At 31.0% G+C, this 57671-nt stretch carries 55 protein-coding genes and 2 pseudogenes (1 of these 57 running past the window's edge); 22 read left to right on the plus strand and 35 right to left on the minus strand.

The window, feature by feature from the left end; genetic code table 11:
- Positions 1-127 precede the first annotated feature (127 nt).
- Positions 128-238 (plus strand): annotated as a pseudogene (locus tag ES044_RS02855) (ATP-binding protein); the annotation flags it as partial.
- Positions 239-609: 371 nt separating this feature from the next.
- Here ES044_RS02855 and ES044_RS02860 read toward each other — a convergent pair.
- Together ES044_RS02860 and ES044_RS02865 are read right to left on the minus strand one after the other, a co-directional pair.
- The gene (locus ES044_RS02860) at positions 610-1449 is read right to left on the minus strand and encodes a DMT family transporter (RefSeq protein ID WP_223269193.1); all 840 of its coding nucleotides are present in this window, start codon (positions 1447-1449) and stop codon (positions 610-612) included.
- Complete coding sequence (locus ES044_RS02865; RefSeq protein ID WP_147119468.1) at positions 1449-2879, minus strand: SLC13 family permease; 1431 nt, start codon at positions 2877-2879, stop codon at positions 1449-1451. The genes ES044_RS02860 and ES044_RS02865 overlap by 1 nt, the downstream gene beginning before the upstream one ends.
- 288 nt (positions 2880-3167) lie before the next feature.
- Here ES044_RS02865 and ES044_RS02870 point away from each other — a divergent pair, with 288 nt between their 5' ends.
- Positions 3168-3419, plus strand: coding sequence for a hypothetical protein (locus ES044_RS02870; protein ID WP_147119469.1), 252 nt, complete (start codon positions 3168-3170; stop codon positions 3417-3419).
- Between the two features lie 517 nt (positions 3420-3936).
- Here the strand turns inward: ES044_RS02870 and ahcY are convergent.
- Entirely contained in the window at positions 3937-5244 is a 1308-nt protein-coding gene (gene ahcY / locus ES044_RS02880) for an adenosylhomocysteinase (RefSeq protein ID WP_147119470.1), read from the minus strand.
- 126 nt (positions 5245-5370) lie between these two features.
- Here ahcY and ES044_RS02885 point away from each other — a divergent pair, with 126 nt between their 5' ends.
- A complete protein-coding gene (locus ES044_RS02885) occupies positions 5371-5997 on the plus strand; it encodes a 4'-phosphopantetheinyl transferase family protein (RefSeq protein ID WP_147119471.1) in 627 nt (208 codons plus the stop codon).
- 86 nt (positions 5998-6083) lie between these two features.
- Here the strand turns inward: ES044_RS02885 and ES044_RS02890 are convergent.
- Together ES044_RS02890 and ES044_RS02895 are read right to left on the minus strand one after the other, a co-directional pair.
- Positions 6084-6335 (minus strand): annotated as a pseudogene (locus ES044_RS02890) (Txe/YoeB family addiction module toxin).
- A 9-nt stretch (positions 6336-6344) separates the two neighbouring features.
- Positions 6345-6596, minus strand: coding sequence for a type II toxin-antitoxin system Phd/YefM family antitoxin (locus ES044_RS02895; protein ID WP_147119472.1), 252 nt, complete (start codon positions 6594-6596; stop codon positions 6345-6347).
- A gap of 176 nt (positions 6597-6772) precedes the next feature.
- Between ES044_RS02895 and pnuC the strand changes: the two genes are divergently transcribed.
- The 9 genes from pnuC to ES044_RS02940 all read left to right on the plus strand — a co-directional run bounded on the left by pnuC (position 6773) and on the right by ES044_RS02940 (position 17417).
- Positions 6773-7405, plus strand: a complete 633-nt coding sequence (gene pnuC, locus ES044_RS02900) for a nicotinamide riboside transporter PnuC (RefSeq protein WP_147119473.1) — start codon at positions 6773-6775, stop codon at positions 7403-7405.
- Positions 7366-7968 carry an AAA family ATPase gene (locus ES044_RS02905; protein WP_147119474.1) on the plus strand — a complete coding sequence of 201 codons (603 nt, stop codon included), beginning with the start codon at positions 7366-7368 and terminating at the stop codon, positions 7966-7968. The genes pnuC and ES044_RS02905 overlap by 40 nt, the downstream gene beginning before the upstream one ends.
- A 27-nt stretch (positions 7969-7995) precedes the next feature.
- Positions 7996-8919 (plus strand): phosphatase PAP2 family protein, encoded by a 924-nt coding sequence (locus ES044_RS02910; RefSeq protein ID WP_147119475.1) that lies wholly within the window; start codon positions 7996-7998, stop codon positions 8917-8919.
- Between the two features lie 3 nt (positions 8920-8922).
- Entirely contained in the window at positions 8923-9333 is a 411-nt protein-coding gene (gene arfB, locus ES044_RS02915; protein WP_410524688.1) for an alternative ribosome rescue aminoacyl-tRNA hydrolase ArfB, read from the plus strand.
- 55 nt (positions 9334-9388) lie between these two features.
- Complete coding sequence (locus ES044_RS02920) at positions 9389-12154, plus strand: alpha/beta hydrolase family protein (protein ID WP_147119476.1); 2766 nt, start codon at positions 9389-9391, stop codon at positions 12152-12154.
- Between the two features lie 364 nt (positions 12155-12518).
- Positions 12519-14867: a TonB-dependent receptor gene (locus tag ES044_RS02925; protein ID WP_147119477.1), complete on the plus strand. Its 2349-nt coding sequence runs from the start codon at positions 12519-12521 to the stop codon at positions 14865-14867.
- A gap of 60 nt (positions 14868-14927) precedes the next feature.
- Positions 14928-15839, plus strand: a complete 912-nt coding sequence (locus tag ES044_RS02930) for an ABC transporter substrate-binding protein (protein ID WP_147119478.1) — start codon at positions 14928-14930, stop codon at positions 15837-15839.
- Positions 15840-16331: 492 nt separating this feature from the next.
- A complete protein-coding gene (locus tag ES044_RS02935; RefSeq protein WP_147119479.1) occupies positions 16332-16523 on the plus strand; it encodes a hypothetical protein in 192 nt (63 codons plus the stop codon).
- A gap of 30 nt (positions 16524-16553) precedes the next feature.
- Positions 16554-17417 (plus strand): RNA polymerase sigma factor RpoD/SigA, encoded by an 864-nt coding sequence (locus ES044_RS02940; protein WP_147119480.1) that lies wholly within the window; start codon positions 16554-16556, stop codon positions 17415-17417.
- A 169-nt stretch (positions 17418-17586) separates the two neighbouring features.
- Here ES044_RS02940 and truB read toward each other — a convergent pair whose 3' ends face one another.
- The 7 genes from truB to ES044_RS02975 form a co-directional block, all read right to left on the minus strand.
- On the minus strand, positions 17587-18279 hold the full coding sequence (gene truB / locus ES044_RS02945) for a tRNA pseudouridine(55) synthase TruB (protein WP_147119481.1): 693 nt from the start codon (positions 18277-18279) through the stop codon (positions 17587-17589).
- Between the two features lie 11 nt (positions 18280-18290).
- Positions 18291-19085 (minus strand): undecaprenyl-diphosphate phosphatase, encoded by a 795-nt coding sequence (locus ES044_RS02950; protein ID WP_147119482.1) that lies wholly within the window; start codon positions 19083-19085, stop codon positions 18291-18293.
- Positions 19086-19088: 3 nt separating this feature from the next.
- Positions 19089-19331 carry a DUF3098 domain-containing protein gene (locus ES044_RS02955; RefSeq protein ID WP_147119483.1) on the minus strand — a complete coding sequence of 81 codons (243 nt, stop codon included), beginning with the start codon at positions 19329-19331 and terminating at the stop codon, positions 19089-19091.
- Between the two features lie 75 nt (positions 19332-19406).
- Entirely contained in the window at positions 19407-20285 is an 879-nt protein-coding gene (locus ES044_RS02960) for a cell division protein FtsX (RefSeq protein ID WP_147119484.1), read from the minus strand.
- Between the two features lie 75 nt (positions 20286-20360).
- Complete coding sequence (gene mce, locus ES044_RS02965; protein ID WP_147119514.1) at positions 20361-20762, minus strand: methylmalonyl-CoA epimerase; 402 nt, start codon at positions 20760-20762, stop codon at positions 20361-20363.
- A 9-nt stretch (positions 20763-20771) separates the two neighbouring features.
- On the minus strand, positions 20772-22193 hold the full coding sequence (locus ES044_RS02970) for a DUF5689 domain-containing protein (protein ID WP_147119485.1): 1422 nt from the start codon (positions 22191-22193) through the stop codon (positions 20772-20774).
- 20 nt (positions 22194-22213) lie between these two features.
- Positions 22214-24970: a TonB-dependent receptor gene (locus tag ES044_RS02975; RefSeq protein WP_147119486.1), complete on the minus strand. Its 2757-nt coding sequence runs from the start codon at positions 24968-24970 to the stop codon at positions 22214-22216.
- Positions 24971-25103: 133 nt separating this feature from the next.
- Between ES044_RS02975 and ES044_RS02980 the strand changes: the two genes are divergently transcribed.
- Positions 25104-26159 (plus strand): endonuclease/exonuclease/phosphatase family protein, encoded by a 1056-nt coding sequence (locus ES044_RS02980; protein ID WP_147119487.1) that lies wholly within the window; start codon positions 25104-25106, stop codon positions 26157-26159.
- A gap of 84 nt (positions 26160-26243) precedes the next feature.
- On the opposite strand, the gene ES044_RS02985 is transcribed toward ES044_RS02980, so the two are convergent.
- Positions 26244-27788 (minus strand): Rne/Rng family ribonuclease, encoded by a 1545-nt coding sequence (locus ES044_RS02985; protein ID WP_147119488.1) that lies wholly within the window; start codon positions 27786-27788, stop codon positions 26244-26246.
- A 323-nt stretch (positions 27789-28111) separates the two neighbouring features.
- Positions 28112-28402 carry an HU family DNA-binding protein gene (locus ES044_RS02990; protein WP_015481675.1) on the minus strand — a complete coding sequence of 97 codons (291 nt, stop codon included), beginning with the start codon at positions 28400-28402 and terminating at the stop codon, positions 28112-28114.
- A gap of 141 nt (positions 28403-28543) precedes the next feature.
- Here ES044_RS02990 and mutY point away from each other — a divergent pair, with 141 nt between their 5' ends.
- The 4 genes from mutY to gldD are packed head-to-tail and all read left to right on the plus strand — an operon-like array spanning position 28544 to position 31974.
- The gene (gene mutY / locus ES044_RS02995) at positions 28544-29590 is read left to right on the plus strand and encodes an A/G-specific adenine glycosylase (protein ID WP_147119489.1); all 1047 of its coding nucleotides are present in this window, start codon (positions 28544-28546) and stop codon (positions 29588-29590) included.
- 35 nt (positions 29591-29625) lie between these two features.
- Entirely contained in the window at positions 29626-30060 is a 435-nt protein-coding gene (locus ES044_RS03000; protein ID WP_147119490.1) for a single-stranded DNA-binding protein, read from the plus strand.
- 20 nt (positions 30061-30080) lie between these two features.
- Positions 30081-31409: a gliding motility-associated protein GldE gene (locus ES044_RS03005; RefSeq protein WP_189663276.1), complete on the plus strand. Its 1329-nt coding sequence runs from the start codon at positions 30081-30083 to the stop codon at positions 31407-31409.
- Positions 31402-31974, plus strand: coding sequence for a gliding motility lipoprotein GldD (gene gldD / locus ES044_RS03010; protein ID WP_147119492.1), 573 nt, complete (start codon positions 31402-31404; stop codon positions 31972-31974). The genes ES044_RS03005 and gldD overlap by 8 nt, the downstream gene beginning before the upstream one ends.
- A gap of 254 nt (positions 31975-32228) precedes the next feature.
- Here the strand turns inward: gldD and ES044_RS03015 are convergent, their stop codons facing one another.
- From ES044_RS03015 to ES044_RS03090, 16 genes are all read right to left on the minus strand, one after another.
- Positions 32229-34010, minus strand: coding sequence for a MutS-related protein (locus ES044_RS03015; RefSeq protein ID WP_147119493.1), 1782 nt, complete (start codon positions 34008-34010; stop codon positions 32229-32231).
- A 5-nt stretch (positions 34011-34015) separates the two neighbouring features.
- Positions 34016-35104, minus strand: a complete 1089-nt coding sequence (locus tag ES044_RS03020; RefSeq protein WP_147119494.1) for a HesA/MoeB/ThiF family protein — start codon at positions 35102-35104, stop codon at positions 34016-34018.
- A gap of 525 nt (positions 35105-35629) precedes the next feature.
- Positions 35630-36748, minus strand: a complete 1119-nt coding sequence (locus ES044_RS03025) for an NTP transferase domain-containing protein (protein WP_147119495.1) — start codon at positions 36746-36748, stop codon at positions 35630-35632.
- On the minus strand, positions 36732-37217 hold the full coding sequence (gene moaC / locus ES044_RS03030; protein ID WP_147119496.1) for a cyclic pyranopterin monophosphate synthase MoaC: 486 nt from the start codon (positions 37215-37217) through the stop codon (positions 36732-36734). The genes ES044_RS03025 and moaC overlap by 17 nt, the downstream gene beginning before the upstream one ends.
- Positions 37218-37353: 136 nt before the next feature.
- Entirely contained in the window at positions 37354-38598 is a 1245-nt protein-coding gene (locus ES044_RS03035; RefSeq protein WP_147119497.1) for a molybdopterin molybdotransferase MoeA, read from the minus strand.
- Positions 38599-38892, minus strand: coding sequence for a type II toxin-antitoxin system RelE/ParE family toxin (locus tag ES044_RS03040; protein ID WP_147119498.1), 294 nt, complete (start codon positions 38890-38892; stop codon positions 38599-38601).
- Positions 38879-39121 carry a type II toxin-antitoxin system ParD family antitoxin gene (locus ES044_RS03045; protein ID WP_147119499.1) on the minus strand — a complete coding sequence of 81 codons (243 nt, stop codon included), beginning with the start codon at positions 39119-39121 and terminating at the stop codon, positions 38879-38881. The genes ES044_RS03040 and ES044_RS03045 overlap by 14 nt, the downstream gene beginning before the upstream one ends.
- Before the next feature lie 202 nt (positions 39122-39323).
- Positions 39324-40316 carry a GTP 3',8-cyclase MoaA gene (gene moaA / locus ES044_RS03050; RefSeq protein ID WP_147119500.1) on the minus strand — a complete coding sequence of 331 codons (993 nt, stop codon included), beginning with the start codon at positions 40314-40316 and terminating at the stop codon, positions 39324-39326.
- A complete protein-coding gene (locus ES044_RS03055; protein ID WP_147186876.1) occupies positions 40317-40730 on the minus strand; it encodes a YeeE/YedE thiosulfate transporter family protein in 414 nt (137 codons plus the stop codon).
- Positions 40731-40790: 60 nt separating this feature from the next.
- Complete coding sequence (locus ES044_RS03060) at positions 40791-41348, minus strand: YeeE/YedE family protein (protein WP_147119502.1); 558 nt, start codon at positions 41346-41348, stop codon at positions 40791-40793.
- A 176-nt stretch (positions 41349-41524) separates the two neighbouring features.
- On the minus strand, positions 41525-42769 hold the full coding sequence (locus tag ES044_RS03065; RefSeq protein WP_147119503.1) for a 3-deoxy-D-manno-octulosonic acid transferase: 1245 nt from the start codon (positions 42767-42769) through the stop codon (positions 41525-41527).
- Between the two features lie 207 nt (positions 42770-42976).
- A complete protein-coding gene (locus ES044_RS03070) occupies positions 42977-43699 on the minus strand; it encodes a LytR/AlgR family response regulator transcription factor (protein WP_147119504.1) in 723 nt (240 codons plus the stop codon).
- An 86-nt stretch (positions 43700-43785) separates the two neighbouring features.
- Complete coding sequence (locus tag ES044_RS03075) at positions 43786-45705, minus strand: sensor histidine kinase (protein WP_189663277.1); 1920 nt, start codon at positions 45703-45705, stop codon at positions 43786-43788.
- Between the two features lie 130 nt (positions 45706-45835).
- On the minus strand, positions 45836-46096 hold the full coding sequence (rpmA, locus tag ES044_RS03080; RefSeq protein ID WP_147119506.1) for a 50S ribosomal protein L27: 261 nt from the start codon (positions 46094-46096) through the stop codon (positions 45836-45838).
- Between the two features lie 27 nt (positions 46097-46123).
- Positions 46124-46621, minus strand: coding sequence for a 50S ribosomal protein L21 (gene rplU / locus ES044_RS03085; protein WP_147119507.1), 498 nt, complete (start codon positions 46619-46621; stop codon positions 46124-46126).
- Positions 46622-47080: 459 nt separating this feature from the next.
- On the minus strand, positions 47081-47956 hold the full coding sequence (locus tag ES044_RS03090) for a DMT family transporter (RefSeq protein ID WP_147186877.1): 876 nt from the start codon (positions 47954-47956) through the stop codon (positions 47081-47083).
- Positions 47957-48093: 137 nt separating this feature from the next.
- On the opposite strand from ES044_RS03090, the gene ES044_RS03095 reads away from it, so the two are divergent.
- Positions 48094-48510, plus strand: a complete 417-nt coding sequence (locus tag ES044_RS03095) for a cation transporter (RefSeq protein WP_147119509.1) — start codon at positions 48094-48096, stop codon at positions 48508-48510.
- Between the two features lie 57 nt (positions 48511-48567).
- Positions 48568-49533, plus strand: coding sequence for an L-threonylcarbamoyladenylate synthase (locus tag ES044_RS03100; RefSeq protein ID WP_147119510.1), 966 nt, complete (start codon positions 48568-48570; stop codon positions 49531-49533).
- Positions 49534-49640: 107 nt separating this feature from the next.
- On the opposite strand, the gene ES044_RS03105 is transcribed toward ES044_RS03100, so the two are convergent.
- A complete protein-coding gene (locus tag ES044_RS03105; RefSeq protein WP_147119511.1) occupies positions 49641-49988 on the minus strand; it encodes a phage holin family protein in 348 nt (115 codons plus the stop codon).
- An 837-nt stretch (positions 49989-50825) separates the two neighbouring features.
- On the opposite strand from ES044_RS03105, the gene ES044_RS03110 reads away from it, so the two are divergent.
- Positions 50826-51383, plus strand: coding sequence for a hypothetical protein (locus tag ES044_RS03110; protein WP_147186879.1), 558 nt, complete (start codon positions 50826-50828; stop codon positions 51381-51383).
- A 119-nt stretch (positions 51384-51502) separates the two neighbouring features.
- Here the strand turns inward: ES044_RS03110 and ES044_RS03115 are convergent, their stop codons facing one another.
- From ES044_RS03115 to ES044_RS03125, 3 genes are all read right to left on the minus strand, one after another.
- The gene (locus tag ES044_RS03115; protein ID WP_147119655.1) at positions 51503-53308 is read right to left on the minus strand and encodes a GNAT family N-acyltransferase; all 1806 of its coding nucleotides are present in this window, start codon (positions 53306-53308) and stop codon (positions 51503-51505) included.
- Positions 53309-53363: 55 nt separating this feature from the next.
- On the minus strand, positions 53364-54617 hold the full coding sequence (locus ES044_RS03120) for an aspartate kinase (RefSeq protein WP_147119656.1): 1254 nt from the start codon (positions 54615-54617) through the stop codon (positions 53364-53366).
- Between the two features lie 168 nt (positions 54618-54785).
- Positions 54786-55271, minus strand: coding sequence for a GNAT family N-acetyltransferase (locus ES044_RS03125; RefSeq protein ID WP_147119657.1), 486 nt, complete (start codon positions 55269-55271; stop codon positions 54786-54788).
- A 180-nt stretch (positions 55272-55451) separates the two neighbouring features.
- Here ES044_RS03125 and fbp point away from each other — a divergent pair, with 180 nt between their 5' ends.
- Positions 55452-56462, plus strand: coding sequence for a class 1 fructose-bisphosphatase (gene fbp, locus ES044_RS03130; RefSeq protein WP_147119658.1), 1011 nt, complete (start codon positions 55452-55454; stop codon positions 56460-56462).
- A 113-nt stretch (positions 56463-56575) separates the two neighbouring features.
- Positions 56576-57184, plus strand: coding sequence for a superoxide dismutase (locus tag ES044_RS03135; RefSeq protein ID WP_147186881.1), 609 nt, complete (start codon positions 56576-56578; stop codon positions 57182-57184).
- A 248-nt stretch (positions 57185-57432) separates the two neighbouring features.
- Here the strand turns inward: ES044_RS03135 and ES044_RS03140 are convergent, their stop codons facing one another.
- Positions 57433-57671: the final stretch of an amidophosphoribosyltransferase gene (locus ES044_RS03140; protein WP_147119660.1), read on the minus strand. It continues 1660 nt past the right edge of the window; the window shows 239 of its 1899 coding nt (coding positions 1661-1899); its start codon lies beyond the right edge, outside the window; it ends in the stop codon at positions 57433-57435.

Below are 57671 nucleotides of genomic sequence, written 5' to 3' on the forward strand. Positions count from 1 at the left end.
ATCACACACTTATCAACCGATGTGCATAAACAACTGCTTTTTTTGAAATAGAATGACTAAAAATAAAAAATTGTGGATAAAATAAATCAAATTGTTAACAACCACTAAACATCCGCTGAATAGTTACAAAGTTTCAAGGACCATTGCAGATTTGGCTGATATTGAAGATATTTCTCCAGATCATATTGCAGCAGCGATACAATATAGAAGTTTAGATAGAGATGACTGGTTGTGGTAAAAATTTAAAACTTTATTCTTTAATTACCTTTAAAATAGCATTCCTTATTTTTAAAAAATACGTGCCTTTTGATAATGTTGAGACTACTAAAGTTTGTTTTGTAATAAGGTCGGTAAAATAAATGACGCTACTTTTTTTTCCGTAACGGATTATAAATCGGCACTTTGAGATTTTATTTTGAGTTGTCAAAAAATAACACATTTTTTGTAGGATTTGGGTATGCGAAAATTGTTTCAGTCTCGTTAAAATTCTCGGTAGATAAAAGAAATATTTACGGAAAAGTGACCTTTAAATTTTAACTGCCAAGTAAAGAATTCAGTAAAAGAAAATAGCAATTACAGAACGCTGAAAGTTCAAAAAAGTTAATTGTTTTATTTTTTTCTCTTTAAGTAAATATTATATACCAAACCTATTAAAATTAAGAAGATACCGAATAAGGTCCATAAATTATAAATCTCATTAAACCAAAGAGCACCAATTATAATCATAAAAATGACTTCTAAATACTTTAAAGGTGCCACTAAAGTGGTTTCACTAGATTGAAAAGCTTTTGTCATATACAACTGACCAACATACCCAAAAAAACCTAAACTTAACAATAACAGCCACTCTACTAAATTTGGTGTTTTCCAGTTATTGATAGATAATACCCCGCCAAACAAAAAAGCCATCATCATAAAATAATTAATAATTATTAACGGATTTTCTGAATTCCCGATTTTACGAATCACCACAAAAATTAACCCTAAAGAAATGGCAGATACAAGGACTAAAATTAATCCAGTAGAATTAACATCTACACCCAATCCTTTAATCATTAAAACTCCTACAAATGCTAACAAAAAAAGCAACCATTGCACGAGTTTTATTTTCTCTTTTAAAAAAATAAAAGCAAAAATAGCGGCAAAAATTGGCGATGTATATCTTAAAGAAGTTGCTGTACCAATTGCTAAATAATTTAAAGATTGAAAGAAACAAGTTAAAGAAACTACACCCGCAACCCCTCTAATAATTAACCACTTTTGATTGTTTCCAAAAAAAGGTATTTTATGTCTTATGATTAACGGAACTGTAAATAATAATGTGCCAATAGATCTAAAAAAGACAATCTGATATGCACTAAATCCACTTAAATATTTCACAACAACATTCATAAATGAAAATGCAATGACACTTAAAATCATATAAAAAATAGCAGTCGAGTTGTTCATTAAAAGAATATAGGAATTACAAATTGATAATACAAAATTAATAAGCCAACAGCGATAAGATTTAATATAATTCCTGCTTTTGCCATTTCATTTACTTTTACATAACCACTTGCAAAAACGATTGCATTTGGCGGCGTTGCCATTGGCAACATAAACGCACAACTACTTGCCATGGTAACCGGAATTAATAAGTTTAAAATAGGAATGTTTAAACCGATTGCAATGCCTGCAACAACTGGCGCTAAAACGGCAACCAAAGCAACATTACTCATTAATTCTGTCATAAATAACATCAGAATAATTAGGAGAGAAACGGTAAACAATATATTAAAATTTCCAGCAGAAATTATGTCGGTAATTAGTGCAACTAATCCGCTTGAAGCCATTCCTTTTGCCAATGCTAAACCTCCTCCAAAAAGGATTAAAATGCCCCAAGCTAACTTTTCAGTATCATTCCACTCCAAAATAAAATTTCCTTTTTTAAAATTCATAGGAATTACAAATAAAGAAACCGCGCCAATTAAACTAATAATGGTATCTGATAATTTTAAACCAGGAAAAACACTATTGATAATAGTTCTCGTAATCCACAGGAACACAGTAATTGCAAAAATTATCAAGACTCTTTTTTCTTCTTTTGATATTTTACCAAGTTTTTCTATTTCTTCGGATATTAAACTTGCTGAAGATTTAAATAAAATGTCTTTACAAGGAAACATTAATTTTACCAAAACCAGATACACCGCAGCAATCATAACAATTGAAAATGGTAAGCCAAAACTCATCCAAGTTAAAAATGATATTTGAATGTTGTATTGATTTTCTAACAATCCTATTAAAACCGAATTTGGTGGCGTACCAATAACCGTAGCTATTCCGCCAGCATTTGCTGCAAAAGCGATTCCTAACATAATACTTAAAGCAAAGTTTTTATCGCCTTTTGTAAATCCGTTTGCATCATCAATTAAAAGTTTTATAACAGAAATTGCGATGGGTAACATGACAACAGTTGATGCCGTATTGCTAATCCACATACTCATAAATGCAGTAGCAATCATAAAACCTAGTACCACTTTGTTGGGAGTTGTGCCAGTGAGTTTTATAATATTTAAAGCAATTCTTTTATGTAAATTAACTTTCTCTAACGCCAACGCCAATACAAAACCACCAAAGAATAAAAAGATAATAGGGCTTCCATAATTTGCACCAACCTCTGCAATTGGCATCACTTTTAAAAGCGGAAATAAAATTAATGGCAACAAAGCGGTAACAGCAATATTTACGGTTTCTGTAATCCACCAAAGAACCATCCAAACTGCAACTGCAATAACGGCATCTGCTTTCTCTGAAACTAATGTTATTGGTGAAAACTGAATTAAAAAGAATAGTATTGGACCGAGAAGTAGTCCTATTTTTTTGGTTGCTTGCATTTTGGGTTGATTGACTTGCTTGCGAAATTAACGAAAGTCTTACGAACTTAATAACTAGTTTTATTATTTTTGGTTTGCGTGAATATATAATTAGAAAAAAGCATTTTATTTTGCAAATTATACCAAGTAGATTGATACCTACAAGGTTCTAAAAACCTTGCAGGAATAATAACGGATATCCTGCAAGGTTTGTTTTTTTAACCTCATTGGTATTTTATTTTTAAACTTCCTTACTATTTCAGATAAAAGCGAATATATTTTCAAATACTTTTATTATATTTGTTAGGTATGAATATTCAAATAGAAAAAAATCAATTAATTCAGCAAATTATGGAATTGCAAGACAGTTCTGTAATTAAAAAAATGCGTGATTTTTTATCCAAAGAAACTAAAAATAATGATTGGTATAATTCACTTTCTTCTTCCGAAAAGGAATCTATTGCTAAAGGATTAAAAGATTTAGATAATGGAAATACTATTTCTCACGAAGATGTGATTGCTTCTGTTAAAAATAAAATAGCTTCACTTAAACAACAGTAGCGGAGATTATTTGGTCGGTTGCTTCCGAAAAATCTTATTTAACTATTATTGAACAACTTTTTGAAAATGGGGAATTGAATTTGCAGAAAAATTTGAATTTCAGGTAAATCAACTATTAGATACTATTGCAAGACACAATCATATTTGTCCTAAATCTGCATTTTTAGATTTGCATAAATGTGTTATCAACAAACACAATTCTTTAATTTATAGCGTTACAGAAAGAAATAAAATTGAAATTGTATTACTTATTTTCAATAAAAGCGAATATATTTTTTAAATTCTAAAAGCCTGCGTTAAGGATTGAAACGGCATCCTTTTTTTGTTTTTCTCAAAAAAAGATATAGTGAAAAGCCTGTTAAAACGCCCAAAAAGAAAACCCTTTCAAATTAATGAAAGGGTTTCAGAGTTTTTATCAGATTCCTCAATCGACTAAAAAGTCTCATTTCGGAATGACAGTTATAGTTTAAACGTTTTTATTGTGACAAATAACCAACAACTAAAAACCAACAACTATTTAATACCTATAATGTTCTGGCTTAAAAGGTCCGGCTTGGGTAACACCAATATAATCTGCTTGGTCTTTACTCAATTCGGTTAATTCTACACCTATTTTTGCTAAATGTAAAAAGGCTACTTTTTCATCTAAATGCTTTGGTAACATATACACTTCGTTTCCGTACGCTTTTGCATTGTTCCAAAGTTCCATTTGCGCTAAAGTCTGGTTTGTAAATGAGTTAGACATTACAAAACTTGGGTGACCTGTTGCACAGCCTAAATTTACCAAACGACCTTCTGCTAATAAAATAATATCTTTTCCGTTGATATTATATTTATCTACTTGAGGCTTAATCTCAACTTTTTCGCTCGTTGCATTTAAATAAGGAACATCAATCTCGTTATCGAAATGCCCAATATTCGCAACAATAACTTTGTCTTTCATTGCTAAAAAATGTTCTGCTCTTACAATACCTTTGTTTCCTGTGGTGGTAATAATAATATCAGAATTTGCAACAACAGTTTCTAATTTCTTTACTTCAAAACCGTCCATTGCAGCTTGTAACGCACAAATTGGATCGATTTCTGTAACTGTAACGATAGAACCTGCACCTTTAAAAGAAGCAGCTGTACCTTTACCAACATCACCATAACCACAAACAGTTACACGTTTACCTGCTAACATAATATCGGTTGCTCTACGAATTGCATCTACTGCAGATTCTTTACAACCATATTTATTATCAAATTTCGATTTTGTAACCGAATCGTTGATATTAATTGCTGGCATTGGCAAGGTTCCGTTTTTTACACGCTCGTACAATCTGTGAACACCAGTTGTAGTTTCTTCTGATAATCCATTGATTCCTGCAGCTAATTCTGGATATTGATCTAACACCATGTTGGTTAAATCTCCACCATCATCTAAAATCATATTTAATGGCTTTTTGTCTTCACCAAAAAACAAGGTTTGTTCAATACACCATTCAAATTCTTCTTCATTCATTCCTTTCCAAGCATACACCGAAGTACCTGTTGCAGCAATTGCAGCAGCGGCTTGGTCTTGCGTAGAAAAAATATTACAAGAACTCCAAGTAACTTCTGCTCCTAAAGCTTGTAATGTTTCAATTAAAATTGCGGTTTGAATGGTCATGTGTAAACATCCTGCAATTCTTGCACCTTTTAAGGGCTGTGCATCTCCATACTCTTCTCTTAATGACATTAAGCCTGGCATTTCTGCTTCTGCCAAATCCATTTCTTTTCTTCCCCAATCGGCTAAAGAAATATCTTTAACTTTAAACGGTACGAAAGCTTTTTTTGTGCTCATATTGTGTATATTTATCTTTTAATACGTTTTACTACTTGAAAATCACCATTTTCTTTGCCGGTAATTTCAAACAACAAACAGTGTGTTTTTTGCGACTGCAAAGTTACAACATAGATTTTAAACAATATGGCTCTTTACAAAACATTAACTATCAGTTCTTCAACCAAAGTTTTCATCTGGAAAATTGAAGAACCTATAAACCAATTACATGCAGGAATCAGCTTAACGCAAAGCAGTTCAACCCGTTTAAACTCGATGAAATCTGAATTGCATCAAAAAGGATTTTTGAGTATTCGGCATTTACTTAAAGAGGTTGGTTACACAGATGCCGATTTACTATATGACGAATTTGGAAAACCACATTTAAAAGACGGTAAATTTATTTCTATTACACACTCTTTCACCTTTACGGCAATTATTGTTTCTGATGATGCACCTGTTGGGATTGACATTGAAAAACAGCGTGAAAAAATTTTAAAAATTGCACATAAATTTACGCCTTTTGAAGAATATAAAACCATTGCAAATGTTGATGCTTTAATAAGTAAACTGACCATTGTTTGGGGTGCAAAAGAGAGTTTGTATAAAATTTACGGCAAGAAAAAACTTCGATTCTTGCATCATATTTATATTGAAGATTTTAAATTTGCTGATGAAAAAACAATTGGCAGCATTCGTTTTGATGGAAAAGAAGCTTCTTACGCTATTGAATTTTTAGAGTTTGAAGGATTTACTTGTGTGTATGCTTTTTAGCAGATTCAAAGTTGGAATTTTTATACAGTTTGTCATTTAGACGATAGGAGAAATCTCATATAAATTTAACGAAAACACTTTGTTTCTTAATCATAATGACACCTGCCCTTCGCTATTAAAATTTCATTTTCTTTATATTGATAAATCAATCGATATTCACTATTAATTCTCCTTGACCAAAATCCAGCGTATTTATACTTTAAAGGTTCAGGTTTACCAATTCCGTCAAAGGGATTTCTAGCAATGTCTTTTAGGAGCTCATTTATTTTCTTGACTTTCTTTTTATCGGTTTTTTACCAAAAAAAATAATCTTCCCAAGACTCATTAAAAAAATATATTTCATTTTCTTATTGAATTATGTCTCTGTCAAAAGATGCTTTGTTTTTTAGCTTGTCAATAGCAGAATCCAATCTTAATTCATTTTTTCGAGAGGATAATTCATGATTTGTTGCCATTAAAGAATTGTATTCTTGTAACGACATTAACACAATTCCAGCATCTTTACCATGATTTATAATCAAGGTTTCAAAGTTTTTGACAACTTTATTTAAATACGTTTTCATGTGCTTTCTAAAATATGACACGGTTGTAATTTGCATACTATTGTATTTAATTAGGTATAAATATATGTACATAATTTTATTTTTACAACTTTTATCGAATTGCAGGTAACATTTCTTTTCAAATAATGTGTAAAATTTATGTTTATTGTATTTCTAAAATGATAAAAACAAATTAACTCCTTACTTTTGATGCTCGAACTCTATTTAACAAAATGACAGAAATTTTTGATTTCTTTTTTAGCCAATACAAAGACTACTCAACAGCAGATACAACACTAGAAATTATAGCGGTGATTTTTGGTTTCTTGTCTGTTTACTTTTCTAAAAATAATAAAATTTGGGTATTTCCTACCGGAATGGTTAGTACCGCTATCTTTGTGTATTTACTCTTAAAGTGGGAACTTTTGGGAGATATGATGATTAACGGCTATTATTTTATAATGAGTATCTATGGCTGGTATATCTGGACGCGGAAAGTAGATGAAACGCATGTAACACAAATTTCTACCACCACAAAAAAAGAGAAAAAGCTTTCTATATTCATATTTTTAGCAACGTTAGTTTTTGTGTATTTAGTATACACTTATTTTGAGAAATGGACTTCTTGGGTTGCTTATGTGGATACTTTTACCACTGCAATTTTCTTTGTAGGCATGTGGCTCATGGCAAAACGAAAAGTAGAAAACTGGCTCTTTTGGATTGTCGGAGATATCATTTCAATACCTTTATATTTTTACAAAGGATTTACATTTACGAGTTTTCAATATTTAGGATTTACAATTATAGCAATATTTGGATATTTAGCATGGAAAAAAAGCTTACACAAGACCCCATTAACCTCGTAAAAGTTGTTTTATTTGGCCCAGAATCTACAGGAAAAACAACTCTTTCTCGTCATTTAGCACGCCATTACAATACGGTTTGGGCGCCAGAATTCGCAAGAAATTATCTGCAAAAAAAATGGAATAATGAACGAAAAACCTGTGAAGCGGCAGATTTAATTCCGATTGCAATAGGCCAAATAAAGTTAGAAAATAAATTGGCAAAAAAAGCCGATAAAATTCTAATTTGTGATACAGATTTATTAGAAACTAAAGTGTATTCAGAAGAATATTATGGAGGCTTTGTTGATGAAAAACTAGACAAAGCTGCCAAGGAAAACACCTACGACCTGTATCTTTTAACATACATTGACACGCCTTGGGAAGAAGATGATTTACGTGATAGACCAGAACAGCGTTTAGCAATGTTTAATGCTTTTGAAAACGCTCTGAAAACTCATAAAAAACAATATATACTATTAAAAGGCGATAAAGAAACACGCCTAAAGAAAGCAGTTAAAGAAATTGATAAAATAGTTTCTAAAAAGAAAAACCTTTATTTTTTCTCAAATAACTTTGATGATTAATTGTATTTTTACCCTAAAATTTAAATTATGAAAATAGGATTTTTCACAAATTGCTTTCTACTTTTTTTTTCTTTGACTGTTTTCTCTCAAAATCAGCCTAAAAAGAAAAATCATTTTCAAACGGCTGGTTATGTTTTTAAAACAAGCTTTAATACCATACCAAGTGATTTTGTTTTTTTAGGAAAAGAGGTCTCAAATGATTGGCAAAAGACAGGGTATTATGCTGCTGGTATTTTAGGATTAATTGCAACGGACAAAATTACGACAAAGGCTTGGCAAAATTATGTTGAACCTAATATTGACTATCAACTGCCAAATATTACTCCAAATTATTTAAGACAATCTAAAAACGCATGGACCAAAGGGTCAAATTCATATCTTACCTATCCGATTATTGGTTTGTATTTTGGTTCTTTACTTGCCAACAACGAAAAAGGTCAATTTGCGGCCGCCAATTCTTTTAAAGCCATAGCCTATTCGACTCTAGTAACACAATTTGCTTTAAAAACTATTTTTGGTAGAAATAGACCCAACAGACCTTTAAATTCTGACATGATTGAGGAACCATGGACTGATAATAACTGGGATTTTTTTAACGGAAGAAAAAATGGATTTTTATTTGCTGATGCTTCAGGAACGGCTTTGCCTTCTATGCACGTAACTACCTATTTTGCTTTAGCCAAAGTTATTCAAATGGAATATGATAATTATTGGATTCCTTATGGTGTTATGACTGCTGTTTTTTTCTCTAACGTAAAATCGCATAACCATTGGATTAGTGACATGGTTGTTGGTGGCCTGGTAGGCACTTTAATTGGGCGATCTATTGTGAGAAGTAGTTGGAAAGCACGAGGTATTTTAGATAAAAAGAAACAAAAAACGATTTCCTTAAATTACACCCCAAGTTTCTCTCCAGAATTTACAGGTCTTAGAATCGTTGGTACCTTTTAGCATATGGCAATAAATCATCAAACTATACTCTCTGAATTACAATTTAAAGCAACAAGAAGTTCTGGTGCTGGTGGCCAACATGTAAATAAAACTTCTTCAAAAATTGAATTATCGTTCGATTTAGAAAATTCTAATTCTATAAATGAGAATGATAAAGAGTTCTTAAAAACAAAGCTTTCATCAAAATTAACAAAAGAAAATATATTAATTTTATTCTGTGAAGAAACAAGATCACAACACAGAAATAAAGATTTGGCGATTAAACGTTTTTTTAATGTACTAAAAACCAATTTAATTAGACCTAAAAAAAGAAGAACAACAAAACCAAGCAAAGGAACTATTAAAAAAAGAGTGGAAACCAAGAAAAGAACTTCTGTAAAAAAAGCACTTCGTAAAAAGCCTAAACTTGATTAAATAAAAAAAGAAACGTAATTAATATGTATATTTATCTTCATAAGATAATTACACTATGAAAACCGCGCTACTCTCTTTATTAATTTGTTTTACACTAACCTCTTTTGCTCAAAAAAAAATACTAGATCATCAAGATTTTGAAATTTGGAACACCATTAATAATGCTTCCATATCTCCTAAAGGAAATTATATACTGTACTCTTTAGAAAAAGGAGAAAAAGATAGTTTTTTTCACTTAAAAGACACGAAAGGCAATCGTATTTTTAAATACGCAAGTGCTCAAGAGGGTCAATTTAGCTACGATTCTAAATATGCAACATTTACCATTAAACCATGGAAAGACAGCATTATAGAATTAAAACGTAAAAAAATTAAAAACGAAAAATTGCCGAAAGATTCATTAGGTATTTACACTATAAGTACAAAATCATTATTAAAAATTGGCAATATTAAATCGTATAAAACTCCTTTAAAGTGGTCTGGTTATATAGCATATCAATTTGAAACCAATGAGAAGAAAAAAAACAAAAAAGACACTTTAAAAGTAAAAAAAGTTGGTAAGGAAAACGGGTATCATCTTGTCTTAAGAAATTTAAGCACAAAAAAACAAGACACCTTTAAATTCGTTACTAATTATTCTTTTGCCGAAGAAGGAAAATATTTTACGTTTACATCAACCGGAGAAACAGATAAAGATGCATCAAGCGTAAACGTATTAAACCTTAACAACAATACGCGTAACAAAATACATGAAAGTTATAAAGCCAACTATTATCAAGTAAATTTTAGTACATCTGGTAAAAATTTAGGGTTTGTAGTGGATACTGATACTACTAAAATTCAACAAAGACCTAATGAACTATATCATTGGACTGCAAATACTCCCGTTGCAAATAAATTGGTGGATACCAATTCTTCACCCAAAGGATATAAAGTATCTGCGAACGGAACAATTAGTTTCTCTAAAGACGAAACAAAACTGTTTTTTGGTTTGGCAACTCCAGAAATTGTAAAAGACACCACATTAATTGATGAAGAAATAGTAAATGTAGAAGTTTGGACTTATGATGAACCTCGTTTATACACAGTGCAAGAAATACAAGTTAAAAATGACAGAAATAAGTCTTATCAAACTGCAATCAACCTTAAAAACAACAATTTAATTCAAATTTCAACAACAAAATATCCCGTTGCACAATTAGGCAATGAAGGAAATTCTAAATTTGCTTTAGTCGAAAACGCTACTCCTTACCAACTAGAAAGTCAGTGGGATGGTTTGCGCTCAAAAGATATTGCTATTGTGAATGTAGAAAACGGGAATCAGAAAAAAATACTAACTAAAATTTCTGGAGACATTAATTTAAGTCCGCAAGGAAATTTTGCTTTTGGGTATGATAGAAATGAGGAAACTTGGTTTACTTACAATATTAACACCTCTGTATACACCGCGCTAACAAAAGGCAAAAAGTTTAATGATGAATTGAACGATTCTCCTACACCAGCATATTCTTACGGCTTTGCTGGTTGGACTAAAGATGATAAAAGCCTGCTAATTTATGATCGTTATGATCTTTGGGAGTTTGATGTTTTAACTGGTAAGGGAACAAAAATAACCAACGGAAGAGATTCAAAAACAGTGTATCGTTATAAAAAATTAGATACTGAAGAACGTTTTTTAAGCTCTAAAAACAATTGGCTATTATCAACATTTAATGAAGACACAAAAAACACTGGATTTTATCAATACAATCCAAAAAACAAAAAAGGAAAACAATTAATTGAAGGTTCTTTTGCTTTTGGAAATCTAAAAAAAGCAGCATTTAGTGATGCCATAATCTTTACGAGAGAATCTTTTCAAGAATTTCCTAACATTCGATATTCAGACTTAAACTTTAAAAACACAAACCTCATTAGCGATGCAAATCCGCAGCAAGAATCTTATAATTGGGGAACAAATGAACTCGTGAAGTGGACATCTTTAGACGGCATCGCATTAACAGGTATGTTGGTAAAACCAGAAAATTTTGATCCTTCAAAAAAATACCCAATGATCGTGAATTTCTATGAAAAAAGTTCAGATGGTCTTCATGATCATCGAGCTCCATCACCAGGAAGATCTACTATAAATTATAGTTTTTATGCCAGTAGAGGATATGTTATTTTTAATCCTGATATTCAGTATAAAATTGGTTACCCTGGAGAGAGTGCTTACAATTGTGTAATTCCTGGTGTAAACTCTTTAATAGAAAAAGGATTTATAGACAAAGATAATATTGGTTTGCAAGGCCATAGTTGGGGCGGATATCAAATAGCGCATTTAGTAACAAAAACGGATCTTTTTAAAGCTGCAGAATCTGGTGCTCCGGTAGTAAATATGATTAGTGCTTATGGCGGAATCCGATGGTGGACTGGCTTAAGTCGTCAATTTCAGTACGAACATACACAAAGTAGAATTGGCGGAACACCGTGGCAATATCCAGAGAGATATATAGAAAATTCGCCTATTTTTAATCTTGATAAAATAAATACGCCTTTACTTATTATGCACAATGATGCTGATGGGCATGTACCTTGGTATCAAGGAATAGAGTTCTTTGTAAGTTTAAGACGCCTTGCAAAACCATCGTGGCTTTTAAACTATAATGATGAACCCCATTGGCCTTTAAAACTTCAAAATAGAAAAGATTTTAATATTAGGCTTGCTCAATTTTTTGACCACTATTTAAAAGGCGCCTCAAAACCTATGTGGATGCAAAGAGGAGTACCTGCCATAGAAAAAGGAATCAATCAAGGTTATGAATTAATAGACGATAAAAAATAAATCACTTTTCTGTTTCACAATCAATATTTCCAACTTAATTTTGCACCGTTCTCATAAAGGGGTGCTAATTTTAGTTGGCAGTTTTTAGTTGATCGTTATGCTTAACGCGTCATTCAAAATTAGAAACTCAAAACTTTAAAAGGCTGAGATCATACCCAATGAACCTAGAACAGGTAATGCTGTTTAGGGAGGCGAAAATCGCCATTTTACAAAACGCGTCATCGCGAATGAAAAACGAGTAAATAATTTTCTTCTTGATCAAAAGGAATTATTTTATCTGTACTTCACTCAAAATGACAAACAATTAATTATTCAACAATCACAAGAATAATTACCTCTTTTTATTCGTTTTAAATTTTTTAAAATGAAAAAAATATCCATTTTTTTATTCTTGTTTGCAAGTATACTTGTAAACGCCCAATCGTTTGAACTCTCCGGAAAAGTCATCGATAAAAACAAAGAACCTTTGCCAGGAGCATCTATCTTGGTAAAAGAACTTAAAAAAGGAACCTCTGCAGACTTTGAAGGTAACTTTAGTTTTACCCTAGAAAAAGGCATCTACACCATAGAAGTTTCTTTTATAGGCTATAAAACAATTTCAGAAAAAATTACACTTTCTAAAGATGAAGAATATGTAGTTCAGTTAAATGCTGATGAAACTGTTTTAGACGAAGTTTTAGTATCTGCTGTAAGAGCAAACACAGACATTCCTGTTACATTTTCTAACCTATCAAAAAAAGAAATTGCAAAACGTAATTTAGGGCAAGACATTCCTATTTTGCTAAATTACATGCCTTCTGTGGTATCATCTAGTGATGCCGGTGCAGGAGTTGGGTATACCTATATGAGTGTGCGTGGTTCTAATTCAGAAAGAATTAACGTAACCTTAAACGGAATTCCGTTTAACGATGCAGAAAGTCACGGTTCTTTTTGGGTAAATTTAGGCGATTTTGCCTCCTCTACCGAAAACTTACAATTGCAACGTGGAGTAGGAACATCTACAAACGGTTCTGGTGCTTTTGGTGCGAGTTTAAATATTTTAACAGATGCCGTTTCTGAAGACGCTTTTGGAGAAATTTCTAATTCTTTTGGTTCTTTTAATACTAGAAAACATACCGTTAAGTTTAGTACTGGTAAAATTAATGATCATATAGAAATATCAGGTCGATTGTCTAATATTTCTTCTGATGGTTATGTTGATAGAGCTTTTGCAGATTTAAAATCGTACTTTTTACAAGCAAGTTATACCGATGAAAACACCTTGATAAAAGCAATTAGTTTTGGCGGTAAAGAACAAACCTACCAAGCTTGGTTTGGTTTAACTGCTAATCAATTAGCCGAAGACAGAAGACAAAATCCGTATACCTATGACAATGAAACAGACAACTACGAACAAAATCATTATCAATTGCACTGGAACGAAAAATTAAATGAAAATTGGTCTACTACTCTCGGTCTAAATTATACAAAAGGATCTGGATATTTTGAGCAATTTAAAGATGGTGAAGATGCTGCAGATTTTAACAATTTAATTGCAGATGACAGCGATGTAATTGTAAGACGTTGGTTAGATAACGATTTTTATGTGGTAAACTTTAATACCAATTATAAAACTGATAAAATTAATCTTATAACAGGAATTTCATATTCTAATTATACCGGAGATCATTTTGGAGAAGTAATTTGGGGAAGTGATTTAGCACAAGATGTAAACATTAGAGATCGTTATTATTTTTCTGATGCTACAAAAAATGACTTTTCTGCCTTTGCAAAAGTAACGTTTGATATTAGCGAAAAACTTTCTGGTTATGCCGATTTACAAGGGCGTTTTGTAAGCTACCAAACCAAAGGAATTACCAATGATATTGTACCCATTGATGTAGATCGAAACTTTAGTTTCTTTAATCCTAAATTTGGATTTATTTATAACATCAATCAAAATAATAATTTATACACCTCTTTTGCCGTTGCAAATAGAGAGCCTAATAGAAACGATTTTGAAAACGGAGTTTCGACGCCAGAATCTTTAAATAATTTTGAATTTGGATGGCGTTTAAAAGACGAAAACATCAAAATAAACACCAATGTTTATTATATGGATTATAAAAATCAGTTGGTTTTAACGGGTGCTTTAGATGATGTTGGTCAACAAATTAGAGCAACTTCTGGCAGTAGCTATAGATTAGGTTTAGAAATTGATGCAGATATTCGTTTAGGTGAGCAATTCTCTATTAGACCAAATGCCGCTTTTAGCACCAATAAAAATAGAGATTTCTTTATTACAAGAGACGGCAACGACACGCCACAAGCTTTAGGAAATACAGACATTTCTTTTTCGCCAGATGTAATTATTGGAAATATGTTTACCTATATGCCATCAGAAAATTTACAGTTTACATTTTTAACAAAATATGTTGGAGATCAATTTATGAGTAATTTTAGCAGCGCCATTTCTGATACCGATGTTTTAGACAGTTTTTTTACTTCTGATTTAAATGTTGTTTATCAGATGAACCCGAAGAAAATTTTTAAATCTATAACATTTACAGCGTTGGTAAATAATATTTTTAATGTAGAATATGTAGATAGAGGCTACTATTTTACTTTTGATGACTCTTGGTCTGTTGCCAACCAAGTTACTACAGTTGATGGCGCAGGATACTATCCGCAGGCAACAAGAAACTTCTTAATAGGTGTAACTATGCGTTTTTAGAGGATACAAAACAAATAAATACAGATAGAAAAGTAGTACAAACTTATAAATTCAGAAAAAATGACTACGTTAAAAATTGCTTTAGACTGGACGCCAAACATCAACCACATCGGTTTTTTTATAGCAAAAGAGTTGGGTTTTTATGAAGAAAACGGAATAGCACTTGAAATTATAAATCCGTTAGATGATAATTATACGCTAACGCCAGGTAAAAAACTAGAATTAGATGTAGCTGACTTTGCTATTGCTCCTTTTGAAACCGTAATTAGTCTGAATAATAAAAAAAATAAAGTTGATGCAATTGCTATTTTTACCCTCTTACAAGAGGATATTAGTAGCATTGCATCGCTTAAATCTAATAATTTAACTAGTCCGAAATTATTAGACAACAAGATTTACGCTTCCTACAAAGCTCGTTATGAAGACAAGATTGTAAAAGAATTAGTGAAAAATGACGGTGGTTCAGGAAACATCAAAATTACCTATCCTAATAAATTGGGTATTTGGCATACCTTAATCGAAGGAAAAGCAGATGCAACTTGGATTTTCGACAATTGGGAAGGCGTTGAAGCTACAAGCAAAAACATTGAATTAAATACATGGAGACTTAAAGATAGTGGCATTCCTTATGGATATTCTCCCGTAATCATTGCAAAAAAGAGCAACATAAAAAAATTTAAAAATGCCTATGCTAGCTTTATAAAAGCTACCAGAAAGGGATATCTATTTGCCACTAAAAATGAAGTTGAAGCGGTTCGTATTTTAAACAATTATTTAACAGAACAAGACCAAAAGAACATCAACATTCCGAAAACGCTAGCAGTGTCAAAATCCTATTTTGGTACCAACAATACTTGTGGTTTTATGAATGTGGCAAAAGTTGACTTATTTTTAAATTGGCTCGTTGAGAAGAAATTAGAAGATGCTCAAATTTTAAATCAGCATTTATTTACGAATGAATTATTAACTTAAAAAATCAAACAGAAAAGAGTCTGAAAAGTATTTATCAGAACTACTTTTATATGGTGTACCTGTTTATAAAATCATATACTACTTTTAACTATTATTGGTCTGTGGTAAACCAAACGACTGCTTTAGGCAACCTATAACAAGTACTAAAAACTTCCATAAAACTCTTAACACCTGTGATTATAAGTTTATAGAAAATCACCATTTTTTATCAAAAATGACGCAAAATTAATAATAACAAGCTGTTTTTTAGTTAAAACGGCTTATTTTTCGTACTTTTGTATTCTAATGAAGAAGGCAGTAGTTTATCAAAATAAAAGCAACAGCGTTTATAACGCTAACTCTAGTGTTTTTAGAAATCGAGCTGATAAATTTATACTTCCTGCTTTCTAGCCAATTTTTTTTGCAAACACTTTTTGCAGTATACTTGTTACACTACGATATCATCAACTAACTTAAAAATACATTTTTACACGTATTTCTAAATCTATTTTTATGAAAATTATTCAAATTAAAAGGAAAACAAAGCAAGAAAAATATTATTCTTCTGCAATGGGAATGTTAAACTCTCGGGTTACCTATATCAGAAAATACATTTTTGGATTTCCTATAAAAACAATTCATAAATATAGAGAAACTTATTATGGTGAAATAAAAAATAGTGACGATTGCAATTTATATATTTAAAATAACCCTTTAAAACACCCACACACAAATATGAGACAACTTAAGATAAGTAAACAAGTAACCAATCGTGATGCAAAATCTCTAGACAAATATTTTCAAGAAATTAGTAAAATTGGGTTAATTACAGCTGATGAAGAAGTTGAATTAGCTTTGAAAATAAAAAGTGGAGATGAAAGAGCTTTAGATAATTTGGTGAAAGCGAACTTAAGATTTGTTGTTTCTGTTGCCAAACAATATCAAAATCAGGGTTTAAAACTATCTGACTTAATTAATGAAGGTAATTTAGGCTTGGTAAAAGCGGCAAAACGTTTTGATGAAACAAGAGGATTTAAATTTATCTCATATGCTGTTTGGTGGATTCGCCAAGCAATTATGTCTGCGTTAGCAGAACAATCTAGAATAGTGCGTTTACCATTGAACAAAATTGGTAGTATCAGTAAAATTAAGAAGATATATTCTAAATTAGAGCAACAAAGTGAAAGAATACCCACCTATGTAGAAATTGCAAATGAACTAGATACCACCGTTGGCGATGTTGCGTTAAGCATGAAAAATTCTGGAAGACATTTATCTATGGATGCGCCTTTTAGAGAGGGTGAAGAATCAAACTTATACAGCATATTAGGCTCTGATGAGTCTCCTAGACCCGATAAAAATTTAATGAAGCAATCGTTAAATTCGGAAATTACCAATGCCTTAGATACCTTAAGCTATAAAGAAGCGGCAGTAATTAAAATGTTCTTTGGTATTGGCCAAAAATCTCCTTGTAGCTTAACAGAAATAGGAGAAACTTTCGATATTACAAGAGAGCGTGTGAGACAGGTAAAACAACGCGCTATAAAAAGGTTGCAAAGAAAATCTAGTACAGAAGTATTAAGAACTTATTTAGGATAATAACACTGTTTTAAAAAGCAGTTTTATCACTTCAATGAATACCTTTTACTTTAAAAGAAAAGCATCACAAAAAGAAAACGTCTATCAATTGATAGACGTTTTCTTTTTGTGATTATTAATATTTTCGCTTAAACTGTATTCTCTGTTAAATAGTGCATCAACATAAAAATTACGCTTCTAAATTTTTAATAAAACCTTCAATTGAAGAAGCATCTTCTACCGAAAAATCTCCAATTTTTGTTCTTCTTAATGCTGTTAAATGTGCTCCTGAATTTAGTGCTTTTCCAAAATCATAGGCCAACGAACGGATATAAGTTCCTTTGCTGCACACAATTTTAACCTCTACGTTTGGTAAGTCAATATTCGTGATTTCAAATTCAGAAATTGTAACTGTTCTTGCTAATATTTCTGTAGTTTCTCCTTTTCTTGCCAACTCATACAAACGTTTTCCGTCCTTTTTAATAGCAGAAAAAATAGGCGGTTTTTGCTGAATTTCGCCAATAAACTGTTTTATTGTTTCTTTTAGTAATTCTTCGGTTATATGTTCGGTAGGAAATGTTTGATCGATTTCTGTTTCTAAATCGTAACTTGGTGTGGTTGCACCTAGCGTAAAAGTGCCAGTATATTCCTTTATTTGACCCTGATAAGTATGAATCTCTTTCGTTTGTTTACCAGTACAAATAATTAACAAACCCGTTGCTAAAGGATCTAACGTACCTGCATGACCTACTTTTATTTTTTTAATTTTAAAGCGTTGCTTTATATGCCACCGCAATTTATTTACTGCCTGAAAAGAGCTCCAGGTTAATGGTTTATCAATCAATAAAACTTGACCGTTTTTAAAATCTTCTTCCGTTCTCAATATAATCTAGATTAGTTTAACAATGCATACCCGATTGCGATAATACCGACTACAGCACAATAAATTGAAAAATAAGATAATTTACTTTTCTTCACAATAGCAATCATCCATTTACACGCTAATAAACCTGCCAAAAAAGCGGCTATAAAACCTGCGGATATTGGCAACATTTCTGATGATTGAAAATTTAAATCTCCACTTAATACATCTTTACCAATCTTTCCAAAAATTAACGGAACAACCATTAAAAATGAAAAACGAGCGGCTCTTGTTCTATCAATACCTAATAAAACCGAAGTAGAAATTGTTGCGCCAGATCTAGAAATTCCTGGTAACATTGCAATCGCTTGCGAAATTCCGATAATTACAGAGTTTGTAAACGAAACTTCTTTGTTTGTACTTTTTGCTTTATCAGCCAACAAAAGTAAAACAGCTGTAACTAGCAACATCACTCCTACTAATAATATTTTTCCGCCAAAAAAAGATTCTAATTGCTTTTCAAATAATAAGCCTACAATTACAGCAGGCATCATAGAAATAATAATTTTTAATGAGAATTTTAATTCATCATTCCACTTAAACTGAAATAAACCTTTAAAAATTTCTACTACTTCTTTTCTAAAAATTACCAGTGTGCTTAATGCGGTTGCAAAATGTAAAACTACAGTAAAGGTTAAACTTTCTTCTGGCACTGAAGTATCACCTAAAATAACCTTTGCTAATTCTAAATGACCACTAGAAGATACTGGTAAAAACTCTGTTAATCCTTGAATTATTCCAAGGATTATCGCTTCAACAACACTCATAACTTATTTTTTTGAATCGGCTAAAATAGCATAAATTTCTATACCTAAGCCAATAAGAACTAAAGTTGGTGCCAAACGAATTCGTTGCCAGTTATAAATTTCTTCATTAAAAACATTAGGATCATCACTACCTCCTCCAGACATAAAAATAAAACCTAGGGTGATAAACACAATACCAATACCCATAATGATATAGTTTCTTTTACCAAATAAAAACTCTTGCTCTTGGTTAATTTTCTCTTTCATTTCTATAAAATTTATACATATTAATGTTGATAAATGTTCTTTTCAGATCCAACAGTTCTAAAAACCTGTCTTATTTTAATAATAAAGTTCATCTGTTTGTAAATTTAAAAAACGCTGTGTTGCAAAGAAAGTACTAATCATGGTAATAATAAATGCTGATAAAATTACGCCTCCTGCAATATAACCTAACGTTAAATAATCATCTAAAAAGTTTAAACTTGGTATGTATTTATCTAAATAATAAACAACAACTGCCAAACCCATTAATGCTAAAATTGCACCAACCATTCCTAACTTTATACTTCGCCAAATAAATGGTTTTCTGATAAAGCCCTTTGTTGCGCCCACCATTTGCATGGTTTTAATATTAAAACGTTTAGAATAAATAGAGAGTCTAATAGAACTATTTATTAAAATCATAGCTACCAACCCGAAGAAACTACTTAACACTAATAACCAAAAACTAATTCTTTTGATGTTTTTTGTTAATAAATTAATCAACGGTTTATCATAGGAAACATCAGCAACAAACGCATTTTTTATAAAACGCTTTTCAAGTTCCTCCATTTTTTCTGGAGTTACAAAATCTGCTTTCAAATAAATATCAATTCCGTTTTTTAGCGGATTTTCACCTAAAAACTTCAGGAAATCTTCCCCTATATCTTCGCTATATTTTTTTGCTGCCTGTGCTTTGCTTGTATAAATAACTTTTTTCGCAAAATCTTCTTCTAAAAGAGATTCTCGAAAATACTTAATTTGTTTTTGCGTTACTTTATCTTTTATAAAAAGTGTCATTGCAACTTTTTCTTTTACCCGATTGGCAACAGAGGTAGACTTTAATAGCACTAATCCTAAAACACCAACCATAAATAGCACCAAAGCAATACTAATTACAACAGAAATGTAAGACGATTGCAGACGTCTTTTTTGATAAGAATCAAACTTTGAGGACATTAAGGATTACTTTTTAAAATCGTTGCAAGATAATAATTAGTAGGCAGTTGAACGTTACAGTTTACCGTATTTTAACTATTCAATTTCTTGACATAGTTCAATTAAAACTCCGTTTGTAGTTTTAGGATGTAAAAAAACCACTAGCTTATTATCTGCTCCTTTTTTGGGTATTTCATTTAAAACGGTAAAACCCTCTTTTTTAAGTCGTTCAATTTCAGCTTTAATATCGGTTACGGCAAACGCAATATGATGAATTCCTTCTCCTTTTTTCGCTATAAATTTTGCAATTGGGCTCTCTAGATTTGTTGCTTCTAACAATTCTATTTTATTAAGGCCCGTTTTAAAAAAAGATGTTTTTACACCTTCAGAAAATACTTCTTCGGTTTTGTAATGTTTTTCTCCAAAAAGTGCTGCAAATAATTGATTTGACTTTTTTAAATCTTTTACTGCAATTCCTATATGTTCTATTTTATCCATCATAAAAAATTATCTAGCATTTATTTTAATATTATCTAATTCGTACGTTCCGTCAAAATTAATATTTCCGGTGCCTGTATATTTAAAAGCGATAAAAACAATACCTGAATAATCAGATAAATTTATATAGGTAGAATGTATCCAACTTTTAAAATTTACGCCGTCTGCAACTATTTTTGCAGGCAAAACATTCCATTCTGCTATGTTTATATCTGTTGCTATTCCGTTCCAATTTACAGAAATTAATACTTCTAAACTACTTCCGTTAGAAAAACTACTAGAAGTTTCAAAAGATAAAAACTCTTCTGCCGTTGCATCCAAATTTACACCTTTTGTAATTAACCAAGTTACTGTACTTGCATCTCCAGAATTTCTAGAACCAACCCTGGCAGCAATGCTTTGTGAGTAAGTATCTGAATAAGATCGCCAAGATTTTGTGCCTGCTTCTCTATAGTTTATCCAATCTGGAACTGCAATTTCTCCAGATGAATCTTCAAAACCTTCGTCTAACAGCAATAAAGGAAAATCGATTTCTGATAAAGTAACACAACGATCACCATCCATAGAAACATCATCTGAAGAATTTAAAACCAACACTAAAAAATCGCCTCCAAAATCTTTAGAAACTACGGCATCCATAGTTCCGCCGCCAACGGGTAATCTTTCATTTGCAAACCTAGCAAAAGAACTTGTTTCTACTAATAAATCGGCGAAACCTAGTGTTTGGCAAGTTTGTATTTTGCGCTGTGTATCAAAATCTTCTGTGGGATCTACGTAAGCCTTCCCTAACAAGTTATCAGGAAAAATAACCTCTTGCACTTGCACAAATGTACCAATATCCGAAGCATTTAAACCTGCCAAGGAAACTATTTTTGGCACAATTATTTCGGTTTTTGCAGATCGATACAAATGATTTCTTATCTGATTTGTGGTAATACTTTGCACTTCATTTATATTGGTTGCATTAATTTTTCCTCCAATGGCAATAATCCCGTCACCTGCATTAGTTTCACCAATATATAAGTCTTTCAAATAAATATACACCTCTCTACCAATATTAAATTTATTGTAATTGTTGTTTAAATTCACTGCTATTTTTATGCCTGCTGTTGGATTTTCTGGAGCATCTTGCATATAAAATTCCCTAAAATAATTTCCTTTTTGATCCGAAGAAATCACATATCCTTTTACCACAATATTTGAAGATATTTTTAGGGGTTCGTTTCCTGAAATGTATAATTCTTTTAACTCCCGTATCGATTTTAATTCTAGTTGCTTATTATTAATACTATCTAAAATGGCAATAAGTCGTGTGTTTTCTTCGTTTCCAAGGCTTTTAGGCACAGAAAAATCTCCGTCTTCTACACAAGAGTTTAAAAAGATACTCGTAAAAAACGCTACTATTAAGATGCTTATTTTATATGTTTTCATGGTGACTAATTTAAAGTTCGTTAAAATCTTATGTTTACATTTAAAAAGTAGGTAGTTCCTCTTCCATACCAATATCTATTTCCAAAAACGGGAATATCAAGTGCTTTGTCGTCTCTTAATTGTCTGAAATTGGCATTTCTTCCTTGTTCAAATCCGCCAGATTTGTATTCTGTTCCTAATAAATTATTTACGGTTGCAAATACGCTCACATACGTGTCGCTAATTTTCCAAGATTTACCGCCAACTAAATTTACAACCATATAATCATCAAATTTTTCTTGCTGTAATAACTCTCTGGCAAGTTCAGGGTCGTACTCTACAAAAGGCAAACCATCATCGTCTGTATAAAAATTACTAGACCTGTTTAATGGCGCGATGTCTATAAAGATATTGCTGAAAAAATTTGCCGTAGCGCCGAGCCACCAATATTCTGGATCTCTATATTCAAAGCCTATAGAATATGCGTTTTGTGGCCCTGCAGCTAATCTGTAATTTTCGAGGTTTGTTTGCCCAAAATCTTTAGAACCATTTATAAATCCGGCTGCAATAGCATCTGAATCTGCTTCTGACGTTAAGTATAAATTAGGATTATTATCATAGGTAAATTGCCCAATGGATGCTGCTCCTTTTAACTTAATTGTGGGGGTAACTTGTGCTTCTAAACCCAACTCTAAACCGATATGTTTTTTATGAATGCCTGTTAAAACTTCTTGTACAAAAGCAGTATTATCGCCCCCAATACCATCAGCAAAATAAAAAGAAATTTCTGTTGCATCTTTTATCTGTGTGTAGTATGCGGTTAATCTTGATGTAATAATAGGACTTCTAACAATGTAACTAACATCCGTAGAAAACATATTCTCGCTCTGTAAATTAGTTACTGTATTGTTATTTTCTCTAGAGTTCGAAAAAGAATTTCTTATGGTTGGTGCATTTGTGATAAAAGCCATATTAGCATCGATTAAATGCCGACCAGTTATTTTATACGTTGCGCCGCCTTTTATGCCAAAATTTATAAAATCTAATTTTTCTGATACCCCTAAAGAGGTTTCAGAAAAACCGCCGTTTTGATACAATCCTTCTCTTTGATGTGCAGTTCTTGAAACATTTAAAGCTCCGTAAAAATCTACTTTATTATATGTAAACTGCGCTTGCACAAAAGCCCTAACAACATCAGAACTTAAGTTGTAATTATACCTAAATTTATCGCCTACACCCACAACTCTATTCGGATTTAATAAATCGTTTTGCTGTTCGTTTTCTGATTCTGCAAAATTATCAATATCTAAATATCCTGTACCCCCTAATAGATCGATCACTTCTGCAAAACTATGAGAGCGCAACCGTTTGTATGTTAGCTTTGCATTTAGAGTGATGTTGTTATTTACAGCATAATTTAAAATGGAATTTATAGTAAATTGTTTGTCATCATTTCTGTCTTCGTATAACACATACGCATTATTTACCCCAGCAGCACTGTTTGTGATGTTGGCGTCAAAAATGCGATTCCAATTTAATTGACCGTCATTTAAAAAGTTTTGTTGACTTTGATAAGCACCTGCTAAATCGTTATTTCTTAAAAAGAAACTAGGTAAATTTTGATAGTAAGCAGGACTCGGATTTGCACCTGCGTTAAAATCTAAACGGCTATTTCCTATTTTCCCAAATTGATAAGACACGTTAGTTTGCAATGAAATTTGATCAGAAAGATTCCAAAAATGATTCAACATCAAAATGGGTTCTTCTACTTCTTTAATTCTAGAGTTTGTTTTTCTTCCGTTTAAATGCCCCCAATATTCGTTGTATGCAATCCCTTTTAAATCGAAAACTTCTTGTGTATTTGGTGCCGCTTTACCTCTTCTATTGGGTGTAAAAATCCCTGTAAAATTAAGACTATGATTGTCACTTATTTTCTTCTCAATAGAAGCAAATAACGAATACGCATTGTAACTTGTTCCTTCATTAAAACCCTCTAAACCAGATCTTCTACTCCCAGAAAATGTCATAGCCCAACCGCCTTCTAAAATTCCTGTAGCATGTGTTGCCATTACTCTATGCTGGTAACTTCTGTTAGAAGACGCATACGAAATTCTTGTACCGGCTCGCTGTTCTGATGCTCTCGTATTGATATTTGTAGCTCCTAAAAGACCGCCAAAAGTAAAACTCGAGGCTGCTAAACCATTGCTAAATTCTTGATTTCTTAACACATCATTTAAGCCGCCCCAATTGCTCCATTGCGCTCTACCGTCGTAGAGTTTGTTCATTTCAATTCCGTTTATTAACACTTTTCCATTGCCAGAATCTAAACCTTTAATTCTAAAAAAAGAAGAACTAAACTCAAAAGCCGCTGTTCTTAAATAAATATCTTTGGTTGCTTGCAGCAAACCTGCAATATTATCTGCAGCACTAGCATCATTATTTAATTCGTCATCGGTTAGGGTAATTAAACTTAAATCTTGGTCTATTGAAAAATTCTTGTAGAGCTGAATGGCTCCTAAATCTATTGTTTTACCAGAAAGTTCTACAGGAAAATTTTGAGTTTCATAACCAGCTAATTTAATTTCTATAATATAGCTTCCGTTTGCTATATTTTTTAGGATAAAAACTCCGCTTAAATCTGTAGTTAAACTTTTAGGTGTATTTACAACACTTACTAAAACACCTTTGAGAGGTTTTTCAGAATCGTTGTCGGTAATAATTCCCTTCACGCTATTTTGTGCGCTGATATAACTAATGAAGAGCAGAAAAATTAATTGTGATAGCCTTAACTTGTTCATAAATTTTTTGACTAAATTTATGAACAAGAATTGAAATAATTTAACGGGTTTCCGTAATTCTGAATATTAAAGTAGTATTCTAGAATTTTTAACTTTATTTTTATTTTATAATTTGCTTCAAAACCGATAATCTATGAAACAATTATTCGCATTTATTACTGTCTCATTTTTAATGATTTCATTAACTTATTCTCAAACAAAAGAGAAACAATACAAGATTAGAACGGTTGCTTTTTATAATTTAGAAAACTTATTTGACACCATAAATGATCCAACTATAAATGATGAAGCCAGCCCAATGATGGAACTAAAATCGAATAGATCTTACGTGTATTGGGATAAAATTGACAAATTAAGCAGTACAATTGCCCAAATTGGTTTAGAAAAAGCCAATACATCACCGGCAATTATTGGTGTTTCTGAAGTAGAAAATTTAGGTGTTTTAGAAGATTTAGTAAAATCTAAACATTTGATAAAAAAAGGATACGGTATTATTCATTACGATTCTCCTGATAAAAGAGGTATTGATGTTGCTCTATTATATCAAAAAAGATACTTTAAGCCGGTGCATCATGAAGCTTTTAATCCTAGTATTTACAGAAATAATTTTAAGGTATATACTAGAGATCAGTTATTGGTTTCTGGTTATTTAGATGATGAATTGATTCATATTATTGTAAATCATTGGCCCTCTAGAAGCGGTGGCGAAGCAAAAAGTAGGCCTTTACGTGAAAAAGCAGCCTATCAAAATTTAAAAATATTTACTCAAATTAGAGAAAAAGATCCGAATGCAAAAATTATTACGATGGGCGATTTTAATGATGATCCTATAAATTCTAGTTTTAAAAAAGTATTAAAAACAAAAGCTAAAAAGAAAAAAGTTGGTAAATTGGATATTTACAATCCGTATGAAGATTTACACAGAAGAGGTTTTAATACGCTAGCCTACCGAGATAATTTAAATCTTTTTGATATGATTTTAATTTCATCACCATTACTAAACAAAGGCAAAAAAGATTTCTCGACGTATAAAATGTACAAAGCGATGATTTTTAACAAACGGTTTTTAACGGATAAAAAAGGACAGTATAAAGGATATCCTTTTAGAAGTTTTTCTACCGGAGGGTATACAGGTGGCTATTCAGATCACTTTCCTGTATATATGTATTTCATTAAAGAGCAGAAGTAATTTAGGTTCCATAAAAAACAAAACCCCATAACTTAAAAGTTATGGGGTTTTTTTGATAAAAAATTATTGCCTTTACTATAAAAATTATTCTTTTTCAGAAGTAAATCTATAATATAAGTATGTGTAAGCATCTCTAGGTATAATAGTAATCCACTTTTTGTGTTTTAAATACCATTTAAAACGTATAGAATTTACTCCTTTTGTTAAATAGGCAGCAATAAAAGGATGCACATGTAACTGTATCCTTTTATCGGCTGATTTATGCTGCTCTGAATTTGTTATAAATTTCTCTAAATCAGATTCAATTTTATCTAACAACACAATAGGAGCCTCTACTTGTCCGTCTATATTTGGGTTGGCTTCGGTAGTTTTAATACTTAACTCTGGTCTTACCCTTTGTCTTGTAATTTGTACCAATCCAAATTTACTTGGAGGTAATATTTTGTGTTTTGTTCTATCAAAAGACATTTGTTCTTTTAAGTGCTGAAAAAGTGTATTTCTATTTTCAGCTTTATGCATGTCAATAAAATCAACTACTATAATTCCGCCCATATCACGCAATTGTAACTGGCGCGCTACTTCTGTAGCAGAAATTAAGTTGACTTCTAATGCGGTATCTTCTTGAGAACCAGCTTTATTAGAACGGTTTCCGCTATTTACATCAATAACGTGTAAAGCTTCTGTATGCTCTATAACTAAATAGGCACCTCTACTCATAGAAACTGTTTTTCCAAACGAAGTTTTAATCTGTCTTTCTATTCCGTATTTTTCAAAAATAGGAACTTCTGATTTGTGTAACTTTACAATTTTTTCCTTTTCAGGATAAATTTCTTGTAGATACTCTTTTATTTCTACTTTCAAAGTTTCATCATTTGTTACAATATTTGTAAAAGTTTCATTCATAACATCTCTTAAAATAGAAGACGCTCTGTTTAACTCGCTTAATATTTTTGTTGGTGTGTTTTTATTAGGAATACTTTTACACATTGTTTTCCAACGTTCTAGTGAGTTTTGCAAGTCTTTATCTAGTTCTGCTACTTTTTTTCCTTCTGCAACAGTTCTTAAAATAACGCCAAAACCTTTAGGTCTTATGCTCTTTGCTAATCTTTTTAAACGTTCTTTCTCTTTCGGATCTTCTATTTTCTGTGAAACAGAAACTCTATTAGAAAAAGGAACTAAAACTAAATACCTACCTGCTATAGACAACTCAGAACTTAATCTGGGTCCTTTTGTAGAAATTGGTTCTTTTACAATTTGTACCAACAGGTTTTGCCCTGTTTTTAATACTTTGTTAATACTACCGTCTTTGTGAATATCTCCCTCAACGGGAAAATTTTGTAAAGTGAAATCTTTATACTTACCTGTGCTTACTTTCTTAATGAACGAATTTAATGAGTTTACTTGAGCACCTAAATCATGATAATGTAAAAAACCATCTTTAGGATAGCCTACATTTACAAAGGATGCATTTAAGCCTGTTAACACTTTTCCTATTTTGGCTAAAAATATATCGCCTACAGAAAACTTGTTACCAGTTGTTTCATTATTTAATTCAATAAGTTTTCCATCTCTTAATAAGGCAAAATCAATATCAGATGAATTTGAACGAATTATTAATTCTGTTTTCATGCTGAACTGGTTTTAACACTGCGCATCATTGCGCAAATGGATTAATATTGTCAGGTATTTGTAATACCGTGAGAAGATTTACTGCCTTACACAACATGTAAATCTTCGAATGTCAATGAACTTTTTTTTGTTTGATTGATTAATTTTTTCGCTACGCAATAAACGAAAAAGTAAGCGTAAGCTTACTTCTTCTTCTTGTGTCTATTTGCTCTTGCTCTTTTCTTTCTTTTGTGTGTAGAGATTTTTGCTCTCTTTCTTTTTTTACCACTTGGCATAATGTTACGATGATTTTTAAACCTTTAACGGTTTAGATTAGTATTTTGTTACTTTACAGCTACTTTATTTTTCACTCCTTCAGTAAACGTTTTAGCTGGCTTAAATGCTGGAATATTGTGAGCTGGAATCTTAATAGTAGTATTCTTAGAAATATTTCTACCAGTTTTTTCTGCTCTTGTTTTGATAATAAAACTACCAAAACCTCTTAAATACACGTTGTCTCCATTTTCTAATGCATCCTTCACTTCAGTCATAAATGCCTCCACAGTGGCTAAAACATCTGTTTTTTCAATTCCTGATTTATCTGAAATTTTTGATACGATATCTGCTTTCGTCATGTCTCTATTTTTACTATTTTTTTATTAATTTACCTTCAAAAATGCGGATGCAAATATATGATAATTAATCAATTCCAAAAAATTAAACACTTAAATTTATGTGAATTTTATAATGTAATATTGCAAAACTATTTTTTATACATGATATTTTCTAACACACTAATTTACTGGTACTTACAAAACAACAGAGAATTGCCTTGGCGTAAAACTAAAAACCCATATTTTGTTTGGTTATCAGAAATTATGTTACAGCAAACTAGAGTTGCGCAAGGTATGGCATATTACCTGAAGTTTACCGAAGAATTTCCAACAGTTTTTGATCTCGCTAAAGCGGATGAAAGTACCGTTTTAAAAATGTGGCAAGGTCTCGGCTATTACTCAAGAGCAAGAAATTTACATTTTACCGCAAAACAGGTTGCAACTGAGTTAAACGGCATATTCCCAGCTACCTATAAAGAACTCATTAAGCTAAAAGGAATAGGAGATTATACAGCCTCTGCCATCGCTTCTATTTGTTTTAACGAACCCAATGCTGTTGTAGATGGCAATGTTTACAGGGTTTTATCTCGTTATTTCGGAATTAAAACTGCCATAAATTCATCCGCAGGAGTTAAAGAATTTAAAGCATTAGCGCAAACTTTAATAGATACAACACAATCTGGCACCTACAATCAAGCGCTTATGGATTTTGGCGCACTGCACTGTAAACCCCAAAATCCGTTATGTGAAAGTTGTCCTTTTGCAGATAGTTGTGTGGCTTTAGAAAAAAAATTAACCAAAGAATTGCCTGTTAAAGAGAGAAAAATAAAAGTTAAAAATAGATATTTTAATTTTTTAGTCATCAAAACAGCGGCAGATACCACCATTTTATCAGAAAGAAAAGGAAAAGGAATTTGGCAAGGTTTGTACCAATTCCCGTTAATTGAACGTAAAACAACTATTGATCGTAAAGAACTTATAGCCTCTGAAGATTTTAACAATCTATTTCCTGATGAAACTACCCTCTCGCTTTTTAACCAAAAAGAAATTATACATAAACTATCACATCAACATTTACACACTCAATTTTGGATTGTAGAAACGGCAAATTTATCGGAAGCAAACTTAAAATGGTCTGAAATAGAAAAATATCCTGTTCCGGTATTAATTGCTAATTTTTTAGAGGCATATCAATCAAAAAGTAATTGATATTTTTAGTACTTTTGATATACAAATAAACAGTTATGGCAGGTTCAGTAAACAAAGTAATTTTGATTGGTAATTTGGGTGATGATGTGAAAATGCATTATTTTGATGATAAAAATAGTGTTGGTCGTTTTCCAATAGCCACAAGTGAAAGTTACACCAGTAAACAATCAGGAGAAAAAGTAACCACAACAGACTGGCATAATATTGTGGTTAGAAATAAATTAGCAGAAATCTGTGAAAAATACCTTTCTAAAGGCGATAAAGTTTATTGTGAAGGAAAACTGAAAAACAAACAGTGGGAACAAGATGGCGTAAAACGTTATGCAACCGAAGTACAAGTTACAGAAATGACCTTTTTATCTACCAAAAAAACGACTGAAAGTACTACGAATACGCCACAAATTAATACAGCTTCCGCTTCAACCCCTAAAAGTGTTGCCCCAGAAGACACTGATGATTTACCATTTTAACTAACTAATAATTATTGACTTTGGACCCAGATCCCGACCATTTACTTTTATTATTCGCTTCTATAGATTTTTTAACAGGTATAAATGCGCTTGTTTTAATTATTTTATTAATTAGTTCTGCATTAATATCGGGCACAGAAGTGGCTTTCTTTTCGCTTTCTCAAACCGATTTAAACATCCTTACAAACGAAAGTAAAGAAGAAAATATTATTGTTACTTTATTAGAAAGACCCAGAAAATTACTGGCCACAATTTTAATTACCAATAACTTTATTAATATTTTAATTGTACTCTTATTTGCTTCTCTAGCAGAAACTTTATTTGGCGATTTTGACTACTTATTAAACTTATATGCGTTTGAAGTTTCTATTCGTTTTTTAATAGAAATAGTACTTGTTACTTTCTTAATTCTATTATTCGGAGAAGTTTTACCAAAGGTATATGCTTCTAGAAATGCGCTTCGTTTTTCTAGAGTAATGGCTAAATTTATTCATATTATAAATATTATTTTAACGCCATTTAGTTTGCCTTTAATAACGCTTACAAAGTTTATAGAAAAAAAATTAGGCAGCAAAAACTATAGTTTTTCTGTAGAAACTTTATCGCAAGCCTTAGAACTAACTTCAGAAGGCGCAACCACCAAAGACGAACAAAAAATTTTAGAAGGTATTGTTAATTTCGGAAACACAGAAACAGTGCAGATAATGAAACCAAGAATTGATATTTTTGCGCTTTCTGATGCAGAACCTTATGCTGTTGTTTTAGATAAAATTCTTGAACACGGCTATTCTAGAAACCCCGTTTATAAAGAAAATAGCGATAATATTATTGGTGTTTTGTATGCTAAAGATTTATTGGCACATTTAAACAAAACAAATTTTAAATGGCAAAGTTTGGTGCGTGAAGCTTTTTTTGTGCCCGAAAACAAAAAACTAGATGATTTATTAGATGACTTTAGAGCACGTAAAAACCATTTGGCAATTGTAGTCGATGAATATGGAGGTACAAGTGGTTTGGTTACTTTAGAAGATGTTATTGAAGAGATTGTAGGGGATATAAACGACGAATTTGATGACGAGGATTTGCAATACTCTAAAATTGATGAAAACACGTATGTTTTTGAGGGTAAAACCACAATTAAAGATTTTTGCAAGATTTTAGATGATGAAGATGAAGAAATTTTTGAGCAAGAAAAAGGCGAAAGCGAAACAATTGCCGGCTTTATTTTAGAAGTTTCTGGTAAGTTTCCTAAAAAAGGCGAGAAAATAATCTTCAAGAATTATACGTTTACTATTGAAGCGTTAGATAAAAAACGCATTAAACAAGTAAAAGCTACAAGACATGCGTAATATTTTATCTCTTCTGTTTGCTATTTTTTCTATGCTATTTTTTCTTTTTTCTTGTAATAAGGTTGTGCTGCCAAAACCAACGGCATATTTGAGTTTAGAATATCCAGAAAAAGAGTACAAGAAGCTCTCTTTACAAAGACCCTATTCTTTTGATGTTTTAAAAACTACAACTATAATTGACGATAAAAACAATTGGTTAAAAATTAGCTATCCGAACTTAAAAGCTTCGATTGATCTTACGTACAGACCTGTAAAAAACAATCTAAAAGAGTTATTAACAGAGGCCGAAAAACTAGTTTTTAAACATGCTGTAAAAGCGGAACAGATTATTCCGAAAGATTTTATCAATACTGAAAAAAGAACTTTTGGAACACTATATGAAATTACAGGAAATGCCGCTTCTCACCTTCAATTTCATGTTACAGATAGTACTGATAACTTTATAAAAGGTTCTTTGTATTTTTATGTAAAACCAAATTACGATTCTATTTTACCAGCAGTAAATTATATTAAAGAAGATGTTTTACGTTTGGTAGAGACATTGGAGTGGGAAAGCCCATCCTAACCTTCTCGAAGGAAAGGAATATTCTTGTGTTAAAATCTTACTGTTTTTTATTTACTGAATCTTATCCTTTTGTCTTGTCTCTTGATTCTCTTTTATCTTCATTCTCTTTCCTTTAACCTCTTCCTTTTCTCTTATTTAGCAAAACCAATTTTACCTATTAATTCTTGTCACTTTTCCGTCTTGTGTCTTGTGTCTTTTGTCTTTTGTCTTTTGTCTTTTGTCTTTTACATCCTGTCTCTAAACATAATATAACACTAAACAATCTCCATCTTTTTTAACAAAAACGAAGCATTCATATTTTTACAAATTCCGTTTTTAAGCGTATAATCAAAATGTAATTCATCGTTTACAATTTCGGCATCAAAATAGTAGTTTTTAATTGTTGAAAATTCATTTTCTAGCTCACACAAACTCACGTCATGCGTCGCGATAATTCCTGTAGATTTCGATTTCGTTAATTTCTCTACAAACTTTTTAGAGCCAATTGCTTTGTCTTTGCTATTGGTTCCTTTTAAAATTTCATCTAGAATAATAAAATAATTTTCTCCAGAATTATCAGGATTAATTTCATCAACAATAAATTTTAAACGTTTTAATTCTGAATAAAAGTAAGATTCATCTTCTGTTAATGAATCTGTAGTTCTCATACTCGTAATCAATTTTATTGGCGAATATTGAAAACTTTCTGCACAAACGGGTAAACCACAATTTGCCATGACAATAGATAAAGAAACCGTTCTTAAAAACGTACTTTTACCTGCCATATTTGCACCAGTAACGATAAAAAACTGCTCATCATCAATACTAAAATTATTATCAATTCTTTTATCAACCTTTAGTAAAGGATGCCCTAGATTTGTAGATTTTATGACTTCTTTTTCTGAACTTATTTCTGGAAAAATAAATTTAGGATGGTTAAAATGAAAATTAGCCAATGCGTTCTGCGCATCAAAATAAGCAACGACTTTAAACCATTTGTCTACAGTATGCTTATAGGTAACGATCCATTTTTCAACCTTACGAGCATTATAAATTTCAGTTAAGAACAAACCATTTCCAAAAACAGCAATAAGCATATTATTTCGCTGATCAAAAGCATCTAATATTTTAGAAAATTCTTTAAAAATAACAGAAGCTTTTTTGGTTTCTGATTGAATAATATTCTGATTTTCTGTTAAGTTTTTTGATGCAAACGTTTCTTTTTCAATTTCATTTAACAATTGATGATATTGTTTAAAAGCGTCTCTTATTTCGCTGGTTTCGGTATAAAGATTGCTTGTTTTTTTAACATAAACAGCGGTAATGCCCAAACCTATAAAGAACCAAATTAACAACACCATAAAAGGAATAAATCCGAAGGAAAACAAAGCAATTACAGCCAAAGAAAAGATAGAAAAAACAATTTGTAGTATTGCCAAAAACTTCGGAAAAACAGAAGTATAATTCAAAATCCAATCTATAATAACTGCTGTTTTTGTTTTTACAGTAACCAAACTAGCCAAAGCAGAAAAATGCTGACGCCATTTCACTTTTTCAGAAAGTTCATTAATCGCTTTTTGTTTTTCTATAATTTTGGCTGTTTTATTCTCGATAAGTATATTGGCAAATGCAATTTTACCGTCTATTGTTGCTGTTCTATTTGCATATTGAAAGAACGAACCAACACCAAACAAATCTATATCATTGCTATAAAAATGAGTAGGATTTACAAATTCTTGTCCCGCATCTAAATGATGAAAATCTCTTTGTAAAACTTTAATTTCAGTTATATTGATTTGTAGTTTCGCTTCAACAATATCTTTTTTTCTTTTTAGGTTGATAAACTTTACTACTAAAAATGAAAATAGTAAAATGCCTAAAAAAGCAATCACAAAAACAGTTGGATACTTGCCAAAAGTAAGATAGATTAAAAAACACGTTGCTAAAAAAAGGAAGAACCTTAAAACGCCTAAATTAAAAAGTTTCTTTTTTAAAATTACAACTTCTTTTTCTAGTTCGGTTTTTTGTTCTGAATAAAATTCTAAAGGGTTTTTCATTGGTTTTATTTGTAGCTAGAAATTCCGCCAGTTAAATTTAAAACTTTTAACGCTGGATACTTTTCTTTCAATTTTTCTGTTGCTTTATAACTATTAAACCCTCTTTGGCACACCATAATATATGTTTTATTGAAATCGACTTTAATTTTTGTTGCATCAAATTTACTAATATGTATGGTTTGTTGCACCTTAAAAGGCAATTTTAAATCGTTTAAAACTGCAATAATTTCAAGATTTTTAGAATTATCATCTCCTAATTTTGCTTTTAAATCTTTAGCCGATATTTGCCAATCTAAATTTTGACCACTGCAAGCTGCATCGACATACGTTTGTATCTGAAACATTTTAGCAATCTTATCTTTTAAAACTGTGGGCCTTAATTTCATTTTTAACTCTTTGTTCTGTAGCGTATTGTAAATACGTAATTGATTCGTTAACGGTTCTCCAACACCTGTTATTAATTTTAGAACTTCGTTTACTTGTTGTGTTGCCATCATGCCCACTATAGCATTTAAAGTGCCGGCTTCTTCACAATTAGGAATATCTGTTGCCATTTCAGGGAAAGCATCTCGTAAATTTGCAGAGTACGTATTATCTTTTTGTAAAACATTAAATATTGCAACATACCCATCAAACTTATATAAAGAACCATAAACTAGTGTTTTATTTTTAATAACACAAGCATCGTTTAATAAGTACTTCGTTGGTAAAGAATCCGTACCATCCACAACAATATCAACATCGTTTATCAGTTCAAAAACATTGTCTTTTGTGATTGATTTATTTGTAAAAGTTACCGCTGTAAACGGTGCTCTTTTTTTTATAAATACTGATAAAACTTCAGCTTTTGATTGACCAACATCATCTAAAGTAAAAAAAACTTGCCTGTGAAGATTGGTAATATCAACCGTATCAAAATCTACCAAATGAATTTTACCAATACCGCTTGCCGCCAAATATACGGCAACAGGCCCGCCTAAACCTCCACAACCAACTACTAAAACCGTAGCGTTTTGAAGTTTTTGTTGCCCAATTTCACCAATTTCTGATAAAGTTATTTGACGTTTAAAAAATTGATTTTTTGTTAGTTTCATTTTACGCTGAATTGCTTTCGGTATTTTTTGTCTTTTTCTTATTGCGAGGAACGAAGCAATCTCATCGTTCAATCTTTACTATTTTTTTTTATCTTATACTCTTGCTTTATTTCGTCTTTGCCCATAACGAAGCAATTTCTATCTAATAATAAATTCGCTATTCAACTAACAGATTGCTTCGTGCCTCGCAATGACGATGGGTTTGCTAGCTCGAGTACTTCTGATTTTTCATAAAAATTGTATCGAGAACTTTTTTAATTATTTACCAATCTCTTTTTTAGCAAGCTCAAACTCTTTTGGAGTATTTATACTTCCTGCCTCGCAATGACGATGCGTTTGTCAGTTCGAGTGATTCTAATTTTTCGTCAGAATTGTATCGAGAACTTTTTAGCTATTTTCCGATCTCTTTTTTAGCAGCCTCAAACTCTTCTGGCGTATTTATGCTTCGTGCCTCGCAATGACGATGCGTTTGTCAGTTCGAGTGATTCTGATTTTTCATAAAAATTGTATCGAGAGCTTTTTTAATTATTTACCAATCTCTTTTTTAGCAAGCTCAAATTCTTCTGGCGTATTTATATTTCTGATAAAGGAATCCTCAATTTCTACAATTTCAACATCAGAATTAATCAACATTTTACGCGGACAAGAATATCCTTGTGCTAAATATTGCAACAAAATAGGATATGCTTTTGGTTCATAAATTGTAATTAAAGGCTCAACAAATTCTTTGCCTTTTCCTTTAATTGCTGTGGCGACTTTACTCGGATTTCTATGTTTTAAAACTAACTGAATAATTTCATCATTCACAAAAGGTACATCGGTTGCCAATACAAACCAAGCCGAATTTGGATCTTTTTGAAAAGCTGAACAAATGCCACCAAAAGGACCTAAATTTAAAAATGTATCTGAAATTTCTCCCAAAGCTTCGGTGTCATTTTCTGATGCATTCTGAACAGAATAATACGTTTCTAAAGTATTTTTTTCTAACAATTCTCTCACAAACTCTTTTTGAGGCTTTCCAAAATAATTTAATTCAGATTTATCTTGCCCCATTCTAGTGCTTTTTCCGCCAACCAAAACCAAGCCTTTTATAGGCGCTATTTTTTCTTGAATTAGATTATTAATATGGTTTGAAATTTCATCAACTTGATCAATTGTATAGCAACTCTTGTTTTTTATAGTTGGATATTTCTCCTCTAAAAAATCAAAATACTCCGTTTCTTTTTTTAATTTTATCACAAACTGAATGTTGTCTAATTGTTCTAACCTTTTTAAAACAGACCCTTCTTTAGCTTCATCTAAAATTAAAATTTGTTTTGCTCCTTGATAATGATTGCCATTGATAAATACATAATCCAATTGTGCAAAATCTAAACGCTGTTGAAACTTATTTACACTTCCAGAAGTTGTTATTTGTACATTTCCTTGGTGATGAAAAACATAATCTGATACTATATTTTGATCCACATCCTTTGCGTGCGATGCATCAAAATAGCCCAATTTATAATGCCCTAGCTTTTGTGAAACTTTATGCACTAAATCAGAAATATTACCACAATTTGTGCCCAAAATGGAGATTTCATTTGGAGCAAAATTATCATTATTTCGTCTTACTAAATTTGTATGTTTATTGTGTTTTTTCATTTTTAATATCAGATTTACCTCCTGTTTTTTCTACCAATTTCACTTCTTTAATAATCATTTTCTGGCTGATACTTTTACACATATCATAAATCGTTAAACAGGTAATATTCGCTCCTGTTAATGCTTCCATTTCTACACCTGTTTTTCCTTCAATAGTAACTTCACAAAAAACTTCTATATTTTCTGAATCTATAATCGTGATATCAATATCAACTCCATTAATTAACAATGGGTGACACATAGGTATCAGTTCTGACGTCTTTTTGACAGCCTGAATTCCTGCAATGATTGCCGTTTGAAAAACTGGTCCTTTTTTAGTAATTAACTCATCATTTGTAAAATGAGCAATTACCTCTTTTCCTAAAAACATGGTTGCTTTTGCAATGGCTGTTCTCTTGGTAATTTTCTTATCAGAAACATTGACCATTTTAGGATTGTTATTTTTATTTATGTGTGTGAAATTACTCATAAATTATTTTTAGGTATTTAAAAATGTTAAAACTAAAAAATATTCTCGATACAATCACGCCCAAAAGCGTGATCACTCGAACTGACAGCAGATGATATCGGAATGAATAAAAACAATATCACTTTATAAAAAGCCATTATCTATATCTAATTATCGGAAAAACGGCTCCTTTTCTAAACTCAATTTTATCATTTGGCAATTGGATAAACGCATCTGTTTTTACCAAACTTGCTAAATCTCCTGAACCATTTCCTGTAACTGGAAACGCAATTAAATTGCCCTTTTTACTTTCTAATTTTACTTGTAAAAAATACATTAAACTTGGTTTAAAAGTTACGTCTTCAGCTAAAATAGCTGTTTCCTCTTTGGTTTCTTGTCCTACTGATTTATAATACCAAGGATAAAAATATGCTAAACAATTTACAAAAGTCGAAATCGGATTCCCAGGAAAACCGAACACAATCGTGTTCTTTTGGTATTTATGATTCGTTTGCTTATTCGAACTCACACTTTTTTGATCCGAAGAAACTTTACGTCCGAACCAAAAAGGTTTGCCTGGTCTTTGTGCAACTTTATGAAATAGTTTTTCAACTTCTAGTTCTTCAAAAATTTCTGGTAAAAAATCAAACTTTCCTTTACTCACTGCGCCGCTAAAAAGCAACACATCATATTCTTTTAAATAAGCTTCTATTTTAGTCTTTAAAACAGGTTTATTATCTGTAATATGAGCTGTTTCAGAAGGAATACTCAATCGCGCTAACAATGAAACCAACGTAAAAACATTGCTACGTCGTATTTGATGTTCTAAAGGAGTTTCATCTACACCAACCAATTCATCACCCGTAGAAACAATCATTACTTTTGGTTGTTTTGCCACTTTTACAAAAGCTTTTCCAACAGTTGCTAAAACTCCAATCTCTGCAGCAGAGATCTTTGTGTTCTCTTGAATTAAAAGAGCTCCAGCCTTCTCGTCTTTACCCTTTGTATGTATATTTTGACCCTCATTTATAGAATCTATATTGATCGTTGCAATGCCGTTTTCAATAGTTACATCTTCATATCTAATAACTGTATTTGCTTTCTTTGGTAAAACGGCTCCCGTCATCACTTCAATACAATTTTGTAAATCTAAAAGTGAAATTTGTTGACTTCCTGCGGCTTGAATTCCTTCAATTTTAAAACTTCGCTGTCCGTTTTTAAAAGAAGTATACGCTATGACAATCCCGTCCATAGAAACTCTGTTAAAAGGCGGAAAGTCTCTGTCTGCAACAATCTCCTCTTTTAAAATTCTGCCTACAGATTTTATAAACGGAACTTCTTCAACGCCAAAATCCGCAGCTGAATCTAATACTATTTGTAAAGCTTGTTCTACTAAAATCATTTATAAATGTTGAATAAAATCCATTCGTTTCCCTAAAACTCTGGTAACAAAAATTTCGTTTGCATCATCAAAAACATAAAATATTACATGCGAATTGAAACGACAACATTTTAAATTATGTGCAAATATGGAAGCATCTCTTGCTAATTCTGGCTTATTTGATAATTCTTCTAAAAAAATTTCTAAAGAATTTAAATATTCTTTTGCTGGATATAATCCAAATGTCTTAATCCCAAATTTATATATACCAACAATATCAGTTGAAGATGCACCCGATAACTTATAATTTTCCATTATCTACATCTTGCATCAAATCTGATATTTTCTTAGAACTAACTCCACTATTAAAACCAAGATCAATAGCATTCTTTAATTCTAATAATTTTAAATTTTCAGCTTGGTCTTTTCTTACTAGATCTCTAATGTATTCACTATCATTCGTAAAATCACCTTTATCAATTTGAAGACGAATCCACTCATTCTGCTGAGTAGTGAATGTTATTGATTTTCTAATTGTTTCCATCACTATACTATTTTGATGCAATATAGTGATTATTTGCACCAAAAAAAATAGGGTTCATAAATTTTGATTTTTATTTTTTTGAAGAAATGACTTATTATAGATTTCTGTCTTCGCAGCAATTATAGATACATCGGTCAAAACCCTAGAATATTTATTGTAAAGTTTATACTAAGCGCAGTCGAACAGGAAAATTAAAATGGCTTTACCCACCAATCGTGCTCATACTTTCTGAAGCACCACCGTCTTTACGATTTGCTTCTGCAATAAAACCATTTTCTGGTTTTTCTTTTATCAAACTTAAAAACAGTTCTTTTAAATCCTCATTACTTGCTCCTTTTCTTATAAAATCTCGCAAATTAAATACGCCATCATCAAACAAACAATTTTTAAAAGTACCGGTAGATGTAATTCTAATTCGGTTACAGTCGTTGCAAATAGTTCTTGTAAAAGCAGGAATAATGCCCACAGTTCCTAAATGATTATCGATTGCATAATTTCTTGATGTTGATGATTTTTCAGACTGAATTTCCTTCACATCAAATTCGGTTTTTATCTCTTCTAAAATTTTTCTAAACGTCCAGTTTTCTTCCATTTCACGTTGTCCTTTTCCGTTAAAAGGCATTTCTTCAATAAAACGGACAGCCACATTTTTATCTTTTGTGAACCTCACAAAATCTACAATTTCATCTGTATTAATACCAGACTGCACAACAACATTCAGTTTTAAATTTAACCTACTTTTTTCTAATAATTCTAAAGTTTTATAAACTTCGGGAAAAGCATCTCTTCTTGTTATTTTTGCGAATTTTTCTCGATCTAAACTATCAATACTTAAGTTAATATGTTTTACTTTTTCTAGTTGTTCGATTTTTGAAATATGTTGAGAAATCAAAGCGCCGTTTGTAGTAATATTAATGGCATCTAACAAATCGTTATGCGACAACATTTCTAAAAACCCTACAAAATCTTTACGCACAAAAGGCTCACCACCTGTTAAACGTACTTTATTCACCCCTAATTCTGTTAATACACGAATTAAACGGTACATTTCTTTAAAAGTAAGTAATTCTTGTCTTGGTACAATATCGATTCCTTGCGCTGGCATACAATATTGGCAACGTAAATTACAACGGTCTGTAACCGCCAATCTCACGTATTCTATTTGTCGCCCGAAATTATCTTTTAATCTACTCATTTAGTTTGGTAATTTTTTACTGATCAATCCATAAAAGAAAGCACCTAAAAGTGCACCCGCTAATAAAATAAGTGCGGGAATTAATTTAAACCCAAGAATCACAAAAATAGGTGCTGCACAAGCTCCTGAAATTCCCCAACCAAGGCCAAAAAATGTTCCTCCTAAAATAGTACTGATAAATCCTTTCTTTTTAGGTTTCGGAATAATTTTATTCCCGTTAATGTCTTTAATTTTTCCGCTTTTAAACAATTGCATAAAAACCATCGATATTACGACAGCACCCCCAATAATGCCGAACATATGAAAAGATTGAAATTTGAACATTTCATAAAATCGACACCAAGAAATGGCTTGTGTTTTACTTAAAACGATAGCAAAAAAGATACCGAGTATTAAAAATTTAATATTTTTCATTTGAATATATTTTTATACCGACAAGGGTATTGAAACCTTGCAGGAACGATCTTAAATTAATTAAAAAAGCATTGGAATTATAAACCAAGTCGCAATAATTCCGCCAATAAAAAAGCCAATTACAGCTAATAAAGATGGTAATTGTAAACTACTTAAACCTGTAATTGCGTGACCAGAAGTACAACCGCCAGCATAGCGTGTTCCGAAACCAATTAAAATGCCTGAAACTATCAAAATTAAAAATCCTTTAAGTGATGAAAATGCATCTGCTCCAAAAATCTCATCAGGAAAGTACTGATTCCCAACATTTACAAACCCTAAATCGGTAAGCTCTTGAACCGTTGTCGGGCTCAAATCGATTGCTTGATTCGGAATTAAATACATAGCGGAAATAAAACCACCTATAATGAGTCCTACTACGAACATTAATGCAAAATCGCGTTCTTTCCAATCTTTTTTAAAATAGTCAGAAACTTTACCTGCGCCAGCCATAGTACAAAGCGTTTCAAAATTTGTAGATGCCCCAAAATTCTTTCCGAAATAAAAGTATAGCAATAATGAAATTGCTATTAACGGTCCGCCAATATACCAAGGCCAAGGTTCTAATATAAAATCCATAATCTATTTAATTTTGTATTGATTTTCTTTTAATTTAGAGGAATTATCTGGAGAATTTTAAGTTCAAAAATTAAGACTCTTTACTTTATTGCTTCGTTATCTATCTTTAATCTGACTCTATTTTGATTTCATTATCTTTTTGGATAACGCAAAAATAGCATTTGTTCTATTTTAAATTAAATTTTATCTTTTAAATAATTCATAATTAATTTTGTTGCGCCAAGATGATTTTCGATATATCTTTTATTAATGATTCCTGTTAACTTTCTAAAATTCTCGTCATTCTTTAAAATGTCGAGATTCTTTGTGAATTCTTTTTGATTTTTAACTGAAATACATCCTCCAATATTTACCAAATCTATAGCTTCTTTAAATTTAGTATAATTATTTCCTATTAAAATAGGTATTCCGAAAGTCGCTGGTTCTAAAATATTATGCAATCCTGTTTTTAAACCTCCACCAACATAAGCAACATCTGCAATTGCGTAAATTTTCGTTAAAATACCAATAGTATCAATAATAAAAACTTGACACTCTTTTAAATTTCCATAAAATTGAGTTTTCTGAAATTCAGAATATAAAACAGTTCTTTTATTGATTGATTTCTGGAGTTCTAAAATAGCCTCATTTTTAATATTGTGTGGCGCAATGATAAATTTCTCGTTTTCTGAAGCTTCGTTATTGATATAATTTACCAATAACGCTTCATCTTCTTTCCAAGTACTTCCTGCAACCAGCGTATATTGTTTGTTCTTAAATTCAGAAATAAAATTAAGCGAATTATCTTGTTCTAAAATTTTAGAAACGCGATCAAAACGAGTATCTCCGGCAACTGTTACATTTTTAAAACTGATGGAGTTTAACAAATCTTTAGAATTTTCATCTTGCACAAAAAAGTGATGAAACGCCTCTAGAGATTTTCTCATAAAACCGCCATAACCTTTAAAAAATAGTTGTTTTTCTCTTAAAATACCAGACACTAAAATTGTTGGAACTTCCTTTCTTTTTAGTTCATTTAAAATATTTGGCCAAAACTCATACTTTATAAAAATTGCTACCGTCGGTTTTACCTCTTCTATAAATTTTATTGCATTCGATTTAGAATCTAAAGGCAAATAACAAATTACATCTGCTAAATGATAGTCTTTTCTTACTTCATAGCCAGATGGAGAAAAAAAAGTAACTAATATTTTATATTGGCTATAATTCTTTTTTAACGCTTCTATAAGAGGCCTTGCTTGCTCAAATTCACCTAAAGAAGCCGCGTGAAACCAAATCGTTTTATACTTCTTTAAATCGGCTACTTTATGGAATGTTTCTTTTCTACCGTTAACAAAAAGTTTTATTTTTTTATTGAATAGCGCAATTATATCTAATAAAATTTTTGCTAAAAAAACAGCTGCATTGTACAAAAAAGTCATAGCGGTAAAAGTACGAAAATGAAAGAGTATTCATCATAAAAAAAAGTTACTCATTTCTAAGTAACTTTTCTGTAATAACGACTATAAAATAGAACGTCCCCCAACGTAAAATTTATATGCTATTAATACGTTAAAGATATAGGAAATATACATACGTTTTAAAAAATTGTTCTGAACACCATTTTTTATGTTCTGAAAATGAATAGTTTATAAAAAATTAATTTTATTTATTAATTCATCGTGATACTTTTTGCCAATTGGGAGTATAACATCTTTAATTTTAATTGATTTAGTCATTATCTGTTCAATGTATTTTACATTCACAATATAACCTCTATGAATTCTAATAAAGTTTTGATCTAATTTGCTTATAATATCGTTTAAACTTGTTCTAATCAATAATTTATGATTATTGGTATGTATGATTTCTATATAAACATGCGCACTTTTTAAGTACAGTATGTCATCAAAAATAATTTTATTATACACACCTTTTTCCTTAATAAATAAAGAATCTTTGATAATAACTTTGTTATCATCAATTTTACCGACACCTTTCGAGAAATTATGCAGTGCTATTTCTATAGAAGTAAACAATTCTGGTTTAGAAAAAGGTTTAATTAAATAGGCGGTTGGCAGCACCTCTTTGGCTAAATTTAACGTTGCTATATCGGAGTTTGCAGTTAAAAAAATAAAAGGAAAATCGTAAAAATCTCTAATTTTTTTTGCAATATCTATGCCCGTTTTAGTTCCTGATAAATAAATATCTAAAATGGCAATATCTGGCTTTTCGTTTTTAATAGTTTCCAGAGCTTCGCCATAACTTAAAGCTGGCTCTAACGTTTCATATCCTAAACCTCTTAAAGCACTGCAAATATTATCAGCAATGATAATTTCGTCTTCTACTACCAAAATCTTTATTTTCCTCATTTTCTTTGTTAAGATTAAAAAGCAGCAAAACAACAATACCAATCAATCCAAAGTGTTCTGATTGCATGCTTTTAAATTGTAAGATTTTATTCTCTACATTTTCTTTTATTAGAATCTTTAAAGATTATTTCAAACCTTGTCCCATGCTTTATCAATAGCTCAAGACTACCTTGTAATTGCCTTACCAATCTTTTCACCAGCTTTAAACCTGTACTTTTGGCTTCTTCTATTTGAAAACTATTAGAAATGCCCAACCCATTATCTTCGATTACAAGCTTATAGTCTTTATCTTCTTCTTGATGAATAGATATAAAGAGCACGTTTTCTTTATCGTTTTTAAAGGCATATTTATAAGCATTTGTAATTATTTCATTGATAATCAAACCTAAAGGAATAGCAGTATCTACATCAAAAAAAACATTTTCTATTTTAATTGTGGTATCAACTTTTACATTCAATTGATATACAAATGAAATTTCCTTAATTAATAAACTAGTATACTCGTTAAAGTCTATCAAACCACTTTCATTTCTGTATAATTTTTGATGAATTAATGCCATCGATTTTACCCTATCTTGGCTTTGGTTAATAAGTTCTAATGCTTTTTTATCTTCTATACCTTCTGACTGTAATTCTAATAAACTTGATATTATTTGAAAATTATTTTTTACTCTATGATGTACTTCTGTTATCAGCAACTCTTTTTCAATTAAAGCATCATTTATAAGCTGATTTTTAGAAGATAATTCTTTTGATTGATTTCTTATTTTTACTAAAACTAAAAGTGTTATTAATAACAAGACAAAAAATAAGGATGCAATTATACTATATAATTTTGTTTTTTCTTTTTCTCTACTAATTTCGGTTTCTTTAACTTTTAAAGCTTGTTCTGTTTTATATTTCGCTAAAGATTTAGAGAGGTCTTCTGAATATATTTTTCTTATAATCTCTATCGCTTTTTCCTTGTAAGCAATAGCTTCTGTATAAAAACCATGAGCCGCTAAAGCTTTCGAGTTCATGTTTACAAGTTTAAAAGAATCATTAGGATTAAGGCGATTGCCTAATTTTATAAATTTAGACGCTAAATCGGATACATCTTGTGCTTGAAATTTATCTAATATTTCTTTTTTTAAGATAGCGTTTTTATCTAAATTCGAGATTAATTGAGCGTAATAAATATAAGTTATATTCTTCGAAGAGCTATTGTAAAGTTCATCTAAAAGTATAACAGCCCTTTCATTATTACCTCCTTTATAAATATAAGCATTTATAAGATTCGCAACAATAAAATAATAATAGGCACTTCTTTTGGGTAATTTTTCTTCTAACAGTAAACAACGTTCATTCGTTTTAATGAATTCATCTAGCTTACGTTCTAAAACCAAAACTTCTGCATAGTGATATAAGAAGTAAATTTGTAGCTCAATTTCTTCTAAATCTTCCGATATTTTTAAGCTTTTTAAGACTAGTTCCTTTGCATTTTCTAGGTCTTTCTCAATTAAAAACATCACAATAGGATGTGTTTTAATTCTTGTTTCTGCCTTTAAAACATCTTTATCTGTTTTGTCAAATTTATCAATATAATCCTCTAGCTTACTCTGTTCAGACGACGCTGCTTCTAAAGTTGCTTCATCTCTTAAATCAGAGATTTGAACCCATTTAAGATATACATACTCTAAATTTATGTTCTTGCTATCAATTGGTTTCTTAACCGCTCTGTTAATGTAGTTGCTAATAAACTCGTAGTCTATTATTTGATAATCTGCTAATTTTGAAGTAAATTCTTCATACTCTGCATACGTAACTTCTTTGTTCTTAATAATTCTAGACAATACAGCTGTATACGAATTATCTTGTAGTTTTTTTAAATAAAAAGAAGCAGAATCAGGTTGATTGTAAATAATAAAATTTTCTACTTTTTGGATATACTTATCTATTTTTTTTGCAGATTGCGAATAAGAAGTGAGCGTAATTAGAAAAAAAAATATTGTGCAGGGGGTTTTCATACGGCTAGTCAATAGAGCCATAAATCTAATTAAAGAAATTGAGAAAAACAACAATATCTTTTTTAAAACAAAAAAAACGCTCAAACCAACTTATTGATTTGAGCGTTTTAAATTTAAAAAATCGAATTTACTATACCTCAAATGGAGTTATAGATACATAAGATCTGTTGTCTTTTTTCTTACGGAATTCAACAACTCCGTCAACTCTTGCATGTAAAGTATGATCTTTACCCATGTAAACGTTGTCTCCTGGATTGTGTGTTGTTCCTCTTTGACGAACAATAATATTGCCTGCAATTGCAGCCTGTCCTCCAAATATTTTTACTCCTAGACGTTTCGATTCTGATTCTCTACCATTTTTCGAACTACCTACTCCTTTTTTATGTGCCATGATGTTATGGTTTTAAAATTGAAATTTTTATTTAGTTAAAGCTTCTATTAATTCAGCCTTTTTTAAAGAGGTATATCCAGAGATTCCTTTTTCTTTTGCAGCTTCTTTTAATTCTGCAACAGTCATAGAACTATAATCTGTTGTAGCTTCTTGTACTTCAGCTTTAGCTTCTTCTTTCGGAGCAACTTCTTTTTCTGCTGATTTTTTAGCACCAGTAGTTGTGATAGATTCAATTTGAATCTCACTTAAATACTGTCGGTGTCCATTTTTCTTAATATAACCTTTTCTTCTTTTCTTCTTGAAGACGATTACTTTATCACCTTTTAGGTGATTTAGAATTTGAGCTGTTACTGAAGCTCCTTCTATAGCTGGGGCGCCAATAGTTACATTACCAGCGTCATCAAGTAAAAGAACATTATCAAAAGTAACTTTTGATCCTGCTTCTCCTTGTAAACGATGAACGTATACCTTTTGGTCTTTTGCAACTTTAAACTGCTGCCCTGCCATCTCTACGATTGCGTACATACTTTTAGTTTTGCGTATTTCTACTTATTAGTGCACTTAACTTACTGAAAATGCGGTTGCAAATATACATGTTTTTTCTAATGTTACAATATTGCTGTTTATAAATTTACTAAAAAAACCAAGATAAATGTAATAAAAACTATTAATCAAATGTAAACACAACTATTTAATCGAGTCAAATGTACTTTTTTACGATACTTAAGCGATTAATTCTGTCTCTAAATAACCAAGATTTATTTTCTGCCCACTATTTATAGGTTTCTTATTTCTAAAAGATAAATTTATCAAGTTTAAAATTTAAAAAACTCACTCCAAACCCAAAAATTATGTAAAACTCAATATTCTACATCGCTTCCTTTATCCTTTCTTATCAGACAAAAGTGAATTTATCTTGTCCTTTTTGTTTCTTGTTTTTTGTTTTATCTCTTCTCGTCTTTCTTATCTTTTAAGAATAAAAAACTACTTTTTCTTATTTACCATATAAACTCCAAATAGAATAATAACACCCGATACTATTTGAACATAACTCAATTTTTCACCATCTAAAAATCCCCAAAAAATGGCTACTAAAGGAATTAGATATGCCACTGACGATGAAAAAATAGGATCTGAAATATGCACTAATTTATTGTAGATAGTCTTTGCAATGCCAGTACCTACAATCGATAAAATAACTAAATAGACCAAAGACCTCATTAGAACATCATCTTTTACATCAAACGTAGTAAAGAAATCTGTAAAACTTAAAACGATAATTGCGGGTACAAGTAACACTAAAAAATTACCCGTTACAATGGCTAGCGCGCTTACATCACTCAAATATTTCTTAATCATATTTGCATTTAAAGCATACCCGATAGAACCAATAATAATTAAAAAAGCAAACCAGTAATTCTGATTAGGATTTAAGGCAGCTCCGTTTAAAATTAGAATTAAAGTTCCTACCAAGCCAATTAAAATTCCATATAATTGTGTTTTTTTAAAAGCAAAACCAAAAATTAACGACCCTAAAATTAAAGTATAAAACGGCGTTAAAGAATTTAAAATAGAAACAATAGAGCTATCTATGTGTGTAATTGCAAATGCAAATAAAAACCCAGGAATAAAAGTACCCGCAAGTGCTGTATAGACGATGTGTTTGTAATGTTTTTTTTGAATCTTTTTTAAGGAAGGAAAAGCAACCGAAAGTAAAAAAACTGCCGTAACAATCATTCTTAAAGCGCCTACCTGAATTGGTGTTAAACCGATTAAAGCCTTTTTCATTAAGATAAAAGAACTACCCCAAACTAAAGAGAGTAAAATTAAATACAACCATTTTTGTTGTTGTTGATTCATAAGTGAGGTTAAATTTTTGCAAAAATCTAACAATTATTTAAATACCCGTGTTTTTATTAATAAATTTGTACTATAATTTAATACTAAAAAATAGTACACCTTTTTGTAGCGTTTTAAATACCGATAAATTTATTCTTATGAAAACACAAAAAATAATATTCTCAATAGCAATTGCATGTTTTATTTTAATAGGGTGTGAAAAAGAAATAAAAAAAGAAAGTCTTTCTTTAGCAATTTCTGGAATGACCTGTGAAATTGGTTGTGCAAAAACCATTCAATCTAAATTATCTAAAAAAGAAGGCGTTTTAAACGCCAAAGTAATCTTTAATGATAGTATTGCTAATATTGAATTCGATGCAAATTCAACCTCTAAAAAAGATTTAATTGCTTTTGTAGATGGTATTGCTGGTGGCGACTTATACAAAGCTTCTGAAAGTTCTAAAAAAAAACATACTTGCTCTGATGCTTGCAAAGAAAAATGCGAAATGAAATCAGAAAAAATGGCATGCAAAGAAGATTGTACAATGAGCTGTTGTAAAGATAAAAAAGCTTAATTTTAGTTTTAAAGCTACTGTAAGAAAATAAATTATAGTTGTATTGTACTACCATTTATGAGCATCATTTCTAAAGACATCCAAAAAGCAATTGCGCTTCTATCAAATGAAGAATTAGTCGCCATCCCAACAGAAACTGTATATGGTTTAGCAGGAAACATCTTTAGTGAAAAAGCAATTCAGCGTATTTTTGAAACAAAAAAAAGACCTTTTTTCAACCCTTTAATTGTTCATATTTCTTCAGTTGATGTTTTAAGTGATATCGTGTCTGAAGTTCCTGAAAAAGCAAAGTTATTAGCCGATACTTTTTGGCCAGGTGCTATGACTTTGGTTTTAAAGAAGAACAAAAACATTCCTAGTATTATCACAGCAGGCAAAGATACCGTTGCAGTGCGTGTGCCTAATCATCCTGTAACTTTAGACTTATTAAAAAAACTGCCTTTTCCTTTGGCAGCACCAAGTGCCAATCCATTTAATCATATTAGCCCTACAAAGCCCGAACATGTTGAGCGTTATTTTAAAAATGACATTAAAATGGTTTTAGATGGTGGTGCTTGCATAAACGGTATAGAATCTACCATTATTGGTTTTGAAAATGGCGAGCCGATTATTTACCGATTAGGTGCTTTATCTATAGAAGATATTGAAGCTGTTGTTGGCACAATTAAGATCAAAAACAAGAAAGAAGAGCACCCGGATGCACCTGGAATGTTAGACAAACATTATTCGCCAAAAACACAAACGGTTTTAACTTCTTCAATTTTAAATGAAATTAAAAAGCATCCCAATAAAAAAATTGGTGTTTTGGCTTTTGATACTCCTTGTAAAAGTGATAAAATTACTACTGAAATTATTTTATCAACCACCGCTAATTATCAGGAAGCAGCGTCAAAATTATATGATAGCTTGCATCAATTAGATCATTTAGATTTAGATATAATTATCGCAGAAAAACTGCCAGAAAAAGGTTTGGGAAACTCGATGAATGATCGCTTACAACGCGCTTCTTTTACTTCTTTATAAACGTATTTCATTTAAAAGATTTTGTAAAGTTGCTAAAAAATTTACAATAAGCTTATTTATCTTAATTCGTTTAAAAAAACAACAAAGGCCTCATTAATTTACGTTCGTTATTTATGCTCTTCTTTTAGCAGTGAAAACAAAAAAGACCTAAATATAGAAAGTAAAATACTGAAAAAGAAAGCAGCAAAAAAGCTCGAAACTACAAAACCATCTATTAATTGATCTGCCAATAAAATAATAATTGCATTAATTACAAATAAAAATAATCCAAAAGTTACTAACGTTGCTGGTAGCGTAAAAAACACCAAAAGCGGACGAACAAACATGTTTAATAGTGCAATTACTATTGCCACCGTAATTGCAGAAAAATAGCCTGCAACTTTTATTCCTGGTAAAATATTAGCCAGAATAACAACTGCTAAAGCCGTTAATAAAATTTTTAAAAAGATTTTCATACACTCTAATTTTATTATTTAATTGCTAAAACTGTACCAAATAGTAAAATTGCTTTTTTGGCAGATTTTATAAATAATTTAGTTTGTGTCTAAACTAAAAAATTGAGATTTAATTATGATCAATAATACTCATTTATTTCTAAATCCATTAAAAATCAGGACAATATCATACTAGCATTTATAAAAATAAATCAAAAAGCAACTATTCATTATTTTAACAGCAACTTTAAACCTTAATTGTTTATTCAAATTTCTTTTGAAAAAGGATAGTACCTAACAATCAAAGAATTAATTATTTCATAAAAAATTTAGATTGGCAAAATAGCCCAACCGAATTTGAATACAAACCCACAAAACAAAATGAGTCTAAAAAAATAGGCATAAAAACTGTTAGAGAATTTGGTATTCAAAACTACTCGAAATACATAAAAAACACTATAAATATTGATGCCTTTAGCGAGCGCTCTAATGGTGTAAGATACGATAAAAAACCAATATTTATTTTGAATCTGCATCTGATTTAGAAATCAACTCTAGGGTTAATCTAGCATTTAGAGTTGTATCCAAACACAATGATAAATATAGTTTATAAATACGATATTGATGGCGTAGAGAAATTTTAAGTGGCTATTTAGCCTGGCGTTCAAGTTATAAAACATTCTCCATAATATTTGGCTATTCAATATTCTAAAAACCCCAAATATCAGAAACTAGATATTCCGAGAATCAATAGAATTAACAAAACAAGTATTTAAAGACCCACACAACTAATTAATTAGTACCCTGTAAATGAGTTACTTAAAAAAAGTAACAATTAACAACTAAAAACCTTTTACCATGAACAGTATTAAAAATTTTACACGTTATGGCTTATTATTGCTAGCAATTAGCACTATGTTGTATTCCTGCCAACCCAAAGTAGCTGCCGCTGAAACGCCAAAAGAATTGGCCGCTTACGAAGTAAGTCCGAATGAAGAAACAAATGTAAAGATTGTTAGTTCGTATATAAATGCCCTTTTAACCAACGACCAAGAAACGGCAAAAAGCCTGGTTGGAGATGGTTTTATGAATTACGGCCCTTCTAGCAAAGATTCATTAGATATTAAAGGCGTTATACAATACTGGGATAATATTTACAAAGCCAGAAGCAATCAGGATTCAGGAATTATTGCTACTACATCTTTACGAGTAAATGAAGGAAACTTAGCTGGAGAATGGGTGCACGTTTGGGGAAATTATAGTGCAAATTTAAATAATAGCGACTATACTTATAATTTACCATTTCATAGTGCATTTGTAATAAAAGACAATAAAATTGTACGTACCCAAACCTGGTACGACAATCTCTCAATAGCATTAGATCTTGGTTCTGTTGCACCGGTGCAAGCAGAATAAAGTCTTACATAATTTATTACTTCATAAATCGGTTGAATAACTTATCATTATTCAACCTTTTTATTATAAATTATTATTGGCGTCCTGTCAAGTTTAAAATACTCGAAAAACCCAAAGAACTATTTATTCTGAAGCTCTGCAACTTTGCGTTCTAATTCCGCCTGAAACTCTTCCATTACCGGTTTTACTGTACTTTCTGGTATGTCGGCTACTTTTATATACATCAAACCATCTACCGCATTGTTAAATTTAGGATCTACATTAAAAGCCACCAAACGTGCATTTTGTTTTACATATTTCTTTAATAAAACCGGAATTCTTAAAACTCCAGGTTCCAATTCATCAATAATTTTGTCAAACTTTTGCATGTCTGCTTTTGTCGCATCAAACACAAAATCTTTGTCTGTATCTTTTAACTTTACCTTGTATTCTTTCTTCGGATGAATGTATTGCGCAATATAGGGATCGTAATAATGAGATTTCATAAACTCAATCATCAACGATTTAGAAAAATCTGAAAACTGATTACTGATAGAAACACCGCCCATTAAATAACTATATGCTGGATATCGCAACGTTACATGCACAATTCCTTTCCAAAGCAAAAACAACGGCAATGGTTTTTGTTGGTATTCTTTAATGATAAAAGCACGCCCCATTTCTATGGTATTCTCCATCATTTTATGCAGTTCTGGCTCTATTTTGAATAAAGTTTGTACGTAGAATCCATTAATTCCGTGTTTCTTAAAAATTTCTTTTCCGAGACCCATTCTATAAGAACCCACCAAACAATTCGCTACATGATCCCACAAAAATAAATGATGGTAATAGGTATCGTATACATCTAAATCTATTGCTTTATTTGTACCCTCACCAACTTCTCTGAACGTAATTTCGCGCAATCTGCCTATTTCATGCAACAAATTAGGAATGTCTTTAGCATTACAAAAAAAGACTTCGTAATTTTTACTTTCTAGCAGTTTGCCATTATGTTCTCTTAAAGCGGCCACTTCTTTACTAAAGGAATCTACATTTCTTTGAGATGCGATTGTTTTAGCAGATTTCTTTATTTTTATTTTTTCGGTTGATAAGATGTTTGATTTTTTTTCAAAAGGATTTGCCAACATGTACGTCTTTCTCCTTAAAAAGTCAGAAAAAGCAGGAATCTCTTTAAACTCGTCTTGGTCTTTTACGGAAATTGGTTTTCCTATTCTTACTTTTATAACGCTACCTTTTTGAGAGATTACTTCTGATGGCAATTTAGCAGTTCTTAACGTATCTGAAATTTTTGATAAAACATAAAAAAGACGACTATTTTTTGCGTGAAAATAAATAGGAATTACCGGAACGTTTGCTTTTTTTATCAAACGAACAGCGCCTTCTTCCCAAGGTTTATCCACCTTTAATTTACCGTCTTTATAGGTAGATACCTCTCCTGCTGGAAAAATACCCAATGGTTTCCCTTCTCGTACGTGCACTAATGCACTTTTAATTCCGGCAATACTAGATTGTGCATCCTTTCTGGTTTCAAAAGGATTTACAGGCATTACGTATGGTCTTAAAGGTGTTATTCTATGCAATAAAAAATTGGCAATTATTTTATAATCGGCTCTTTTTTCAATTAAAAGTTTCAATAATAGTACGCCATCAATTCCGCCTAAGGGATGATTAGAAATTGTAATAAAAGCCCCGTCTTTTGGTATTCTTTTTAGATCTTCTTCGGGTATTTCGAATTTAATTTTGCAATCATCCAAAACACTATTTAAAAAAACTAAATCAGCTTTATCTTTATTTTTTTCGTAAATTCTATTGATCTTATCAATGCGAAGTATCCGTACCAACAGCCAACCTAAAAAGGTTCCTAAAAAACCAAATTTCTGTACACCAATAACGTGTGCAATTTCTTTTGAGGTTACTAATGCCATGATTCTTAATTAGAACGAGCTGTAAAAATAGTAAAAAAAACGAAATTGAACTTTTTTAATTCGGATTCACAACAATTTGTGAAGTTTCCTTATTTACCTGCGTTAATAAAGATGTTCCTTTTTCTCCAATCATTCTAACTGCACTTTCATCAAAATGACGCACCGTATATAAATCTACTTTTTTCTGAACATCAATTTTAAACTGTTTTTTTAATTCGTTGTAAAAGGCATCAAAATTGCCAAACTTATCATCGATACAAACAGAAAAACTCAACGCCGAATTCTGAATTAAATTTACCCTCAATTGATAATCATGTAATTTCTGAAAAATAAAACTGATATTATTCTCTACCATAAAAGAGAAATCTAACGCAGCAATCGATACTAAAATCTGATTTTTCTTCACAATAAAACAAGGAATATAAGGCACTAATCTTGTTCCTTTAGTAACTTTTGTTCCGCTTTCTTTTGGGTTGATAAACGAACGTACCAATAACGGAATATCTTTTCTCTCTAATGGTTGTAATGTTTTAGGATGAATTACAGAGGCACCATAAAAAGCCATTTCAATAGCTTCTTCATAAGAAATTTGCTCTAACAACGTAGTTTCTGAAAAAACTCTTGGGTCTGCATTTAAAACACCTTCTACATCTTTCCAAATAGTTACACTCTCTGCATTTAAACAATAGGCAAAAATACCTGCCGTATAATCAGATCCTTCCCTCCCTAAAGTGGTGGTGTTTTCTGTATCATTGGCAGCTATAAAACCTTGTGTAATGTTTATTTTATGAACGTCTACTTTTGCAGTAATAATCTCTTCTGTTAGTTGCCAATCTACTTTAGCATCTCTATAATTACTATCGGTTTTTATAAAATTACGCACATCAAACCACACATTCTCCTGCCCTATTTTCTCTAAATAGGCACTTACTATTCTGGTTGATAAAAGCTCTCCAAAACAAATAATTTGATCATACACATAATTAAATCTTTGCGATGTATTTCTAGCTAAAAACCACCCTAATTCACCAAAAAGGATATCAACATCTTTATAAATAGTATCTTCTTTATCAAACAGCGAACTCATAATTTTTCTATGATATTCATCGATAAAGTTTAATTTACTTGGTAAATCAGCTACCTTATTATAATAAGAAGCTACGACCTCTTCAAAAGCATTAGTCATTTTGCCCATGGCAGAAATAACCACTAACGTATCTTTTGCGCCTTCGGTTTTAATAATAGAAGCTACATTTTTTACACCTTCTGCATCTTTTATCGATGCACCACCAAATTTAAAAATTTTCATTTTTAATTATTTATGTTAAACAAATTTTCGATATATCACTCTGAAACAAGTAATCATCAAACTTTATTTGTTACTTATTATTTTATATAAATTTTGATAACTATTTAATTCCGCTAAAAAAGCAAGATTAGTTTTGCTTACTAATTTAATTAAATCACTAAATGATTTTTAAACTTGCGTTTTACGCATAAATTTTGCTAAATTCTCTTTATTCATTTGTATCACAGACCAATCATGTAAATATGTAGCGCCTGTACTTTTATAAAAGTCAATTGCATTGGTATTCCAATCAATTACTTCCCAAGCAACTCTGTTAAAGTTATTCTCATAAGCGTATTTTAAAACGGCGGTGTATAATCCTTTACCAGCGCCTAATTTTCGTTTGCTTTCGGTAACCATTAAATCTTCTAAATGAATTGTTTTTCCTTTCCATGTAGAATATCGCTCGTAAAATAAGGCAATGCCAATAATAGTATTTTCTTCCTCTGCTACAAAAATCTTAAACTTTGGTGCGTCAGAAAATCCGTCTTTTATCAAATCATCAACTGTAATTTCTACAGCATCGGGCTCTTTCTCAAAAACAGCCAGTTCTGTAATTAAATTATGTGCAGATTGCATATCTTTTTCTGTTCCTTTTCTTATAATAAAACCCATTGTATTTAAATTTTGTTCAAAGATAGTTTTTTTGAAATCGCCTAAAAATATTTAAAGATTTTACACAGTTAATTTTCATTTGTTTAAAAATAATGTAATTATTTAACTAAAAACGGACAGAAAAGGACAGTAATTATTTAAAAAAATTAGATATTTGTTAAAACTAACCATATCCATATAATGACTGTAAAAAAACAAACATTAGGCGAATTTATTATCGAAAATCAACATGCTTTTAGGTATAGTTCTGGCGAACTATCTAGCTTATTAAATTCTATAAGATTGGCTGCAAAAGTGGTAAATCACGAAGTAAACAAAGCAGGTTTGGTTGATATTATTGGTGCTTTTGGGGATACAAACATTCAAGGTGAAGACCAACAAAAGTTAGATGTGTACGCTAATGAGAAGTTTATACAAACATTAACCAGAAGAAATATTGTTTGTGGTATTGCAAGTGAAGAAGAAGACAGTTTTATAAGTATTAATAGTATTAACGGAAATCATCAAAACAAATATGTTGTTTTAATAGATCCGTTAGATGGCTCATCTAACATTGATGTAAACGTTTCTGTAGGAACTATTTTTTCTATTTACCGCCGTGTAACGCCAATAGGCCAACCTGTTGAACTAGAAGATTTTTTACAAAAAGGAAGCGAACAAGTTGCCGCTGGTTATGTGGTTTACGGCACTTCTACAATGATTGTATATACTACTGGAGATGGTGTAAATGGTTTTACATTAAACCCAGCAATTGGTACTTTTTATTTATCACACCCAAATATGGAGTTCCCTGAAGACGGGAGTATTTACTCTGTAAACGAAGGAAATTACATGGATTTCCCTTTAGGTGTTAAAAAATATATTAAATATTGCCAAGAAGAGCAAGACGACAGGCCTTATACAAGTAGATATATTGGTTCTTTAGTATCTGACTTTCATAGAAACATGATTAAAGGTGGTATTTATATGTACCCAAAAGGTTCTAGAAATCCAAACGGAAAATTACGTTTGTTATATGAATGCAACCCAATGGCATTTATAGCAGAACAAGCCAACGGAAAATCTTCTGACGGTTATAAGAGAACTATGGATGTTGAGCCCACAGAATTACACCAAAGAGTACCTTTTATATGTGGTAGTAAAAACATGGTGAATGAGTTAGAAGCTTTTATGCAGAAGTATGGTGAATAAATCATCTTTATATCACTATCAATTATCAAAACGGTATCTGCTTGTTAAAGCATTTATAATGTATTAAATTTGTACTGAAATTATAAATTTAACCAATAAAAAATATAAAAACTATGGCTTTTGAATTACCAGAATTAGGATATGCATATGATGCATTAGAACCAAATATTGATGCTAGAACAATGGAAATACACCATTCAAAACATCATAACGGATATACAACAAAATTAAATGCTGCTGTTGCAGGTACAGATTTAGAAGGAAAATCTATCGAAGATATTCTTGCTAATTTAGATATGAGTAATGCCGCTGTTAGAAATAATGGAGGTGGGTTTTTTAACCACTCGTTATTTTGGTCAGTAATGAACCCAGAAGGAAAAGGATATTTATCTGGAGAATTAAAAGACGCTATTGAAGCGGCTTATGGTTCGAAAGAAACATTTATGGAAGCTTTTTCTAACGCTGCAGCAACACAATTTGGTTCAGGTTGGGCTTGGTTATGTGTGCACAAAGGCGGAAAAGTAGAAGTTTGTTCTACACCAAATCAAGATAATCCTTTAATGCCAGGTGTTTCTTGTGGAGGAACTCCTATTTTAGGATTGGATGTTTGGGAACATGCATATTACTTAAACTACCAAAACAGAAGACCAGATTATATTAATGCATTTTTTAATGTTATTAACTGGAACGAAGTTGAAAAAAGATATGCAGACGCAAAATAAGTAACACAGTTACTTTTGGTATTTCACTCTTGCCTTTTATAGTTAAGAATGATGTGCTAAAATCTTATAAAAAAAGCATCCAATATATTGGATGCTTTTTTTATTTGAAATATTGTAAAAACGATACGAGAAGATCAAAGAAAAGTTATCATCAATCTTTTTGTCTTACCACTTGACTCTTGGCTCTTAATTCTTGCCTCTTTTAATCTTGATTCTTACTTCTTTTTATCTTGCGTCTCTTTTCTACCTTAATAAGCTCTTTTATCACTCCCTTCATAGAAATTTATAAATGCCTGATTTACGACTCTATGACCACCAGGTGTTGGGTAATCTCCTGTAAAATACCAATCTCCTAAATGATCAGGGCAAGCTTTATGCAACCCTTCTATAGATTGATAAATAACCTCTACTTCTGCTTTAATATCTGCGGTTTTTAGCATTTCTGCAATTTTAGCAGAAATCTCTTCTGCTGTAAAAGGACTATAAA

Origin of the sequence: Polaribacter sp. IC066, from assembly GCF_007997085.1 — a bacterium.
Classification (GTDB): Bacteria; Bacteroidota; Bacteroidia; order Flavobacteriales; family Flavobacteriaceae; genus Polaribacter.

Excerpts from the sequence above, each read along its gene's own strand:
- ES044_RS02860 (WP_223269193.1), bottom strand. The coding sequence starts at position 1,449 with ATGAACAACTCGACTGCTATTTTTTATATGATTTTAAGTGTCATTGCA.
- ES044_RS02865 (WP_147119468.1), bottom strand. The coding sequence starts at position 2,879 with ATGCAAGCAACCAAAAAAATAGGACTACTTCTCGGTCCAATACTATTC.
- ES044_RS02870 (WP_147119469.1), top strand. The coding sequence starts at position 3,168 with ATGAATATTCAAATAGAAAAAAATCAATTAATTCAGCAAATTATGGAA.
- ahcY (WP_147119470.1), bottom strand. The coding sequence starts at position 5,244 with ATGAGCACAAAAAAAGCTTTCGTACCGTTTAAAGTTAAAGATATTTCT.
- ES044_RS02885 (WP_147119471.1), top strand. The coding sequence starts at position 5,371 with ATGGCTCTTTACAAAACATTAACTATCAGTTCTTCAACCAAAGTTTTC.
- ES044_RS02895 (WP_147119472.1), bottom strand. The coding sequence starts at position 6,596 with ATGCAAATTACAACCGTGTCATATTTTAGAAAGCACATGAAAACGTAT.
- pnuC (WP_147119473.1), top strand. The coding sequence starts at position 6,773 with ATGACAGAAATTTTTGATTTCTTTTTTAGCCAATACAAAGACTACTCA.
- ES044_RS02905 (WP_147119474.1), top strand. The coding sequence starts at position 7,366 with ATGGAAAAAAAGCTTACACAAGACCCCATTAACCTCGTAAAAGTTGTT.
- ES044_RS02910 (WP_147119475.1), top strand. The coding sequence starts at position 7,996 with ATGAAAATAGGATTTTTCACAAATTGCTTTCTACTTTTTTTTTCTTTG.
- arfB (WP_410524688.1), top strand. The coding sequence starts at position 8,923 with ATGGCAATAAATCATCAAACTATACTCTCTGAATTACAATTTAAAGCA.
- ES044_RS02920 (WP_147119476.1), top strand. The coding sequence starts at position 9,389 with ATGAAAACCGCGCTACTCTCTTTATTAATTTGTTTTACACTAACCTCT.
- ES044_RS02925 (WP_147119477.1), top strand. The coding sequence starts at position 12,519 with ATGAAAAAAATATCCATTTTTTTATTCTTGTTTGCAAGTATACTTGTA.
- ES044_RS02930 (WP_147119478.1), top strand. The coding sequence starts at position 14,928 with ATGACTACGTTAAAAATTGCTTTAGACTGGACGCCAAACATCAACCAC.
- ES044_RS02935 (WP_147119479.1), top strand. The coding sequence starts at position 16,332 with ATGAAAATTATTCAAATTAAAAGGAAAACAAAGCAAGAAAAATATTAT.
- ES044_RS02940 (WP_147119480.1), top strand. The coding sequence starts at position 16,554 with ATGAGACAACTTAAGATAAGTAAACAAGTAACCAATCGTGATGCAAAA.
- ES044_RS02950 (WP_147119482.1), bottom strand. The coding sequence starts at position 19,085 with ATGAGTGTTGTTGAAGCGATAATCCTTGGAATAATTCAAGGATTAACA.
- ES044_RS02955 (WP_147119483.1), bottom strand. The coding sequence starts at position 19,331 with ATGAAAGAGAAAATTAACCAAGAGCAAGAGTTTTTATTTGGTAAAAGA.
- ES044_RS02960 (WP_147119484.1), bottom strand. The coding sequence starts at position 20,285 with ATGTCCTCAAAGTTTGATTCTTATCAAAAAAGACGTCTGCAATCGTCT.
- mce (WP_147119514.1), bottom strand. The coding sequence starts at position 20,762 with ATGGATAAAATAGAACATATAGGAATTGCAGTAAAAGATTTAAAAAAG.
- ES044_RS02970 (WP_147119485.1), bottom strand. The coding sequence starts at position 22,193 with ATGAAAACATATAAAATAAGCATCTTAATAGTAGCGTTTTTTACGAGT.
- ES044_RS02975 (WP_147119486.1), bottom strand. The coding sequence starts at position 24,970 with ATGAACAAGTTAAGGCTATCACAATTAATTTTTCTGCTCTTCATTAGT.
- ES044_RS02980 (WP_147119487.1), top strand. The coding sequence starts at position 25,104 with ATGAAACAATTATTCGCATTTATTACTGTCTCATTTTTAATGATTTCA.
- ES044_RS02985 (WP_147119488.1), bottom strand. The coding sequence starts at position 27,788 with ATGAAAACAGAATTAATAATTCGTTCAAATTCATCTGATATTGATTTT.
- ES044_RS02990 (WP_015481675.1), bottom strand. The coding sequence starts at position 28,402 with ATGACGAAAGCAGATATCGTATCAAAAATTTCAGATAAATCAGGAATT.
- mutY (WP_147119489.1), top strand. The coding sequence starts at position 28,544 with ATGATATTTTCTAACACACTAATTTACTGGTACTTACAAAACAACAGA.
- ES044_RS03000 (WP_147119490.1), top strand. The coding sequence starts at position 29,626 with ATGGCAGGTTCAGTAAACAAAGTAATTTTGATTGGTAATTTGGGTGAT.
- gldD (WP_147119492.1), top strand. The coding sequence starts at position 31,402 with ATGCGTAATATTTTATCTCTTCTGTTTGCTATTTTTTCTATGCTATTT.
- ES044_RS03015 (WP_147119493.1), bottom strand. The coding sequence starts at position 34,010 with ATGAAAAACCCTTTAGAATTTTATTCAGAACAAAAAACCGAACTAGAA.
- ES044_RS03020 (WP_147119494.1), bottom strand. The coding sequence starts at position 35,104 with ATGAAACTAACAAAAAATCAATTTTTTAAACGTCAAATAACTTTATCA.
- ES044_RS03025 (WP_147119495.1), bottom strand. The coding sequence starts at position 36,748 with ATGAAAAAACACAATAAACATACAAATTTAGTAAGACGAAATAATGAT.
- moaC (WP_147119496.1), bottom strand. The coding sequence starts at position 37,217 with ATGAGTAATTTCACACACATAAATAAAAATAACAATCCTAAAATGGTC.
- ES044_RS03035 (WP_147119497.1), bottom strand. The coding sequence starts at position 38,598 with ATGATTTTAGTAGAACAAGCTTTACAAATAGTATTAGATTCAGCTGCG.
- ES044_RS03040 (WP_147119498.1), bottom strand. The coding sequence starts at position 38,892 with ATGGAAAATTATAAGTTATCGGGTGCATCTTCAACTGATATTGTTGGT.
- ES044_RS03045 (WP_147119499.1), bottom strand. The coding sequence starts at position 39,121 with ATGGAAACAATTAGAAAATCAATAACATTCACTACTCAGCAGAATGAG.
- moaA (WP_147119500.1), bottom strand. The coding sequence starts at position 40,316 with ATGAGTAGATTAAAAGATAATTTCGGGCGACAAATAGAATACGTGAGA.
- ES044_RS03055 (WP_147186876.1), bottom strand. The coding sequence starts at position 40,730 with ATGAAAAATATTAAATTTTTAATACTCGGTATCTTTTTTGCTATCGTT.
- ES044_RS03060 (WP_147119502.1), bottom strand. The coding sequence starts at position 41,348 with ATGGATTTTATATTAGAACCTTGGCCTTGGTATATTGGCGGACCGTTA.
- ES044_RS03065 (WP_147119503.1), bottom strand. The coding sequence starts at position 42,769 with ATGACTTTTTTGTACAATGCAGCTGTTTTTTTAGCAAAAATTTTATTA.
- ES044_RS03070 (WP_147119504.1), bottom strand. The coding sequence starts at position 43,699 with ATGAGGAAAATAAAGATTTTGGTAGTAGAAGACGAAATTATCATTGCT.
- ES044_RS03075 (WP_189663277.1), bottom strand. The coding sequence starts at position 45,705 with ATGAAAACCCCCTGCACAATATTTTTTTTTCTAATTACGCTCACTTCT.
- rpmA (WP_147119506.1), bottom strand. The coding sequence starts at position 46,096 with ATGGCACATAAAAAAGGAGTAGGTAGTTCGAAAAATGGTAGAGAATCA.
- rplU (WP_147119507.1), bottom strand. The coding sequence starts at position 46,621 with ATGTACGCAATCGTAGAGATGGCAGGGCAGCAGTTTAAAGTTGCAAAA.
- ES044_RS03090 (WP_147186877.1), bottom strand. The coding sequence starts at position 47,956 with ATGAATCAACAACAACAAAAATGGTTGTATTTAATTTTACTCTCTTTA.
- ES044_RS03095 (WP_147119509.1), top strand. The coding sequence starts at position 48,094 with ATGAAAACACAAAAAATAATATTCTCAATAGCAATTGCATGTTTTATT.
- ES044_RS03100 (WP_147119510.1), top strand. The coding sequence starts at position 48,568 with ATGAGCATCATTTCTAAAGACATCCAAAAAGCAATTGCGCTTCTATCA.
- ES044_RS03105 (WP_147119511.1), bottom strand. The coding sequence starts at position 49,988 with ATGAAAATCTTTTTAAAAATTTTATTAACGGCTTTAGCAGTTGTTATT.
- ES044_RS03110 (WP_147186879.1), top strand. The coding sequence starts at position 50,826 with ATGAACAGTATTAAAAATTTTACACGTTATGGCTTATTATTGCTAGCA.
- ES044_RS03115 (WP_147119655.1), bottom strand. The coding sequence starts at position 53,308 with ATGGCATTAGTAACCTCAAAAGAAATTGCACACGTTATTGGTGTACAG.
- ES044_RS03120 (WP_147119656.1), bottom strand. The coding sequence starts at position 54,617 with ATGAAAATTTTTAAATTTGGTGGTGCATCGATAAAAGATGCAGAAGGT.
- ES044_RS03125 (WP_147119657.1), bottom strand. The coding sequence starts at position 55,271 with ATGGGTTTTATTATAAGAAAAGGAACAGAAAAAGATATGCAATCTGCA.
- fbp (WP_147119658.1), top strand. The coding sequence starts at position 55,452 with ATGACTGTAAAAAAACAAACATTAGGCGAATTTATTATCGAAAATCAA.
- ES044_RS03135 (WP_147186881.1), top strand. The coding sequence starts at position 56,576 with ATGGCTTTTGAATTACCAGAATTAGGATATGCATATGATGCATTAGAA.